Raw genomic sequence first — 55,405 nt, 5'->3', positions numbered from 1 at the left:
GAGCTGACAAAGATGAACGTGGCCAGCGGCAACAGCATGGAACCGGTGGACACATCGAGCGCGAGATTCATGGCGAGCACCTTCTTGGAGGTTGGAAATCAAGGCTTGCATGCTACGGCGCTTCACCAGTACAGTACCAATACAGTTCACCAGCTCACTACACCCACTGTATGGATCCAAACACCCGGCCAGTTCGCAGCAGCAGCACCCCGGCCCGCGCCCTCAGCGCCAACGACCTGGGCTGGCACCCCCAACGTGGCCATGGCCTGCCGCCGCTGGTCGACCAGCTGGTGCAGCACTGCGAGCAACTGCTGCGCAGCCACAGCCTGCGCGCGGGTTCGCGCCTGCCCTCGGTGCGGCAACTGGCCGATGGCAGCGGCGTCAGCCGCGACACCATCGTCCAGGCCTACGACCGGCTGGTTGCCCAGGGCCTGGTCGGCTCGCGCCCTGGGGCCGGCTTTTTTGTCAGTGCCCAGCGCAGCCCCACGCTGCGCCGGGCCGCGGCCAGCGCCACGCCCACGCTGTCGGCCGACAAGGCGTTCGACACCCCCTTCCTGCTGCGCAGCATGTTCCGCACCCAGGACGACGTGCGCTTTGATGGCAGCACCGGCCTGCTGCCCCACAGCTGGATGGACCACGGCATGCTGAATGCCGCCGTGCGCGCCGTGGGCCGCAGCGCGGGCGCGCAGCTGTTGGGCTATGGTGCGCCGCAGGGTTATGCGCCGCTGCGCCAGCAGCTGGCGGCCTACCTGCTGACCCAGGGGGTGACGGTCGACCCCGAGCAGGAGCTGATGACCGTCACCGGCGTCACCCAGGGCATGGACCTGGTGCTGCGCAGCCTGCTGCGCGCCGGCGACACCGTGCTGGTGGAGGACCCGACCTGGTTCATGGTGTTCGGGCTGCTGCGCTCCATCGGCGTGCAGGTGCTGCCGGTGCCGCGCCGGCGCGACGGACCGGACATGGAGGTGCTGGAGCGCCTGGCGCGCACCCACCGCCCCAAGCTGTTCATCACCAACACCGCCGTGCACAACCCCACGGGCTTCAGCCTGACGCTGGCCGCCGCGCACGATGTGCTGCGCGTGGCCGAGCAGCAGGACTTCCTGATCCTGGAAGACGACACCTATGCCGACTTCCACCCCGGCCAGCCGGTGCGCCTGGCCACGCTGGACCGGTTGCGCCGCGTCATCCTGATCGGCGGTTTCTCCAAAACCCTGGCCGGCAGCCTGCGCGTGGGCTATCTGGCCGCGGCCCCCGAGCGCCTGCGCGCCCTGACCGATGCCAAGCTGCTCAGCGGCCTGACCAGCCCGGAGCTGGGCGAGCGCGTGGTCCACCGCATCCTGGCCGAAGGCCAGTACCGCAAGCACGTGCTGCGCCTGCGCGAACGCCTGGACAGCACGCGCCACCGCTGCCTGCGCCTGGTGGAAAGCCTGGGCCTGCGCTTGCACCAGGAACCGCTGGCCGGCATGTTCGTCTGGGTGGACACCGGGCAAGACACCGAAGTGCTGGCCCGCAAGGCCGCCGGGCAGGGGCTGCTGCTGGCGCCGGGGGTGCTGTTTTCGGCCGACCAGCAGCCGTCGACCATGCTGCGCCTGCCGGTCTCGCTGGCGGACGAGCCGGCCACCTTGCAGGTGCTCAGCGCCCTGCTGGCCCAATAAGCCTTAAAACAGGCTCTGACGCTTGTTGCACAAGCGCAAGCAGCTATTGTTTTCGCTAGCACCAGTGTCGCACTGCGGTGGCAGACGGCCGATCAAACGGGACAAATCCGCGCTTCTCGCGCCACCGCCGGGGTTGCGGGCGGCGCCTAATAGCGCTTACTCACGTTCCACACCACAACCACGGGAAGTCACTTGCATGGGACTCAATAACCTCAAAATTGGCCGCCGCCTGGCGCTGTCCTTCGGATTGGTTCTGCTGATCACTGCCACGATTGCGGGCCTGGGCATCTGGCGCCTGCAAACCCTGGGCCAGGCCATGGACCAATTGACCCGCGAAGACAGCCAGCGCCTGCAGGCCACCAACGAATGGCGCCAGGGCATCGAGTTGAACTGGATGCGCACCCGCGCCGCCATCCTGAGCCCGGACGCCCACCACTTTGCGGAGCTGCAAAAGGAGATGGCCGAGACCTCGAAGTCCGTCGACCAGCTGCGCACCACCATCGAAGGCCTGATCCGCACCGAGGCGGGGCGCCAGTTGGTGGTCAACATCGACAAGGCACGCGCCGCCTACCGTGATCCCCGGGCCGAGCTGCTCAAGCGCCGCGCCGCGGGCGAGGACGTGTCCACCGCCCTGGACCAGCAGCTGGTGCCGCTGGCCGAGGCCTACAACCAGTCCATCCGCCAGTTCGAGCAGCGCCAGCAGATGCTGTACGAACAGACCCGCGATGCCACCATGGCACAGGTCCATCAGAGCCAGTGGATCATCCTGGTGTGCGCCGCCATCGCCCTGCTGACCGGCGGCGTGGCAGCCTGGCTGCTCAGCCGTTCCGTCACCGGCCCTCTGCAACTGGCCGTGCGCAGCGCCGAGCAGATTGCCGAGGGCGACCTGACGCAATCCATCGCGGTCCAGGGCCGCGACGAGACCGCCGCCCTGCTGGGCGCCCTGCAGCACATGCAGACGCGGCTGGCCGAAGTGGTCTCCGGCGTGCGCAGCAATGCCGAGAGTGTGGCCACGGCCAGCGCACAGATCGCACAGGGCAACAGCGACCTGTCCAGCCGCACCGAAAGCCAGGCCAGCGCCCTGGAAGAGACCGCCGCGTCCATGGAGCAGCTGGGCACCACCGTGCGCCAGAATGCCGACAACGCACGCCAGGCCAACCAGTTGGCCTTGACCGCCTCCACCGTGGCGGCCCAGGGCGGCGAGGTGGTGACCCAGGTGGTGCACACCATGCGCGGCATCAACGACAGCAGCCGCAAGATTGCCGACATCATCGGCGTCATCGACAGCATTGCCTTCCAGACCAACATCCTGGCGCTGAACGCGGCGGTGGAAGCTGCGCGCGCTGGCGAGCAAGGCCGTGGCTTTGCCGTGGTGGCCAGCGAAGTGCGCAGCCTGGCACAGCGCAGCGCCGATGCCGCCAAGGAAATCAAGCAGCTGATCACAGCCAGCGTCAATCAGGTGGACCAGGGCACGCAACTGGTGGACCAGGCCGGCACCACCATGACCCAGGTGGTCAGCGCGATTGGCCGCGTCACCGACATCATGGGAGAAATCAGCGCCGCCAGTACCGAGCAAAGCCAGGGCGTGGCCCAGGTGGGCGAAGCCGTCACACAGATGGACCAGGCCACCCAGCAAAATGCCGCCCTGGTCGAGGAAAGCGCCGCCGCCGCCAGCAGCCTGAACAGCCAGGCCACGCAGCTGGTCAACGCCGTGGCGGTGTTCCGCCTGCCCGGCCAGGCCCAGCGGGCCGCCCACCAGACCGTGACCACCGCGCAGGGCCATCGCCCGCAGGCTCAGCGCACGGCACCGGCCGCCCTGGGCCACAGCGCCACGCCCGCCCACAGCGCCGACTGGCACGAGGCCTGAGCCACGGCCAGCCGGCCCGCCGCGGGCCCCTCACGCGGTCGCGGCGCGGCGAGCCCTGCCGGCGCTAAGCGTCCTGGCGGCTGCCGCGTGCGGCGGCCGGAATACCACGCGCCATGCGGGCGTGGTAGACGGTCAGGCGCGACAGCCCCAGCTGCTGCGCCACCTTGGCATCCGAGGCCGTGCCCAGCAGGGCCACGGCCTGCGGGGTCCAGGCAAAGCCCGCACCCTGCTGCTCGGACCGCGAGGCCACGCCCAGTTCCTGGCGCCTGGCCACCACACTCGCCTTGCTCAGCCCCCAGCGCCGCGCCAGCTCGGCATCGCTGTCGGTGCCCAGGGCGGCTTCCATCTCGGGCGTCCACTGCACATGGCCGAAGGCCGGAATGCCCAGGGCGTTGCGCTTGAGGTTCACGGTCTTGGCCGTGGTGCCCCAGCGTTCGGCCAGCACGGCATCCTTGTCGGTGCCCAGCTGCGCCAGCATCGCGTCCGTCCATTCCAAGGCGGCTTTGCCCATGGCTTTCCTCTTTGACCCATCACAAGCCCAATCGGGCTCCAACGCTGATGCAGCAAGCGCTGACAGCTACAAAAACAATCTCTTGGCGGGGCACATCCCGCCTGCCCTACCCGGGCCCGGCATGGCACACGCCGCGCACGAGCGCCGACCGCCGCCACCTGCCCCCTGGTGCGCCCCCGGCGCGGGGGCCGTGTGCCCTCAGTGCGTGTGGCCCCAGTAGATCAGGGCATCGCGCCCCTCGACCGACAGCGACACCGGCGCGCCCACGGGCAGCAGCACCTTGGTGGCCACATGGCCGTACGGCAGGCCTTGCAGCACGGGAATGCGCAACTGGCTGCGCAGCCAGTCGATGACACTTTGCAGCTTGTAGCCCTTGTCGTGCGGGGTCAGCTTGAACTCGGTGAACTGGCCGAACACGATGGCCTTTTGCTGGGCCAGCACACCGGCGTGCAGCAGCTGGGTCAGCATGCGCTCGATCTTGTAGGGGTGCTCGCCCACGTCCTCCAGGAACAGGATGCCGCCCTGCACCTGCGGGAAGTAGGGCGTGCCCAGCAGCGAGACCAGCACGGCCAGGTTGCTGCCCCACAGGGTGGCGCCACCATCGATGTAGAAATCCTCGGGCACGGCGCCCGCCGGCTGCTTGGGCATGCGCCAGCCGGCCCCTTCGCCATGGCCGTAGAGCAGGTCGTCAAAGCAGTCCTGCAGGATGTCGTCCACCCCGTCCTTCGGGCCAAAGTCGGCGATCAGCGCCGGCCCGGCCCAGGTGGTGGCGCCGGTCTGCGCCAGCAAGGCGTTTTGGAAGGCGGTGAAGTCGCTCAGGCCGACGAACTGCGTGCCACGGGCAATGCTCTGTGCCACGGCAGCGTAGTCGATGCCGGGCAGGATGCGCGTCAGCCCATAGCCGCCACGGCTGATCAGGGCCACATCGGCGCCGCTGGCCGCTGCGCGGTGGATGGCGGCCAGGCGCGTGGCGTCGTCGCCGGCAAAGCGCAGGTGGCTGCTCAGCGCATCGGTGTCCACCTCGACCTCGTGGCCCTGGGCCTGCAGGCGCTTGATGGCGCGGCGGAACGCGGCCTTGTCGCGCACCGCGCCGGAGGGGGAGTAGACGTAGATGTGCCTGGGACCGTGGCTGTGGTCGTGGCCGCAGCAGTCCTCGCCCGGGGCATGGTGGTGGTCGTGGTCGCACTGCGCGCCGTGGGCATGGGCCTCGGCGTGGTCATGGCCGCAGGCCGCATGCCCGCCGCAGCAGGCAGGGTCGTGATCGTGGTCGTGTGCGGGCGTGGCGGGGGTGTTCTTCTTGGTGGAATGCGCCAAAGCGTTCCATGCCACCAGGGGGTGGCATGCTCCGTAGATGGGTTGGGGGTCGGTCTGGCTAGACGGGCGTCTTCGCTGTAGGCCCAAAGTATTCCATAGCCCACTGCACGCTGGCTGCCGCCTGCGCCGGAACCAGAGGCGGCACTGGGGTCTGTACCAGCGCATCCGGATGCTGCGCCAGGGCCGACACGGCAGCCAGCCAGGCCTGGCGCCAGGCCAGCTCCGGCACCAGTGGATGGCTGCGGCTGTGGCTGATGCGGCAGCGCCCCTGCGCCAGCCAGCCGGCCAGCAGCGCCTGCGGCACGGGCGGCAGCTGTGCCTGCACCCGCGGCCAGGCCTGGAGCGCGGCACGGTGCCCCGGCTGTGAAAAAGGGATAGCTAGTGGCGCAGACCCACTCTGCGCTGAAGCCCCCAAACCTGCTTGCTCCATGCCCTGGGCCACGTCCCAGCGCGGCTTGCGGGCCGCGGCCTGCAGCCATGCGGCCAGGGCGGGCGGCGGGGATGCATCCGGCCAGGCATCCATCAGCCAGGCCCCCCGCCAGCGCTCGGGCAGGGCCTGGGCCACGGCCAGCCCCAGGCGGGCGCCATCGCCCGCGCCCAGCAGCACCACCTGGCGCAGGTCCAGGTGCTCGACCAGTTCCTGCAGCACCTGGACGTGCCAGGCGGCGCTGTGGGCCTGCTCGCGCTTGGGCTGGTCGCTGCGGCCAAAGCCCGGCAGATCGGGCACCACCACGCGGTGGCCGGCATGCAGCAGTCCCGGCAGCCCATGGGCAAAGGCATAACCCCAACTGGCGGCGCCATGCAGGCACAGCCAGGTCACCGGGGCATCGTGCGGTCCTTCGTCCACCACGGCCATGCGCAGGCCCGCCAGGGACGGTAGGTCGCTGCGCCACTGCGGCACATAGGGCCAGTGCGGCAGATCGGCGAACGCGCGGTCGGGGTGGCGCAACGCCGTGTCCTTGAGCGGGTGCTTGGCCAGGGCCACCGCTTTGTGCTGCGCCCGGCGCTGCTGAAAGAACTGCGCCAGCACGGCCGCGCATTCCGGCGCCAGCACACCGCGCTCCACCCGGGTCTGGTGGTTGATGGCGGGATAGCCAAACACATCAAGCACCGAGCCCGCAGCCCCGGTCTTGGGCTCGGCCGCGCCGTAAACCACAGCATCCACGCGCGCGTGCAGCATGGCGCCGCTGCACATGGTGCAGGGCTCCAGCGTCACATACAGGGTGCAGCCATCGAGCCGGTAGTTGCCCAGGCGCCGGGCGGCATCGCGCAGGGCCAGGATCTCGGCATGGGCGGTGGGGTCGCCGCTGCCCAACGGCGCATTCGCGCCCTCGCCCACGATCTGCCCGTCCTTGACGACCACCGCGCCCACCGGCACCTCGCCGGCGGCGGCGGCTTGCTGCGCCAGACGCAGGGCATGGCGCATCCAATGGGCGTGGTCAGGGCGGGCAGCATTCATAGGCGCGCATTATCCCGTGGCCCGGGACCGGGCTCAGCCCAGCAGCTTGATCAGCGTCTGCAGGAACACCGCGTTCAGCAGGTCGATGAAGAAGGCCCCCACCATGGGCACGATCAGGAACGCCTTGTGCGATGGCCCGTACTGGTTGGTGATGGCCTGCATATTGGCAACGGCCGTGGGTGTGGCACCCATGCCGAAGCCGCAATTGCCTGCGCACAGCACGGCGGCGTCGTAGTCGCGCCCCATGGCGCGGAAGGTCACGCCAGCCACATAGACCAGCATGGCCACCGTCTGGGCGGCCAGGATCACCACCAGCGGGCCGGCCAGATCGGCCAGCTCCCACAGCTTGAGGGACAGCAAGGCGATCGCCAGGTACAGGGACAGCGCCGCATTGCCGAACACATCAATCGCGCGGTCAAACACCTGGAAGCGGAACACATAGTCCAGCGTGTTGCGGATCAGCACCCCGCCGGCCAGTGCCCAGACGAAGGTCGGCAGCTGGAACGCCATGCCGGCGGTCACGCCCGTCATCAGCTGGGCGAAGGCCAGGCAGCCGGCAAACAGGGCCAGGGTTTCGATGGTCGCGTCGGTGGTGATCAGCCGCGTCTTGCGCGGCGACTCGAAGTTGTACGCCGCCGCATCCACCAGGCTGTCCGCACTGCCGGGCGCCGCGGGCGGCCCCTGCAGCTGGTGGCGCCGGATCAGCCACTTGGCCAGCGGCCCGCCGACCAGCCCACCGATCACCAGGCCGAAGGTGGCGCAGGCCATGCCCAGGGTCATGGCGCCTTGCACGCCGTGTTCGCGCTCCAGCACGCTGCCCCAGGCCCCGGCGGTGCCGTGGCCGCCCAGCAAGGTCATGGAGCCGGCAATCAGTCCCACCAGCGGGTCCAGCCCCAGCAGGGTCGCCAGGCTGACCCCGACGGCGTTCTGCACCCCGATGAACACCGCAATCACCACCAGAAAAATGAGCAGTGCGCGCCCGCCCTCCTTGAGTTTGGAGAAATTGGCACTCAGACCGATGGAGGAAAAGAACACCAGCATGAAGGCCGTCTGCAGCTCGCCGTCGAAGCTCAGGCGGTAGCCCAGCACGGCATAGAGCAGGTAGCACAGGGCCGCAGCGACTAGGCCGCCGGCCACGGGCTCCGGAATGTTGAAGTTGCGCAACCACCGCAGGTGCCCCACCAGCCACTTGCCCAGCAGCAAGACGATGACGGCACTAATCAGGGTGTAGTAGGTGTTGAAGTGCAGGTCCATGGCGGCCTCGACGGCAAAAAGATGCTGAGGAAAGTATGCCCTCTCCGCAGCCCGTCGCGGCCGCGCTGGCGCCAGGACCCGCGCGCAGGCGGTGCCCGCGCGACCCCGGACAGCCAGCACAGGGCCACGGCAATACCCCCCGCCAGCCACCAACCAGGGCGGTGCGGGGATAATTCGCCCCCTATGTCTCTCTTGCCCCACCAACTCGAACTCTTGTCCCCGGCACGCAATGCCGAAATCGGCATCGAAGCCGTGAACCACGGTGCGGACGCCGTCTACATCGGCGGCCCCGGCTTTGGCGCGCGCGCCACGGCAGGCAATGAGACGCGCGATCTGGAGCGCCTGGTCCAGCACGCCCACCGCTTCGGCAGCCGCATCTTCATCACGCTCAACACCATCCTGCGCGACGATGAGCTGGAAGGCGCACGCAAGATGGCCTGGGACATGTACCACATCGGCGCGGACGCGCTGATCATCCAGGACATGGGTTTGCTGGAGCTGGATCTGCCTCCCATCCAGTTGCACGCTTCCACACAAAACGACATTCGCACGCCCGAGAAGGCCAAGTTCCTGCAGGACGCAGGCCTGTCCCAGATTGTGCTGGCGCGCGAGCTGGACTTGAAGCAGATCAAGGCCGTGCACAACGTGCTGGACCCGCACACCACCATCGAATACTTCATCCACGGTGCGCTGTGCGTGGCGTATTCGGGCCAGTGCTACATCACCCACGCCCACACGGGCCGCAGCGCCAACCGCGGCGACTGCAACCAGGCTTGCCGCCTGCCCTATGAGGTCATGGATGACAAGGGCCGCATCATTGCGCACGAAAAGCACGTGCTGTCGATGAAGGACAACAACCAGACCGACAACATGCGTGCGCTGGTGGATGCGGGCGTGCGCAGCTTCAAGATCGAAGGCCGCTACAAAGACATGGGGTACGTGAAGAACATCACGGCCCACTACCGCAAGATCCTGGACGAGATCATCGAAGAGCGGGAGTTCTCGGACATGCCGCTGGCGCGCTCGTCCTCGGGCACCACCACCTTCACCTTCACCCCCGATCCGGACCAGAACTTCAACCGCGAGTTCACCGACTACTTCGTCAACGGCCGCAAGGACGACATTGGCGCCTTCGACACGCCCAAGACCCCCGGCCGCGCCGTGGGCTGGGTCACGCAGGTGGGCGACAAGTGGTTCGAGTTCGAGAGCCACGACAAGGCCGCTGTCTTCAACAACGGCGACGGCCTGTGCTACTACGACCTGCAAAAGGAACTGGTGGGCGTGCACATCAACCGCGCCGAGAGCGTGCATGCCAAGAAGGGCATCTGGCGCGTCTTCCCCAAGGACCCGATTGCCGGCTTCAAGGACCTGCGCAAGGGGCTGGAGGTCAACCGCAACCGCGACATGAACTGGGTGCGCATGCTGGACAAGAAGTCCAGCGACCGCCGCATCGGCCTGTGGGCGGAGTTCCGGGAAACCGCCGACGGCTTTGCGCTGACGTTGACCGACGAAGACGGTTGGGTGGGCCAGGCCACGATTGCGCAGAAACACCAAGCCGCCACCGATGCCAGCAAGGCCGAAGCCACGCTGCGCGAGCAGCTGGGCCGCTTTGGCGCATCGATCTTTGCGGTGCACGACATCAGCCTCTCTATCACCCAGCCCTGGTTTGTGCCGGCCTCGGCCCTGAACCAGCTGCGCCGCGATGCGCTGCAAGCGCTGGAAGCCGCGCGCGCGTCCGGCTTGGTGCGCCTGCCGCGTGCAAAACCGGTCGAGCCCCCCGTGCCCTTCCCCGAAGACACGCTGAGCTACCTGGCCAACGTCTACAACCAGAAGGCGCACGACTTCTACGTCAAGCACGGCGTGAAGGTGATCGATGCGGCCTACGAGAGCAAGGAAGAGCTGGGTGAAGTCAGTCTGATGATCACCAAGCACTGCGTGCGCTACTCCATGAGCCTGTGCCCCAAGCAGGCCAAGGGCGTGATCGGCGTCAAGGGCACGATCAAGGCCGAGCCGCTGCAGCTGATCAACGGCAAGGAAAAGCTGACCCTGCGCTTTGACTGCAAGCCCTGCGAGATGCACGTGGTGGGCAAGATGAAGTCCTCGGTGCTGAACCAGCATGCCAAGGAGATGCAAGAGTTCCCCATGCAGTTCTACCGCACCCGCCCTGCGCCCCAGGCCAAGGCCTGAGCCCGGCGGGGCTAGGGCCAGCCTGCCAGCGACCTTGAGGCTGGCACGGGCCCGGTGAAAACTCAGTCGGCCGACTTGCGGGACGGTGCCTGGAACAGGGCCGCAACACGGGGCCGACGCTCCGCCCCGCCAGCCGGCGCAGCGGGCCGCAGTGCCGCCTTAGCCATAGCGGGTGCTGGTGCCGCCGCACGTGCGGCCCTCGGTGCCCGCGCCGGTGCCGCCACGGGCTGGGCGGCCTCCCAGGCCGGCAAGGCCGCATACACCACGGCCGGGCCATGGGCATCGTTGGCGGCGTAACGCAGTTGTCCCTCGCTCAGGCGTGGCAGCGACCAGTTGCTGGTCGACTGCTTCTTGGACTTCTGGAAGTTCTGCCCCAGCACCAGTGCCACCGCCGCGCGCACGCCGGTGGATGCGCCATAGCCATGGCGCTTGAACACGCGGTCCAGGTCGACGATGTGGGCCAGCTCCGCCCCCAGGCGGCGCGGCAGGCTGGATTGGTCGTTGTCCAGGCCAAAACCCACCTTGCAAATGCCCGGGTGGCCCAGCACCTCACGCGCCAGGGCCAGGGCTTGGGGGTGGTGCAGTTGCAAGATCCAGGCACGCTGGGGTGTGGCCAGTTGCACCACGTGGGGCCCGGTATCGACCTGGGCGACGTGGAACAGCGGCTTGCTCTCGGTGTCAAAACCCAGCGCGGACTGAGCCAGCAGCTCTGTGCGCGCCTGGGCGAATTCGGCCTCGGTCGCAGGCACGATGATGGCCGGGTCCGGCAGCGCCTGGAAAGGCGGCAGTAGCTGGCTTTGTTCCTTGGTGGGGGGCTTGAGGCGGGACATGGGGGACAAGTGTGCAGGCATCGGCCACCGCCCCGGCCAGCGGGAGCAACGGCCGACAGTCGGCTTAGACGGGCAGGCCCACCAGGTCGTGGCCCTGGGTGCCGACGATCTTCACGCTAATCAGCTCGCCGACCTTGTAGGTCTTGCTGGCCTTTTCGGGCGGCAGGATGTGGACTACGCCGTCGATCTCGGGCGCATCGGCATAGGTACGGCCCACGCCGCCCTTCTTGCCCAGGCCCACGGACTTGTCGACCAGCACCTTCATGATCTGGCCCACGCGGCGCTGCAGGCGCTGGGTGGAGACCTCTTCCGCCACCTGCATGAAGCGGGCACGGCGCGCCTCGCGCACCTCCACGGGCAGCATGCCGGGCAGCTCGTTGGCGGTGGCTCCTTCCACGGGGCTGTAGGCAAAGCAGCCGGCACGGTCGATCTCGGCCTCGCGGATGAAGTTCAGCAGGTGCTCGAACTCTTCCTCGGTCTCACCGGGGAAGCCGGCGATGAAGGTGGAGCGGATCACCAGCTCGGGGCAGATGGCGCGCCACTCGCGGATGCGGTCCAGGTTCTTTTCGCCGGATGCGGGGCGCTTCATGCGCTTGAGCACATCGGGGTGGCTGTGCTGCAGCGGCACATCCAGGTAGGGCAGGACCTTGCCTTCGGCCATCAGGGGAAGGATGGCGTCGACCGTGGGGTAGGGATAGACATAGTGCAGACGCACCCAGGCGCCGTGCTGCTGGGCCAGCTGACCCAGTGCCTCGGTCAGCTCCAGCATGCGGGTCTTGACCGGCTTGCCGTCCCAGAAGCCGGTACGGTACTTCACATCCACGCCATAGGCCGAGGTGTCCTGGCTGATGACCAGCAGCTCCTTGACGCCGCCTTCGAACAGCGCCTTGGCCTCCTTGAGCACATCACCGATGGGGCGCGACACCAGGTCGCCACGCATGCTGGGGATGATGCAGAAGGTGCAGCGGTGGTTGCAGCCTTCGGAAATCTTCAGGTAGGCATAGTGCTTGGGCGTGAGCTTCAGGCCAGCTTCGCCAAAGCCGCCGGGCACCAGGTCCACAAACGGGTCATGGGGCTTGGGCAGGTGCTGGTGCACCGCGTCCATCACTTCCTGCGTGGCATGGGGGCCGGTCACGGCCAGCACGCTGGGGTGCACCTCGGCCACCATGTTGCCGCCTTCCTTGCCCGCCTTGGCGCCCAGGCAGCCGGTCACGATGACCTTGCCGTTGGCGGCCAGGGCCTCACCGATCGTGTCCAGGCTTTCCTTGACCGCATCGTCGATGAAGCCACAGGTGTTGACGATCACCAGGTCCGCGCCCTCGAAGGTCTTGGAGGTCTGGTAACCCTCGGCGCTGAGCTGCGTGAGGATGAGTTCGGAGTCGGTCAATGCCTTGGGGCAGCCCAAAGACACGAAGCCCACTTTCGGGGCGCTGTTTTCGGTGGTCATTGTGTGAATGCGTGTGGGGGATTGCGCCAGTTGCGCAAGGCCTGCGCGCGGAGGTCCTCCGGCCGGCGAAATCAAGGCGCAATTTTAGCCAGCGCGCCCTGTTCGTGCCGGAGAGCCCCTGCATAGCCCGCGGTGCGCCGTGCCGACCGCCTGTAGAAGCCACCTCGTCGGCGTGCAGCGGCAGGTCAAGCAACCGCAGCGGCCGCGTTGGCCCCGGTGCAGACCAGCCACGAAAAACGGGCCCGCAGGCCCGTGGATCGGTAGGTGGCTGCCGATGCGGCAGCCGATCAGCGCTTGATGCCGAACATGGCCATCATCTGCTCGGTCTGCTTTTGCATCTGCTCCTGCATCTTCTGCACCTGCTCGGCATAGGCGTTGCCCAGCATGGGGTTGGACATCTGCATCATCTGCGTCCAGGCTTCGCTGCCGCCCATGCCCGACTGCTCGGCCAGCTTGCTCTGGAAGTCGGTGAACATCTGCACGCTTTTCTCGATGTAGCTGCCCATGTAGCCCTGCATGGTGTGGCCATAGAAGCGGATGATGTTGGCCAGCATGGCCTCGGTGAACATGGGCGCGCCACCGGCCTCTTCTTCCAGGATGATCTGCAGGAAGATGGAGCGGGTCAGGTCCTCGCCGGTCTTGGCGTCCTTGACGACGATGTTCTCGCGCTCCATCACCAGCTGCTTGACCTCGGCCAGGGTGATGTAGGTCGAGGTGGCCGTGTCGTACAGGCGGCGGTTGGGGTACTTCTTGATGACGCGCTGGGCGGAGATCGAGGTGGTGGTGGTGTCTTGTGCGGTCATCGGCAGATTCTCGTGGCGGGGACGGTGGTGGGCGCAGTCGGCGCAGGCCCTATTCTAAGAATGGCTTTTCATGCCGCAGTGCAGCACTAACCCTGAATCGCGCCACCGTGCATCTTGAAAAAACAGGAGCTGGAAGCGCTGAAATTGCAGGCATTTCAGCATGCTTTAACCTTTAAAACAAGCCAGTACAAGCGTAGATTGCTATGGCTTCCTCATTTCGCACCTTCGCCAGCGCCCGCTGCCCGCCACGCCACCTCGGGCATGGTTCGATCCGCACACCGGGCACCTGCTGCGCCAGCTGCACCAGGCGTTGGGCACCCAGGCTGCGAAGCAGATCGTCTGCGGCCAGGCCAGGCCGTGCAGCGCCAAGCCCGCCTGCATGGCCCCATGCCGGACTCGGCGGGCCTGCCGGGGAGCCGCTGGCTGCCGCCTTCTCGCACCATCGCTGGCCCGGGTGGCCGCAGCGCGGCAGATTCAGTCCTGCGCCGCGGCAGCCTGGGCGAAGACCAAGCGCACCGACAGTCCGCTGCCGCCCTCGGCCGGGGGCGAGATCAGCACCAGCTCGGCCGCGTGCTTGTCGGCGATCGAGCGCACGATGGACATACCCAGCCCATAGCCGATGTGGTGGCTGCCGATGCGCGCATGGCGCTGCTGCATCTGCGCCAGCGCCTCGGGCGACAGCCCCGGGCCGTGGTCACGCACGCTGAGCGCCGGCTGCGGCGTGGCCAGCACCTGCAGCTCCACCGGCCCCTGGGTGTAATGCAGGGCGTTGTCCACCAGGTTGCGCAGCACGATGGCCAGGCCGTCCAGGTCCCCTTCCACCCACACGGCGGGCTGGTCCTCGGGCACCAGGCAGTCCAGCCGCTTGCGGGCAGCGTCCTGCTGCCAGAACTCCTGGGCGACCTGCTCGGCCAGCTGCACCAGGTTGACGCGCCCGAAATGCGCCACGTCGCCGCCCTCGGCGCGTGACAGCTGCAGCAGCCGCTCCGTGCGGTGGCTCAGGGTCGCCAGGGAGCGCAGGGCCTGGCGCACGTCGTCCAGCGGCACCTGGCCGGAGGTCTCGGCCAGAGCGCCATCCGTCACGGCCCGGTCGACCGCCGTCTGCAGGCGCAAGCGCACCTCGGCCAGGGGCGTGCGCAATTCATGCGCCGCGTTCGCCGCCAGGGAGCGCTCGACGTTCAGGGCCTCGCCCAGGCGCTCCAGCAACTGGTTCACGCCGTCCCCGACGGCGCACAGCTCCAACGGCATGTCGGCCAGCTCCAGCGGCTGCAGGTTGCTGCCGCTGCGCGCCGTGATCTGCTGCTGCAGTTGCTCCAGGGTGCGCAGCTGGCGCCGCGCCACCACCGTGATCACCCAGGCCAGCACCGGCAGCATGACCAGCAGCACCAGCACCAGCCCGATGACGGTGCGCTGGCTGGCCTCGCGCCGCTCGCTCAGCGGGTCGGCCAGTTGCAGCCAGGCACCGGACACCTCGTCGTACAGGCTGAACACGCGGTAGTCGTCGGTCTCGTAGAACCCGGCCTGCAAGGGCACGGCAAAGGCCGAGGCCGGGGTCGCCACCGAGCGCAGCAGCACCTGGCCGTTGGCGCCACGCAGCTGCAGCAGCAAGGGCTCGGAGTGTGCCGGGCCGGGCTGGGTGCGCATCAGCAGCGGTTCATCCAGGGCCATGGGCTGGGCCCGCTCCACTTCCAGCAAGGCGGGGTAGAGCTGGTGGTGCGCACTCTCGACCAGCTCCACGTCGAAGTTGTGCTGAATTTCGCCATTCACGTAGGTGGCCACCAGGGCCGTGCTCAACAGCCAGACCGGCACCACGGCCAGGGTCAGGCTGCGGCCCAGGCGCTGGGCCAGGCTCTGCGCGCGGGGGGCAGCCGGGCTCATAGCGCCGTCAGGCGGTAGCCCGTGCCGCGCACGGTTTCGATCAGCGCACTGCCCAGCTTGCGCCGCAGGCGGCTGATGAAAACTTCCAGCGTGTTGCTATCGCTGGTGGCGTCCCACTGGTACAGGGCTTCCTGCAGCCGCTCGCGGGTGAAGATCTGGCCGGGCCGGCTGGCCAGCACGCGCAGCAAGGCCCATTCCTTGGGCGTCAGCACCACCGGGACGGCCCCGTTGCGCACCACCTCGCGGCCCAGATCGATGGTGACCGCGTCGCAGGTCAGCACCGAGCTGGCTTGGCTGCCACGGCGCCGCTCGATGGCGCGCAGCCGCGCCAGCAGTTCCTCGGGGTCATAGGGTTTGACCAGGTAGTCATCGGCCCCCGCATCCAAGCCGCGGATGCGGTCGCTGACCTGGTCCCGCGCCGTCACCACGATCACCGTGGGCCGCGCCGATGGGTGGGCCGCGCTCTCGTGCAGCAGTGGCAGCAGGTGCAGGCCTTCGCCATCGGGCAGATTCAGGTCCAGCAGCACAGCGGCATACGGCACCGTGGCCGCAAAGCCCTTGGCCTGCTGCAAATTCTCCGCCCAATCCACGCTGAACTGCTTGCTCTTGAGATAACCCAACACGGCCTGCCCCAGCGGCCGATCATCTTCCACCAACAGAATGCGCACCCGAACCTCCTCCCAGACAGTTCCTCCAGTGTAGGCACAGCCTCCTGTCCACGCCAAGCTGAACACGGGCTGAACGGCGGCTTCAGGGGCTATTCAGATGCGCTGCCTACAGTGCGCAGCCATGTCTGAATTGCACGCCCCCGCCCTCTCCCCCCAACTTGCTACAGCCTCCGGCACCGCCCCCAGCCCCCGGCAGGCCGCACGCTGGTCGATCGCCCCGCGCTGGGCCGCCCTGGCCTTGGCCGTATGGTGCACCGCCGCCTTGAACCAGGCCTGGTGGGGCAAGCTCACCGCGCTGGCCAGCGAACAAAGCCTGGGGCTGCTCGAGGAAGCCCTGGTGGCCCTGGTGCTCACCGGGGTGACCTACCTGTGGTTCATGCTGCTGTCCTGGCCGAAGCTGCGCCGGGTCGGCTGGAGCCTGACCCTGGTCACGGCTGCCGCCGTACAGTACTTCATGCTGCATTACAGCGTGGTGATGGACGCCAGCATGATCCGCAACACCCTGCAGACCAATTACACGGAAGGCCTGGCCCTGCTCACCAGCGGGCTGGTCTGGCACGTACTGCTGTACGCGGGCGTGCCGGTGGCGGTGCTGTGGAAGGGGATCAGCCTGCGCCCGACCGCCTGGCGCAAGGACCTGTGGCGCTCCGGCCTGCTGGTGCTGGCCAGCCTGGGCGTGGTGGTCGGCGGCGGACTGCTGCTGTACAAGCCCATGGCGCCGCTGGTGCGCAACCACACGGAAATCCGCTACCTGATCAACCCGATGGCCACCATCGTGTCCTTCAGCAACGCCACCCTCAAGCCCCTGTTCAAGCGCCCCCGCCCCTTCCAGCGCATCAGCGAAGGAGTGGCCCTGGGCAGCACCTATGGCGGTGGCAGTGCACTGGCGGCCACAGCCCCGGGCACGGCGCGCAAGCCGCCGCTGCTGGTGCTGATCGTCGGGGAAACCACGCGCAGCGACCACTTCGGCCTGAACGGCTACCCCCGCAACACCACCCCCGAGATGGAGGCCCGCCGCGTCATCAGCTGGCGCCAGGTGCAGTCGTGCGGCACCAACACCCTGGCGTCGGTGCCCTGCATGTTCTCGCACCTGGGCAAGAGCGACTTCGAAGGCCGCAAGTTTGAATACGAGAACCTGATGGACGTGCTGCAGGCCGCCGGCCTGGGCACGGACTGGCTGGACAACCAGGCCGGCTGCAAGGAGGTGTGCAACCGCATTCCCCACGCCCAGGCCGACCAGGTGGCATCGCCCGAGGCCGTCCACCGCTGGTGCAAGGACGACGAATGCCTGGACCAGCTGATGGTGGAGCTGCTGGACCAGCGCCTGCGCAGCACGCAGCCCCAGGGTGCCAACCGCGGCACGGTGCTGGTGCTGCACCAGATGGGCAGCCACGGGCCGGCCTACTACCGCCGCTCCTCAGCCCCCAGCAAGCACTACCAGCCGGAATGCACCACCCACGTGACTTCCGACTGCAGCCGCGAACGCCTGGTGAACGTGTACGACAACAGCATGGTGGAGACCGACCTGTTCGTCGCCCGCACCATCGACTGGCTGCAGCAACAGCAGGACCATTACGAGACCGGTCTGATCTACCTGTCGGACCACGGGGAGTCGCTGGGCGAAAACGGCCTGTACCTGCACGGCCTGCCCTATGTGATTGCGCCCGACACCCAAAAGCATGTGCCCTGGGTGCTGTGGCCCGGCACGCTGCTGGCACGCACCGGTGTGGACGAGCGCTGCGTGCGTGAGCACATCGACCAGTCGCTGACGCACGACAACTTCTACCACACCGTGCTGGGCCTGCTGGACGTGCACAGCCCCACCTACCAGGCCCAGCTGGACGCCCTGCAGAACTGCCGCCGCAGTTGAGGCCACGTCGGGGGCCGCAGCCCCCGGCGGTTCACTGCCCGGCCACGACGCGAGCGATCACCTGTCCGGCCTGCAGCACGGCACCCGGTGCCACCTGCTGCTGCAGGCGACCAGCCTGTGGCGCGGTGATTGGGCTTTCCATCTTCATCGATTCCATCACGGCCACGACATCACCAGCCTGCACCGCCGCGCCGTCGGCCAGCTTCCACTGCACCAGGCTGCCGGCCATGGGCGCGGTGATGGCATCGGCGCTGGCCTCGGCCTGCGGTGCAGCCGCTGGCGAAGCCGCGGTCGACACACTGCCCCAGGCCTGCAGCAGGCTGGCGGGCAGGCCCAGGGCCACGCGCTTGCCCTCCAGTTCGATGAAGCAGCGCTGCAAGGGCTGGTCCACCGGGGCACCGGGGCGGGCCGCCTCGACCCAGGTCTGGGCCATCTCGGTCTCGATCCAGCGGGTGTGCACCTGGAAGCCCTGCTCCGCCGTGAAGGCCGGGTCCTGCACCACGGCACGGTGGAAGGGCAGCACCGAGGCCACGCCCTCGATCGTGAACTCCTGCAGCGCGCGGTGCGCGCGGGCCAGGGCCTGCTCGCGCGTGGCGCCGGTGACGATGAGCTTGGCCATCATGGAATCAAAGCTGCCCGGCACCGTGGAGCCGGACACCACGCCGCTGTCCACACGCACCCCGCCGCCGCTGGGCGCCTCGAAGCGCTGGATCAGCCCCGGTGTGGGCAGGTAGCCGCGACCCGGGTCCTCGGCGTTGATGCGGAATTCGATGCTGTGGCCGCGCGGTGTTGGTGTCTGGCTGAAGGACAGCGGCAGGCCATCGGCAATCCGCAGTTGCTCCAGCACCAGGTCGATGCCCGTGGTCTCCTCGGTCACGGGGTGCTCCACCTGCAGGCGGGTGTTGACCTCCAGGAAGGAGATCTGTCCGCTGCGGCTGAGCAGGAACTCCACCGTGCCGGCGCTGACATAGCCGGCCGCCGCGCAGATGTCGCGCGCCGCCTGGTGGATGCTGGCGCGCTGCGCCTCGGTCAGGAAGGGCGCGGGGGCCTCTTCGACCAGCTTCTGGTTGCGCCGCTGCAGGGAGCAGTCGCGCGTGCCCACCACCACCACGTTGCCGTGCTGGTCGCCCAGCACCTGGGCTTCGATGTGGCGGGGGCGGTCCAGGAACTGCTCCAGAAAGCATTCCCCACGACCGAAGGCGGCCGTGGCTTCGCGCACCGCGGATTCAAACAGCTCGGCCACTTCGTCCATCTGCCAAGCCACCTTCAGGCCCCGGCCGCCACCGCCAAACGCGGCCTTGATGGCCACGGGCAGGCCATGCTGCTGGGCAAAGGCCTGGACCTCGGCCGCGCTCTGCACCGGGTCTGCGGTGCCGGCGACCAGGGGCGCACCGACCTGCAGCGCAATCTTGCGCGCCGCCACCTTGTCGCCCAGGGCCTCGATGGTCTCGGGACGCGGGCCAATCCAGGTCAGACCGGCGTCGATCACGGCACGCGCAAACTCGGCGCGCTCGGACAGGAAGCCATAGCCGGGATGGACGGCATCGGCGCCACTCTTGCGGGCCACCGCGATCAGCTTGTCCATGTCCAGGTAGGTCTGCGCCGGGCGCACGCCGTCCAGGCCCCAGGCCTCGTCGGCCATGCGCACGTGCAGGGCGTCGGCATCCGGGTCGGCGTACACCGCCACGGACTGCACCCCATAGTCGCGGCAGGCCCGGGCAATGCGTACGGCGATTTCGCCGCGGTTGGCAATCAAAACTTTGCGGATCATCACAAACCTTTCTTGGGGGACGGCACAGTCCCATCGTGGCCACCGGCTGTGCAGGCACAGCCATGTGCAGCAACCTGGGCCGGCCGCTGGCCACCCCGGTGGGTCATCAAAACTTCGGGGCTCATCCGAACCTCCGACTCGTAGAAACAGCGGCACAGCCTGCGGTGCAGGCCCAGCGCGGGGCAGCCGTGGGCCACCGCCGGGCACCGCCCGGTCTGGCCCTCCGCACGCACGGCGTCATGCCGGACCTCCCTCGGCCAGGCCATGCACCTCTTCAAAGAAGGGCGCCACCACGCGGAACTGGATCCGGCAATCGACGGGAATCTGCGCGGCAAGGTCCAGGTGGTAGCTGGCCAGGGACGCGACCACGGGATAGCCTCCGGTCAATGGGTGGTCGGCCAGGAACAGCACGGGCTGGCCGCTGATCGGCACCTGGATGGCGCCGACCACCGTGCCCTCGCTGGGCAGCTCGGCCGGGTTGCGGCGCTCCAGGGGCTGGGCGCCCTCCAGCCGCATGCCGATGCGGTTGGACTGGGGCGTGACGCGCCAGGTCTGGCCGGTCAGCGTCTGCAGCGCCTGGGCGGTGAACCAGTCGGTGCGCGGCCCCAGGACCACGTCCAGGGTCACGGTCTCTCCGGTGCGCGGCAGGTTCGGGCGGGCGCCAGCCCCCGGCTCCACGGCGCGCAGCTGCTGCGCGGGCAGTGCCTGCCCCACCACCACCCGCTGCCCGGCCTGCACGGCCTGCGGGCCGACCAGGGCCAGGGTGTCGGTGGCGCAACTGCCCAGCACCGGGGTCACGCCCCAACCACCGCGCACGGCGACATAGCAGCGCACCCCGGCCTGGACGGCGCCCAGCTGCAGGGTGTCGCCATCGTCCAGGGCCACCGCCTGGTCGCCGGGCACCTCCCAGCTGTGTCCGTCGGCACTGCGCACGCGCAGCGCGACCTGGGCCCCGCTCACGGCCAGCGTGCAGACCCCGTGGGCACGCAGCACCAGCTGGCCCAGCACGTTCTCCAGCACCGGGGTGTGCACCGGGTTGCCGACCCGGCGGTTGGCCTGGCGCATGGCGCCCTGGTCCATGGCGCCCGACGCCGAAATCCCCAGGCCCGACATGCCGTGGCGGCCGCTGTCCTGGAAAATGCTTTGCAGCCCGGGGCTTACAAATTCGATAGCTGTCTGCGCAGGTGCATCAAGGGCTGGAGGCTGATTGGATGCAGATGACTGGGTCGCCGCGGGCAGGAAGACCTGTGCGCCCTGGCGGTCGGCATCGACAAACTGCACCCGAAAACCGGGCTGGATGTAGGCCGGCTCGGCCCGCGCCAGGTCCCACATGGGCACCTCGGTCACGCCGATCAGCTGCCAGCCGCCGGGGCTGGCACTGGGATAGACCGCGCTGAAGTTGCCCCCCAGCGCCACCGAACCGGCCGGCACGCGGGTGCGCGGCGAGGTGCGGCGTGGCACCTGGAAGTTGGCGCCCCCGGACAGGTAGACAAAGCCCGGCGCGAAACCGGCAAAGGCCGCGTCATAGGGCTGGCCGCTGTGACGGGCAATCACCTCGGCCACCGACAGGCCCAGCAATTGCGCCACATCGGGCAGGTCTTCGCCGGTGTAGTGCACCGGGATGTCGACCACGCGCCCCAGGCTGGCGTGGGCCGCATCGCAGTCGCGCAGTGCCTGGGCCCCGAGGCGGGCCAGCGCCCGGATCAGCTCCGGCGTGCGCACCTGCCACGGGGCGTAGTGCACCAGCACCGTCCGGGCGGCGGGAATCAGCTCCTGCACGCCCGCAATCGGCTGTGCCAGGGCGGCACGGTACAGCGCCATGGTCTGCGCCAAATCATCCAACTCGACCAGCAGGGCCTGGTCACTGGCGGGCAAGAAACGCATGCGACCGCCTCAGTCCAACGCCACGAAGGGCTGCAGCACCACACCCGCCTGCAGCAGGTGCGCACGGATCTGGCGCGCCATGTCCACCGCGCCCGGGCTGTCGCCGTGCACGCAGATGGAGTCGGCCTGGATGGCCACCGGCTGGCCGGTGATGCTGGTCAGGCGACCGGTCTGCACCAACTGCAGCATGCGGTCGGCAACGGCCTGGGCATCGTGCAGCACGGCCCCGGGCAGACGGCGCGACACCAGCGAGCCATCGTCGTTGTAGGCCCGGTCGGCAAAGGCCTCGGCCACCACGCGCACGCCGCGCGCCTGCGCCCAGCCGATCAGCGGCGATCCGGCCAGCGCCATCAGGATCAGGGAGGGATCCACCGCCAGGATGGCGGTGAGCACGTCCTCGGCCTGCCGCGCATCGTGGGCGATGGTGTTGTACAGCGCGCCATGCGGCTTGACGTAGCGCACCCGGGTGCCCGCCGCGGCGGCCAGCCCCTGCAGAGCGCCGATCTGGTAGATCACGTCGGCCACCAGCTCGCTGCTGGTGGGGTCCATGTTGCGGCGGCCAAAGCCCACCAGGTCCGGGTAGGCGACATGCGCCCCCACGGCCACGCCCCGCGCCGCCGCCTGCCGCAGCGTCTGCAGGATGCCCGCCGGGTCACCGGCATGGAAGCCACAGGCCACATTGGCGCTGGTCACAATGTCCAGCATGGCTGCGTCGTCGCCCATGCGCCACGCCCCAAAGCTTTCACCGAGATCGCTATTGATATCCATCTTGTATCCTTTCAAACCGACCGTCCGCACGGATTGTTCAACAATCATTAGCAAGTTCCTTACCAACCATGGCTGCAACGCAAACCCGGCACTTCTCCAACCGTTCCACCCCCACCAGCCTGGCCGACACCGTGGCCGACACCATCCGCCAGCAGCTCATCCTGGGCGAGCTGCGGGCCGGCCAGCACCTGTCGGAGGCCGCGCTGAGCCAGCAGCTGGACATCTCGCGCAACACGTTGCGCGAGGTGTTCCGCATCCTGATCAAGGAAGGCCTGCTGCGCCACGAACCCAACCGGGGCGTCGCGGTTGTGGTGCCCTCGATCGCCGACATCATTGACATCTACCGCGTGCGCCGCCTGATCGAATGCCAGGCCCTGGAAAAAGCCTGGCCCCTGCACCCCGCCCACAAGCGCATGCGCGAGGCCGTCCAGGCCGCCCACCAGGCGCGCGAGGGCAAGGACTGGAAAACCGTGGGTTCGGCCAACATGGCCTTCCACGCCGCCATCGTGGCCCTGAGCGACAGCGAGCGCCTGTCGGCCATGTACGAAGACATCGCCGCCGAGCTGCGACTGGCCTTCGGCCTGCTGGATGACCCCGAGTACCTGCATGCGCCCTATGTGGACCACAACGCCCGCCTGCTGCAGATGTTCATGGAAGGCCAGACCGTCGCAGCCGCCCGCGAGCTGGAGACCTACCTGGTCCAGTCCGAGCGCATGGTGCTGGCCGTCTACGCACGCCAGATCTCCTGATCCACAAGCACCAGCATCGTGCAAAAAATCCACAATGCACCTTTTTTGGTTGAACAATCACCAAACCGGTAATCAACAATCAAAAAATAAATCACCTACAAAAACGACGCATCGTTGAAATCCCTGATAGGCAACGCTCCACAGCAATGGTAGTTTTGGCACGCGAATTGCCTATACCAACCCAGATGGCATGCCACACGGGCAGGTCTTCATCCCCCTCATCAAGGAGCATTTCATGCAGCGTCGAATTTTTTGCGCCACCGCCACCCTGGTTGCCAGCCTTGGCTTTGCCGGCACCGGCATGGCCCAGACCAAGTGGGATTTCGCCACGGCTTACGCCGCCAGCAACTTCCACTCGAAGAACAACGAACAGTTTGTGAAGGATGTGGATGCCGCCACCCAGGGCAAGCTGAAGATCACGCCGCACTTTGGCGCCTCGCTGTTCAAGATGCCTGAAATCAAGCGCGCGGTGCAGACCGGCAATGCGCAGATGGGCGAGTTCTTCATGGTGAGCTTCCAGAACGAATCGCAGATCTTCGGCGTGGACGGCCTGCCCTTCCTGGTCAACAACTACGACGACGCCTTCAAGCTCTACCAGGCGCAAAAGCCGGCCCTGCAAAAGCTGCTGGACAAGCAGGGCCAGGTGCTGCTGTACGCCGTGGCCTGGCCCCCACAGGGCATCTACACCAAAAAGCCGATCAACTCGGCGGCCGACCTCAAGGGCATGAAGTGGCGCGTCTATTCGCCCACCACCGCGCGCATCGGTGAGCTGGTGGGTGCCCAGCCCGTCACCATCCAGGAAGCCGAGCTGTCACAGGCCCTGGCCACCGGCGTGGTCGAAGGCCTGATCACCTCCAGCGCCACCGGCGCCGACAACAAGCTGTTCGAGAACCTGAAGTACTACTACAACGTGCAGGCCTGGATCCCCAAGAATGCCGTCGTGGTCAGCAAGAAGGCCTTTGGCGCCCTGAGCAAGCCCGAACAGGACGCCGTGCTCAAGGCGGCCGCCGTGGCGGAAGCCCGCGGCTGGATGGAATCGCGCGAGGTGGACGCCCGCTCCATCGCCACCCTGAAAGCCGGCGGCATGCAGGTGCTGGAAGCCTCGCCCCAGTTGAAGGCCGATCTGGTCAAGGTGGGCGACGCCGTGGTCAAGGAATGGCTGGACAAGGCCGGCGCCGAAGGCAAGGCCGTGCTGGACGCCTTCAAGACCGCCAAGTAATTCACGGGCTCTGCCCCATGCCCTTGGTGCCGGCCATCGCTCGCAACCAAGGGCATTTTTGATGATCCCCCGTATCAACGACGCGCCGCCACCCTGTCGCGCGAAGGATTTTGCACATGCGGAAATTGATTGACGGCCTGTATACCGCGAGCAGCTGGTTGGCGGGTCTTTCCATGGTGGTTGTGCTGCTGATGGTGCTGCTCACCATCGCCAGCCGATTACTGGGTTTCAGCGCCCCCGGCACCGATGCCTATGCCGGCTATGCCATGGCCGGAGCCGGATTCATGGCCCTGGCCAGCACCCTGAAGGCCGGCGAGCACATCCGGGTCACCCTGATCCTGGGCATGCTCAAGGGCAGGGCCCACAGGACCCTAGAGATCATCGCCTTGGTGATTGCGACCACCTTGGCCGGCTTCCTGGCTTTTTACTCGTGCCGCCTGGTGTGGCAGTCCTGGGAGATCGACGACATCTCCGTGGGCATTGATGCCACCCCGCTGTGGATTCCCCAGATCTTCATGGCCCTGGGCACGCTGATCTTTTTCATCGCCTTCTGCGACGAACTGATTTTGGAACTGAAGGGCCAACGCAAGCCCCGCGAGCAGGAGGACGCTCACCATGAATGAGATTTTTGCCAGCATTGCACTCATCGTCGTGCTGATCACCCTGCTAGGGGGCGGCGTGTGGGTGGGACTGACCTTGGCCGGCGTGGCCTGGTTCGGCATGGAGTTCTTCACGGCGCGCGCGGCCGGCGATGCCATGGCCATCACCATCTGGGGCTCGGCCAGCAGCTGGACCCTGACCGCACTGCCGCTGTTTGTGTGGATGGGGGAGATCCTGTACCGCACCAACCTGTCCGAGAACATGTTCCGCGGCCTGGCCCCCTGGGTCAACGCCTTGCCCGGCCGCCTGCTGCACACCAACGTGATCGGCTGCACCATCTTTGCTTCGGTCTCTGGCTCCTCGGCCGCCACCTGCGCCACCGTCGGCAAGATGAACATTCCGGAGCTGCGCAAACGCGGCTACACCGAAGCGCAGATCATCGGCTCGCTGGGTGGCCCCGCCACGCTGGGTCTGCTGATCCCACCTTCGATCATCCTGATCGTCTACGGTGTGTCGGCCGAGCTGTCGATTTCCAAGCTGTTCATGGCCGGCGTGCTGCCCGGGCTGCTGCTGGCTCTGCTGTTCAGCGGCTGGATCGTGGTCTGGTCGCTGCTCAACCCCGACAAGGTGCCCAAAGCCGAAACCAGCCTGAGCTTCAAGCAAAAGCTGTACGAAGCCCGCCACCTGATCCCTGTTGTGCTGCTGATTGCCAGTGTGGTGGCCAGCATCTACAGCGGGATTGCCACCGCGACGGAAGCCGCAGCCATCGGCGTGGCCGGCGCCCTGGTGCTGTCAGCGTCGCAGAAAGCCCTGACTTGGCAAAGCTTCAAGGCCTCGCTGTTTGGCGCCACACGCCTGTACTGCATGATCGCCCTGATCCTGGCAGGGGCCGCGTTCATGACGCTGTCCATGGGCTACATCGGTCTGCCACGCCAGCTGGCCGAGTTCGTGGGCAGCCTGCAGTTGTCCCCCGCCATGCTGATCATCGCCCTGGGCATCTTCTACATCCTGATCGGCTGCTTCCTGGATGGCATCTCCACCATCGTGCTGACCATGAGTGTGGTGCTGCCCATCATCCAGGCGGCAGGCATTGATCCGCTGTGGTTCGGCATCTTCCTGGTGATCACGGTGGAAACCGCGCAGATCACGCCCCCGGTCGGCTTCAACCTGTTCGTGCTGCAAAGCATGACCGGCAAGCAGATCACCTACATCGCCAAGGTTTGCGCCCCCTACTTCCTGCTGATGGTGCTGGCGCTGGTGATCCTGTGGTTCTTCCCCAGCATCGTGACGGCATTGCCGGCGCAGATGTAAGCTCCAGAGCGCATGCAGCATCCCTACCACGGGGTGCTGCGCTTTTGCCCCGCGACTACGACAACGCCAGGACGGCGACATAAACAAAAAGGCCCTGCAAAACTTGCAGGGCCTTTTTGTATATGCCTTGGTAGGCGCGATTGGATTCGAACCAACGACCCCCACCATGTCAAGGTGGTGCTCTAACCAACTGAGCTACGCGCCTGAAAAATCAGAAGCTGCGATTGTAGCACCAAATTTTGCGCGTTTGAAAAAATGCACCACCATCTTCAACGGCGGCGCGCGGAACGCACCCCCGACACGCTGGCCACGATGCCCAGCACCTTGTTCAGGCGCCCGGAGTCGGAGACCTCGACCGTGAACGTCATCCAGGCCGTGCCCTTGACCGACTGGGTCTGCACACCGATCACATTGGTCTTCTCGCGCGCAAACACGTCCGAGATGTCGCGCAGCAGGCCCTGGCGGTCGGTGGCTTCCACGGCCACGTCGACAGGATAGACCGCCGCCTGCTTTTCGGCCTTGGGCATGCCCCAGGCCACGTCGATCACGCGCTCTTCGTTGCGTGCCGCCATCTCACGGAAGTTGCTGCAATCGGAGCGGTGCACGCTGACCCCCTTGCCGCGCGTGACAAAGCCGCGGATGTCGTCCGGGGGCGCCGGCTTGCAGCACTTGGCCAGTTGCGTCATCAGCGAATCGATGCCCACGACCAGCACGCCGCCCTTGTGGGCCGCGTTGTTGGCCCGGGGCTTGCGCACCATGGACTGGATGTCTTCCACAGGCTCCGCAGGCTCGGGCGGACGCAGCACCACCTCGATGTTGCGCAAGGAGTACTCGTCCTTGCCCACCACCTCGAACAGCGCGTCGGCCGATTTGAAGCCCAGCTGCACCGCCAGGTCGTCCAGCTTGATAGCTGTCTTGCCTTCGCGCTGCAGCAGTTTTTCCACGGCCTCGCGGCCGCGCATCATGGTCTCATGCGTGGCCTGTGCGTTGAACCAGGCGCGCACCTTAGCCTTGGCGCGGTTGCTGACCAGATAGCCCAGCTCGGGGTTGAGCCAGTCGCGCGAAGGCCGGCCTTCCTTGACGGTGGAAATCTCCACGGTCTGGCCACTTTGCAGCTGCGTGTTCAGCGGCACCATGGCGCCGTCCACGCGTGCGCCACGGCAGCGGTGTCCCAGGTTGGTGTGCACCGAATAGGCAAAGTCCACCGGGGTAGCGCCCTGCGGCAGCTCGATGACGGCCGCATCCGGCGTCAGCACATAGATGCGGTCGTCGAACAGGCCACGGTGCGAGGGGTTCTCGGACAGATCCTGGCCCCAGGCCAGCAGTTGGCGCAGCACCGCGATCTTGGCGTCGTACTCCCCCGTGGCACTGACCCCGGCGTAGCCCTTGGTCCCCGCCTCCTTGTAGGCCCAGTGCGCAGCCACGCCGTTCTCGGCATGGTCGTGCATGGCCTGGGTGCGGATCTGGATTTCAATGGCACGCCCCTGCTCGTCGCGCACCACGGTGTGCAGCGACTGGTAGCCATTCGGTTTGGGCTTGGCGATGTAGTCGTCGAACTCCGACTCGATCGGCTTGAAGTGCTCGTGCACCCAGGACAGCGCGGTGTAGCAGTCCTTGACATTCGGCACCACCACGCGCAGCGCCCGGATGTCGAACAGCTGGTCGAAGTTGAGCGACTTGCCGCGCATCTTCTTGACGATGCTGTAGATGTGCTTGGGGCGGCCCGAGACCGTGGCGCTGATGCTGTAGGCGCGCAAGCCGGATTCCAGGCGCGCGCGCAACTGCTCCATGTAGACCTCCCGCTCGGCGCGCTTTTCATCCAGCAGGCGGGCGATGTCGCGGTAGGTATCGGGCTCCAGAAAACGGAACGACAGATCTTCCAGCTCCCACTTGATCTGCCAGATGCCCAGGCGGTTGGCCAGCGGCGCAAACACGTGCAGCGCCTCATAGGCCAGGCTGGGCGAAACCGGACGCTTGCTGGCGGCATACCAGCGCAAGGTTTGCAGGCGGGACGCCAGGCGCAGCAGCACCACACGCACATCGCGCGAGAAGCCCAGCAGCATCTTGCGCACGGTCTCGGTCTGCGTGGCCGGGTCGTCCACCCGCGCAGCGCCCCCCTCGCCCCCGCGGGCCTGCTGCTGGAAGTGCATGAGCTTGGTGGTCTCCACCGCCAGCTCGGCAAAATTGGGGCCGAAAGCCTTGGTCAGCACCTCCAGCGGCTTGTTCAGGTGCATGCTGGCATACACCAGATAGCATGCGGCCTGCATGGCTTCCGAGCCGCCAATGCCTTGCAGGATGGCGGCCGTGGCGTCCGCATGGGCCAGGGTGTTCTCGCCGGAACTCAGCGCCTCACCGACCAACAGGGGCTCGGCAAACGCGCGCGCGCGGCGCAAGGCATCGACCTGGTCGGGCACATTGCCCGAGGTGGCGGCCAGCAGGTGTGGAACATCGGCAGACACCGCGCTGGCGGCCGGTGCGCCAGCAGCTTCCCCGGTGGTCGGGGGCAAAGAGGTCACGCTACGCATGCAAGCCCCCGTGGAATGTCCAAGCCCGCGCAGCATCTGCGCGCGACAGGGCCTTACATACTGTATTCATTCATCACCCAAAAAGAAGTTCCGTGCGATGACCACCTGGTCATCCGCCACGAAGGTGGGGGCATGCCCCACATTTTCAAGCTCCACCACCCGAGCGCGCGGGCCGCGCAACCGCATGGCAGTGGCCGTGTCCCGGGTAATCAGGTCGGACTGCGCACCCCGGACAAGCAACGTCTGTGCCTTGATGCCGTCATACAGCTGCCACAGCAGGGGGTGCGACTGCTCGGACTGCGCCTGGGTCATGCCCTGCATGGGCAACGCGATCGCCGGGTCGTAGTGCAGCTCCCAGCCGCCCTGCGCGGCGGGCCGCAGCATGGGCTGGCTCAGCGCCAGCCACTGGGCCTGGGTGTGCGGCCCAAAGCCTGCCGACAGCAGGCGCAAGGCATCAGCGCCCTGCTGCACGCTATCGAAGTGCGCAGGCTGGCCGACATACTGGGCAATGCGCTGCAGGGCCGGCCATTCCAGCACTGGCCCTACATCATTGAGCAGCAGCTTGCGCACCGGCACGGGCAACGGCAGTTCGGGATTGCCGGCCACCGCCATACCGATCAGGCCGCCCATGCTGGTGCCCAGCCAGTCCAGCACCTCGATGGGGGCGGTGGCATGCACCTGCTGCAGCAAGGCCAGCATGTCCACGGTGTACTGCGGCACGCCATAGGTCTTGGGCTGGGCCAACCAGTCGCTGCGACCCCGCCCGGCCACGTCGGGGCAGATCACACGCGCCGACCGGCTCAAGTCGCGCGCCAGCACGTCGAAGTCGCGCCCCTGGCGCGTCAGGCCATGCACGCAGACGATCGCATGCGGATGGGCCGGATCGCCGGTCTGGTTCCACTCCCAATAGGCCATGCGGTGCGTGGGCGTGCCGTGCACGGCGGCACCGGGACAGGCTACGTAGTTCAGCGTAGGTTCAACCATGGGTACGCAATCGAAGACTTGCCACTAGATAATGGGTTCACCCATCCTAATTCATATTTCAGCGGAGACTTTTGAGATGCTCAAGGGCAAAACAGCTTTGGTCACAGGTTCCACCAGCGGCATCGGCCTCGGGATTGCACAGGCGCTGGCAGCCCAGGGGGCCAACGTCCTTCTGAACGGTTTTGGCGATGCGCAGGGCGCCCAGGCCCAGGTGGCCGCCGCCGGCCAGGCCCACGGAATTGCGGTGGACTACCACGGCGCCGACATGAGCCGCCCCGACGAGATCGAGGCCATGATGGCCTTTGGCGCCCAGCGCTTCGGCCGCATCGACATCCTGGTCAACAACGCCGGCATCCAGCACGTGGCCAAGGTCGAGGACTTTCCGGTCGACAAATGGGATGCCATCCTGGCCATCAACCTGTCCAGCGCCTTCCACACCACCCGCCTGGCGCTGCCCGCCATGCAGGCCGCCAACTGGGGCCGCATCATCAACGTGGCCTCGGTGCACGGCCTGGTGGCCTCGGCGCAAAAATCGGCCTACGTCGCGGCCAAGCACGGCATCGTCGGCCTGACCAAGGTCACGGCGCTGGAAAATGCCACCACCGGCGTGACCTGCAACGCTATCTGCCCCGGCTGGGTGCTGACGCCGCTGGTGCAAAAGCAGGTGGATGCCAAGGCCCAGGCCCAGGGCATCAGCATCGACGACGCCACCCGCCAGCTGCTGGGCGAGAAAGAGCCCTCGCAGCAGTTCACCACCCCGGAGGAACTGGGCGCCCTGGCCGTGTTCTTCTGCTCGGCAGCCGCCAACAATGTGCGCGGTGTGGCCTGGAACATGGATGGCGGCTGGGCCGCGCAATAAGCCCCGCCCGCGCCCCATCAACGCAAAAAGCCTCTGAAAGATTCAGAGGCTTTTTGGCTTCTAGCGCTTGCTGGACAAGCGCAGGCAGCTCTGCTTATTGCAGCTGCACCGACCCCGCCACATTGACCACCACCTGGGCCTTGCCAGCCTCCACCGCCATGCCGTCGGCCGCCTCGGCCTTGGCGGCCATGGGCATGGCATTCATGCGCACCATGCGCGGCGCGGGGTAGGCGTCCTGGCTGTTCACGCTGACCTCGCGCAGGCTGTAGCCGCTGAAGCCGAACTGCCGCGCTAGCTGCGTGGAGCGGGCCTTGAAGCTGTCGATGGCCTGGGCCTGGGCCTGCTCCTGCACGCGCGCACGGCCTTCCTTGGACAGGCCGAAATCCATGCCCGCCACCGTCATGCCCTCGATCTGAGCGGCCGCCTGGGTGATGCGCGCAAAGTCCTTGCCTTCCAGCAGCACCTCGGCACGGCCCTGCCAGCCCTTGATCTTGCCGTCATTGCCATGGCGCGGATAGACGCCGAAGCTGCCGCTGCTGACCTGCAGGTTCTGCCCCTGCACCTGCGGGCGCAGGCTGTGCATGGCGGCGTCCACCGCCTGCTGCAGCTGCTTTTGCACGCTGGCGGCGTCGTTGCCATCGCGCGTGGCCGCCAGGCGCATCTGCAGCCAGTCCTGGTCGACCTCGACACTGCCCGTGGCCGACAGCTGCACCACGTTGCGCAGCACCTCCTGCGACTGGGCCAGCGCCAGCCCGGAACCCAGAGCGCCGCCCACGAACATGACCACACCGACCGAATTGCGCAAAAAACGTGCGCTGGTTTTGCGAAGCTGCATCTTTCAATTCCCTTTCATGCCAAAGCACGCCAAATTGCATGCAAACAAGGCCCAAGCTTGCCAGACAAGACGCCGAAGCTGCGCCCGCCACCTCCCTGCATTTGGCAAGACATGTAACACTGTGTCAAACCCGGGCGAAATCGGGAATTTTTCGCGCCAAGCTGGTCAGAATTGGCTCTGTTACAAATTGGACAAGGGGTAGATCCATGGCCACCACCAACAACAACCGCACTGACAAAATCCTCGTTGTCGACGACGACGCCCGCATCCGCGACCTGCTGCGCCGCTACCTGACGCAGGAAGGTTTCGAGGTCATGATTGCCGAGGACGGCAAGGCCCTGAACCGCATCCTGCTGCGTGAAACCGTGGACCTCATCGTGCTGGACCTGATGATGCCCGGCGAAGACGGCCTGTCCATCTGCCGCCGCCTGCGCTCGGCCAACGACCGCACGCCCATCATCATGCTGACCGCCAAGGGCGAGGATGTGGACCGCATCGTCGGCCTGGAAGTGGGTGCCGACGACTACCTCGGCAAGCCCTTCAACCCGCGCGAACTGCTGGCCCGCATCCATGCCGTGCTGCGCCGCCGCCCCCCCGTGGAAGCGCCCGGTGCCCCTTCGGGCGACAACGAGGTCGTGAACTTCGGCCCCTTCACCTTTGACCTGGGCACGCGCGTGTTGCAAAAGAGCGGCGAAGAGCTGCCGCTGACCACCGGTGAATTCGCCATGCTCAAGGCCCTGGTGCGCCACCCGCGCCAGCCGCTGTCGCGCGAAAAGCTTGCCCTGCTGGCGCGTGGGCGCGAGTTCGAGCCCTTCGACCGCAGCCTGGACGTGCAGGTCTCGCGCCTGCGCAAGCTGATAGAAGAAGACGCCGCCGCCCCGCGCTACATCCAGACCGTCTGGGGCGTGGGCTACGTGTTCGTACCCGACGGCATCAACTAAACCCCGGCCTCCCTGCGGGAGGCTGTGGCGCCACCGCGCCCTTTTCCCATGTCACGCCCTTCCATGCTTGCTGGCAACGCCCCGGACGCCAGCTCGTCCTCCGCCCAGAATGCACGCTCCCGGGTGGGACTGAACCTCTTCTGGCGCACCTTCTTCCTGCTGGCCCTGCTGCTGCTGGGCAGTATCCTGGCCTGGCTGCAGACGCTGCGGGCGCTCGAATTCGAGCCGCGCACGCTGCACACGGCCCAGCAGATCGCCTCGCTGGTCAACCTCAGCCGGGCGGCGCTGCAGCACTCGGACGCCATCGCCCGGGTGTCGCTGATCAAGACCATGGCCGACCAGGAAGGCGTGCGCATCCAGCCGCGCGAGCCCAGCGACCGCTTTGAAGAGGTGCCGCCCACGCAGCTGAACCAGCGCCTCAACGAGCTGCTGACCACGCGCCTGGGGCCTGACACCATCCTGGCGCGCAGCGTCAACGGCGAGGAAGGCCTGTGGGTCAGCTTCACCATCGACGAGGACCCGAACTGGATCCTGCTGGACAAGTCGCGCTACACCACGGCCGGTGGCCGCACCTGGCTGATCTGGCTGGGCACGGCGGGCCTGCTGTCGCTGGCGGGCGCGGCCGTGATCGCGCGCCTGATCAACCGCCCCCTCAAGCAACTGAGCTACGCCGCCAACCGCGTGCGCGATGGGGACTTTGCCGCCAGCCAGCTCGACGAGGAGGCCGTGACCAGCGAGATCCGCGAGGTCAACATCGGCTTCAACCGCATGGCGCAGAAACTGGCCAAGCTGGAGCAGGAGCGCGCCGTGATGCTGGCCGGCATCTCGCACGACCTGCGCACCCCGCTGGCGCGCCTGCGCCTGGAAACCGAGATGAGCGTGCAGGACGACATTGCCCGCGAACACATGGTGGCCGACATCGTGCAGTTGGACGCCACCATCGACAAATTCCTGGACTACGCGCGGCCCGACCACGTCACGCTGACCGTGGTGAACCTGCATGCCGTGGTGGCCTCCTGCGTGTACGCGGTGCAGAACCACCGCGAACTGCAGATCACCATGTCCATCCCGGACGACATCTACGTGATGGCCGACGAGGTGGAGCTGGCGCGCGTCATCTCCAACCTGCTGGAAAACGCCCGCCGCTACGGCAAGACCGTGGACACCGACACGGCCTTTGTCGACATCACCATCAAGACCCGCGAGAACTGGGTGCTGATGCGCCTGCGCGACCACGGCCCGGGCGTGCCGCCGGACCAGCTGGCGCAGCTGACCCAGCCTTTCTTCCGCGGCGACTCGGCCCGCACCGCGGCCGCCGGCGCCGGCCTGGGCCTGTCCATCGTCGACAAGACGGTGCAGCGCATGGGGGGCGTGTTCTCCATCACCAACGCCAACGAGGGCGGGCTGGCCTCGCACATCCAACTACAGCGCGTGACCGATGTGCCCGACGGGCAGGACCCGCAGCACCGCCTGCAGCGTCCCCAGGTCAAGCGCCAGCTGCCACCCGACGCCATCTGAGGGCCTGGCCGCACGGCCGGCCGTGCGCTCTGCGGCAACCGTGTCGCCCACAAAAAAAGCCTTGCAGGTCCGCCTGCAAGGCTTTTTGCATGCACGGCAGGCATGCCGCACAATTGAGCATCAAAACTGGCTGCAGCGCTGATCCAGCAAGCGCCAGCAGCTATGTTTTATGCAGCCTGTGTACCTGCCTTGTAGAGCAGTGCCACGGCATTCGCCTCCATCGCCAGCAGCTCACCCACCGGGCCCATTTTCTCGGCGGTCTTGGCCTTGACGTTGACCTGCTCCACGGCCACGCCCAGCGCCCCGGCAATGCGTTCCTGCATCAGCGGGATGTGCGGTGCCAGCTTGGGCTTTTGTGCGATCACCGTGCTGTCGATGTTGCCGATCTCCCAGCCCTGGGCCCGCACGCGGCGCGTGGCCTCCTGCAGCAGCACCCAGGAGTCGGCGCCCTTGAAGGCCTCGGCCGTGTCCGGGAAATGGCGGCCGATGTCACCCAGGCCCGCCGCCCCCAGCACCGCGTCGGTGATGGCGTGCAGCAGCACGTCGGCATCCGAATGGCCCAACAGGCCCTTGTCGTGCGGGATCTCCACGCCGCCAATGATCAGCTTGCGCCCGGCCACCAGGGCGTGCGTATCCCAGCCTTCACCAATACGAAAATTCATAGCTATTCACGCTGATCCCTTGCGGGCTAGCGGCCAATTTGGTTAGGAATTCAAAAAAAGGGGTTGCCCGTGGGGTGCACCGCATCGCGCTTGCCCTTGAAGCGCTCCAGCGTGGCACTGCCACCGCGCTGCGTCAGCACGGCCTCGGCCAGGGCAAAGTCGTCGGGGTAGGTCACCTTGAAGTTCTGCGCCCCGCCGGGCACCAGCTTGGGCCGGTGGCCCAGGGCCTCCATGGCGCTGGCCTCGTCGGTGGCGACCGCGCCCATGCGCACCAGCGCATCCAGCAGCACGCCCAGGCGGAACATCTGCGGCGTCTGCGCCAGCCATTTGTCGCTGCGGTCCACCGTGGCGGCCACGCGCACGCCGTTGGCGCCGGTGACGGCGGTCTTCAGCGTGTCGGGCAGCTTGTGCGCCAGCAGGCCGCCCACACTGTCGCGCTCGCATTCGTCAATCAGGTGGTCGATCTGCGCCGTGGTCACCAGGCAGCGCGCTGCATCGTGCACCAGCACCCAGTCGTGCTGCGCCGCGCCGCGCGCCAGGAGGGCCTTGAGGCCGCCGATGACGGTCTCGGCCCGGGTGGCGCCGCCGCAGGGCAGGTGCCACCAGGCCGCGCTGCGGTAGGTGTCGAGGAAATGGTCGTTCGGTGCCACGGCCACCAGCGTGCCGGCCAGGCGCTGCACGCCGGCAAAGGCCGCCAGCGTGTGCAGCACCAGGGGCTGGCCGGCCACCGGGTGGTACTGTTTGGGCAGGTCGGGCGTCGGAGCACCCGGCGGGATGGCGCGTGCGCCCACACCGGCGCAGGGAATCAGTCCCCAGAAACGACCCTGCGGTGACCCGGGCGCATTCGCTGCAGCAAGCAAGTCTGTCATGCACTGCATTCTAGAATTGCCCGCTACACCTTCGCGGCAGCACGCCGCATTTCCGCGCTTTGTGCAGGCCCTGCGCCTGCCGTCTCCGAATTGTCTGGTTCCATGGATCTGCCCAAACTCACGCCCGGTCACCGTTTTTCCCTGCCCACGCCCGTGGGCAGCGCCGATGCCTTGCTGCTGGCCAGGCTGGCACAGCGTGAGAAAGGCCAGGGCCGCATCACCGCCATCGTCACCGCCGACGCCAGCGATGCCCAGCGCCTGATCGATGAAATGGCGTTCTTTGCGCCCCAACTGCGCACGGCGCTGTTCCCGGACTGGGAGACCCTGCCCTACGACACCTTCTCGCCGCACCAGGACCTGATCAGCGAACGCCTGGCCACGCTGTGGCGCATCCGCCAGCGCGACCATGCCCACGGCGCGGACGTGGTGCTGGTGCCCGCCACCACGGCGTTGTACCGCCTGGCACCGCCATCCTTCCTGGCCGGCTACACCTTCGAGTTCCAGCAGGGCCAGAAGCTGGACGAGGCCAAGCTCAAGGCCCAGCTGACGCTGGCGGGCTACCAGCATGTCTCGCAGGTGGTCAGCCATGGCGAATACGCCGTGCGCGGCGGCCTGATCGACCTGTTCCCCATGGGCTCGGACGTGCCCTACCGCGTGGACCTGTTCGACGACGAGATCGACTCCATCCGCACCTTCGACCCGGACAGCCAGCGCAGCCTGGACACCGTGCCCGCCGTGCGCCTGCTGCCCGGGCGCGAGTTCCCCATGGACGAGGACGCGCGCGCCAAGTTCCGCAACCGCTGGCGTGAGCTGCTGGAGGGCGACCCCACGCGCAGCCGCATCTACAAGGACATGGGCGCCGGCGTGGCCACGGCCGGTATCGAGTACTACCTGCCGCTGTTCTTCGACGCCACGGCCACGGTGTTCGACTATCTGGGCGACGACGCCACCCTGGTGCTGCACGGCGAGCTGGAGCCCGCCTTCCAGCGTTTCTGGCAGGACACCAAGGAGCGCTTCCGCCTGGTGCAGGGCGACCCGGAGCGCCCCGCCCTGCCGCCGGACACCCTGTTCCTGAACGCCGAGCAGTTCTACCAGAGCGCCAAGCCCTACCCGCAACTGGCCCTGCGCCCCGGCGTGGACGATGTGGCGGACAGCGCCTTCTTCCAGAAGCTGCCCGACCTGTCCGTGGTGCGCGGCGCCGAAGACCCGCTGCAGCGCCTGCAGGCCCACCTGCGCAGCGCCCAGCGCCGCGTGCTGGTGCTGGCCGAAAGCGATGGCCGGCGCGAAAGCCTGCTGGACTTCCTGCGCTCCTCGCAGCTGAACCCACCGGCCTTTGATTCGTTGTACGAATTCCAGAGCACGGCCCACGAACGCCTGGGAATTGCCACCTCCAACCTGATGCGCGGCTTTGCCTGGATCGAGGCCGGCATCGACTTTGTCACCGAGACCGAGCTGTTCGCCACCACCGGCACCACGCGCCGGCGCAAGAAGCAGGAGCAGGTCAGCGACGTGGACGCGCTGATCAAGGACCTGTCCGAGCTGAAGGTCGGCGACCCGGTGGTGCACAGCCAGCACGGCATCGGCCGCTACCACGGCCTGGTCAACATGGACGTGGGCCAGAAGAACGCCGATGGCACGCCGGCGCTGCAGGAGTTCCTGCACCTGGAATACGCCAAGGACGCGGTGCTGTACGTGCCCGTCAGCCAGCTGCACCACATCAGCCGCTACACCGGCGTCACGCCCGAATCCGCCCCGCTGCACAGCCTGGGCAGCGGCCAGTGGGAAAAAGCCAAGCGCAAGGCGGCCGAGCAGGTGCGCGATGCAGCCGCCGAGCTGCTGAACATCTATGCCCGGCGCGCTGCGCGCCAGGGCCACGCCTTCCGCCTGAGCGCGCAAGACTACGAAGTCTTTGCCAACGACTTTGGCTTTGAAGAAACCGCCGACCAGAAGGCCGCCATCCATGCCGTGATCCACGACATGGTCAGCCCCCAGCCCATGGACCGTCTGGTCTGCGGCGACGTGGGCTTTGGCAAGACCGAGGTCGCGCTGCGCGCGGCCTTTGTGGCCGCCATGGGTGGCAAGCAGGTGGCCTTCCTGGCGCCCACCACGCTGCTGGCCGAGCAGCACTACCAGACGCTGGTGGACCGTTTCTCCAAATGGCCGGTGCGCGTGGCCGAGGTCTCGCGCTTTCGCACCACCAAGGAGGTCAACGCGGCGCTGCAGGGCCTGGGCGAGGGTTCGGTGGACATCGTGGTCGGCACGCACAAGCTGCTGTCCAGTTCGGTCAAGTTCAAGGACCTGGGCCTGCTCATCATCGACGAGGAACACCGCTTTGGCGTGCGCCACAAGGAGGCCATGAAGGCCCTGCGTGCCGAGGTGGACGTGCTGACGCTGACCGCCACCCCCATCCCGCGCACCATGGGCATGGCGCTGGAGGGGCTGCGGGATCTGTCGGTGATCGCGACCGCGCCGCAACGGCGTCTGGCCATCAAAACCTTTGTGCGCAGCGAAAGCCAGGGTGTGATCCGCGAGGCCGTGCTGCGCGAGCTCAAGCGCGGTGGCCAGTGCTACTTCCTGCACAACGAGGTGGAGACCATCGAGAACCGCCGCCAGGCGCTGGAGGAAATACTGCCCGAGGCACGCATCGCCGTGGCCCACGGCCAGATGCCCGAGCGCGAGCTGGAAAAGGTGATGCGCGACTTTGTGGCGCAGCGCTTCAACATCCTGCTGTGCTCGACCATCATCGAGACCGGCATCGACGTGCCCAGCGCCAACACCATCGTCATCAGCCGTGCCGACAAGTTCGGTCTGGCCCAGCTGCACCAGCTGCGCGGCCGCGTGGGTCGCAGCCACCACCAGGCCTATGCCTACCTGATGGTGCCGGACATCGAAGGCCTGACCAAGCAGGCCCAGCAGCGCCTGGACGCCATCCAGCAGATGGAGGAACTGGGCAGCGGCTTCTACCTGGCCATGCACGACCTGGAAATCCGCGGCGCCGGCGAGGTGCTGGGCGAGAACCAGAGCGGCAACATGATGGAGATCGGCTTCCAGCTCTACAACGAGATGCTGGCCGAGGCCGTGCGCAGCCTCAAGGCCGGCAAGGAGCCCGACCTGCTGTCGCCCATGGCCGTCACCACCGAGATCAACCTGCACGCCCCGGCCCTGCTGCCCAACGACTACTGCGGCGATGTGCACCTGCGCCTGTCGTTCTACAAAAAGCTGGCGACGGCCAAGAGCACGGACCAGATCGACAACCTGCTGGAAGAGATCGTGGACCGCTTCGGCAAGCTGCCACCGCAGGCGCAGACGCTGATCGACACCCACCGCCTGCGCGTGCTGTCCGAGCCCTATGGTGTGATCAAGGTGGACGCGGCCCCCGGGGTGATCCACATCACCTTCAAGCCCAATCCGCCGGTGGAGCCGCTGCAGATCATCCACCTGATCCAGAAGAACAAGCACATCAAGCTGGCCGGCAACGACAAGCTGCGCATCGAGCGCGACCTGCCCGACCCCAAGGCCCGCGCCCAGATGGTGCGCGATGTGCTGCGCAGCCTGGGCACGCCGACCACGGCCTGAGTCCCAGGCACCCTCCCCCCAACAGGCCAGAGACCGGATGGGTATCTGGCCTTTTTTATCGCCGGGGGCGCCTCACTCACACTCAGATCAGAAGCAGTCCGCTGGGGGGATCAAGGAACCAGGGGGCCACGATGGCGAAGGACCGAGGGGCCGAGGAGGCATGGCTCATGCCGCCCACCGCCCCCCCCTACTTGATGCCCGCGCGCATGAAGCTTTGCACGAACTGGCGCTGGAACAGGATGAAGGCCACCAGCAGCGGGGCCGAGGTCATCAGGGTGGCGGCGGTGATGGTGGACCAGTCCACGCCCTGCTCCACGCTGGAGAACACCTGCAGCCCGACGGTCAGCGGGCGCGACTCCACGCTGTTGGTGATGATCAGCGGCCACAGGAAGTTGTTCCAGTGGAAGCTCACCGACACCAGGGCGAACGCGGTGTACACCGGCCTGGCCAGCGGCACATAGACGCGCCACAGGATCTGCAGGGTGCTGGCGCCCTCCACGCGCGCAGCCTCGTCCAGCTCCTTGGGAATGCCCAGGAAGGTCTGGCGTAACAGGAAGATGGCAAAGGCCGATGCGAAGTACGGCAGGCCGATGGCCAGCAGCGTGTCCACCAGGCCCAGGCGGGCCATGGTCTGGTAGTTCTCGACCAGCAGGATGTCCGGCATGATCATCAGCTGCACCAGCACCAGCGCGAAGGCAATCTTCTTGCCCCGGAACTCATAGCGCGCAAAGGCAAATGCCGCCAGGGTGGACAGTACCAGCTGCGCCGCCAGAATCATCAGCACCAGCAACGTGGTGTTCAAAAAATAGCGCGCAAACGGCGCGGCCTCCCAGGCGTTGCGGAAGTTTTGCAGCGTCCACGGTGCCGCCAGATCGAGCCGGGTGGCGTAGGCGCTGGGGTGGAAGGCCGTCCACACGGCATAGGCCAGCGGCAGGATCCAGCACAGCGCCAGCAGCCAGGCGGCCAGGGTGTCGAACCAGGTGTGGCGGTAGATCACCGCCGGGGCGGGAGGGCGGCTCATTGGTAGTGCACCTTCTTGTCGAGCACGAAAAACTGGAACAGCGCCACGCCGGCCAGCACCACCACCAGCACCACGGTGATGGCCGCGGCATAGGCCGTGTCCCAGAACTTGAAGCCCACCTCGTACAGGTGGTACAGCAGCAGGCTGGTGGCGTTGTCCGGCCCGCCGCGCGTCAGGATGAAGATGTGGTCCACCAGGCGGAAGGCATTGATCACCGCATTCACCAGCACGAACAGCGTGGTCGGCATCAGCAGCGGCCACTGCACGCGGCGAAAGAAGTACCAGCGCGAGGCGCCTTCGATGGCGGCCGCCTCCTTCAGGCTGGGGTTCAGCGTCTGCAGCGCGGCCAGGTAGAAGATCATGAAGAAGCCCGCCTCCTTCCACACCGCCACCAGGGTCACGGCCCCGAGCGCCGTCGACGGGCTGCCCAGCCAGTTGTGCGAGGGCAGGCCCAGCGCACCCGTCACCTGCTCTAGCAGGCCGTACTGCGGTGTGTAGAAGAACAGCCAGATGTTGGCCACGGCAATCATGGGCAGCACCGTGGGCGTGAAATAGGCCATGCGCAGCCAGGTGCGCCCGGCCATGCGTTCGTTGACCCACAGCGCCATCAGCAGGGCCAGGCCGATGGAGGTGGGGATGGTGGCCACCGCAAACCACAGGTTGTTGCGCACAGCCTGCCAGAAGACGGGGTCGTCCACCATGACGGCGTAGTTCTCGGCGCCCACCCAGACCGCGGGGCGGGTGCCGCGCGGGGTGGAGAAGAAGCTGTCGATCAGGGTGGCCACGGCAGGCCAGTGGGTGAAGGTCACCAGCAGCACCATCGCCGGCAACAGCAGCAGCCAGGCATGGATGGCCGGGCTGCCAACCCGGCGGGGCAATGAAGCAAAAGACATGGCCATCGAACGGAATTTCTCTCTCAAAACCGGCTGCATTGCCCGGGTCCCACCGCGCGGTATGCGGCAGGAACGGCGACCGCAGCAACCTGGGCCCGCCAGCCACGGCAGCGCAGCATGGACACATCACGGGCGTCCCTCGCGGACAAAAAAACATAGCTGGCTGCGCGCATGGGATATGGCCTGGAAGGCGATAAGACTTAGAGATAAGACCCAGATACCGGCGTGAGGGTCACCGGGACCACCATGCCGGCGCTGCGGCCAGCAGGCTGGTTGTGCCTGCGCGCCGCAACGTTCCGGGGCTTACTGGTAGCTGCGCAGGATGCGATCGGCCTCGCGCTGCGCGTCCTTCAGCGCCTGGGCCGAGGTCTTGGTGCCATTCAACGCCGCCTGGACCGCGTCGTTCAGCAGCTTGGTCACGCGCTGGTTCTCGTGCGTGGAGAACTCCGCCACCGACACCGGCAGCTGGTCGCGCGCCACCAGGGCGGGCGGGAAGTCCTGGCCGTACTGCTTGAGCGCGGGCGTGTCGTAGGCGGCGGGCGACACGGCGACGTAGCCGCTGTCCATGCTCCACTGCGCGGCGCGCTCGGGCTGTGTCACCCACTTGGCGAACTCGAACGCCGCCTGTTGCTGCGCCTTGGGCGCCTTCTTGAAGATGTAGAAGTTGCCGCCCCCGGTGGGCGACCCCTTACGCACATTCCCGGCAATCTGCGCCACGCCGAAGTCGAACTTGGCATTGGCCTTGAGGTTAGTCAGGTTGCCGGTGGTGGTGACGATGATGGCGGCCTTCTTTTCCATGAAGTCCTTGGGCGTCGTGCCCCACTCCACCACGCCTTTGGGGTGCACGCCGTCCTTGGTCAGATTGACCCAGAAGTCCAGCGCCTCGATCACCTTGGGGTGGTCAAACATGACCTTGGTGCCAGCCTCGTTGGCCAGCAGCACGCCATTCGGCGTGGTCAGCGTCTGCAGCATCCAGTAGGCAAAACCGGTCGAGGGGATCTGGATGCCGTACTGGGTGACGTTGCCGTTGGCGTCCTTCTTGGTCAGCTTCTGCGCGGCGTCGCGCAGTTCCTTCCAGTTCTGCGGGGCCTTGTTCGGGTCCAGACCGGCTTCCTTGAAGGCTTCCTTGTTGTAGTACATGACCACGGTGGAGCGCTGGAACGGAATGCCCCAGGTCTTGCCGCCGGTCTGGCTGTTGGCCATGAACGCGGGGTAGAAGCCCTTGAGCCAGGCCTTGTCGGCATCGGTCTTCACAAAGTCGTCGATGGGGGCAATCGCGTCTTCATCGATCAGCGTGAACATGTCGGTGGACAGCAGCACCGAGGTGGCCGGCGCCTTGCCCGACTTGTTGGCCGTCAGCGCCTTGACGATGGTTTCCTGGTAGGTGCCCGCGTAGATGGGCGTGACCTTGTACTGTGGGTGGGCCTTGTTGAAGTCGGCCGCGTAACCGTCGATGACCTTGGTGATGGGACCGCCCACGGCCACGGGGTAGTAGAACGGCACCTCCAGCGGATTGGCCTGGGCCAGGGCCGTCGACAGCCCCCACATGGCGGCGCTGGTGGCGACGATGGTTTTCAAAAAGGTCTTGCGTTGCATGCATGCACTCCTGGTAGGCCGCCGATCGCGGACTGGGAACCGCCCGATGAGGACGTGGACAAAAAAACTGCAGGGCCGTCAGGCCAGACGCTGGCCGGCGGCGTCGAAAAAATGCATGGCCTGCGGCGGCCAGGCCAGCGGCAGGGCCTGCCCGGCCTGCACCGCCTGCTGGCCCGGGGCCCGCACCGTGATCTGCTCGCTGCCCACCTGGCAGCGCAGCACCACATCGGCGCCCAGGTATTCCAGCCCTACCACCTGGGCGGGCACGCGGGCTTCGCCCGACAGCGCCACAGCCTCGGGGCGCAGCCCCAGCCAGGCGGCACCGGTGGGCGCGGGCAAGCGCACGCTGCTGCCGGCGATTGCGCCGTCCTGCAGCTGCACCAAGTTCATCGCGGGCGTGCCGATGAAGCGCGCGGCAAAGGTGGTGGCCGGCTGGGCGTACAGGGCGCGCGGCGTGGCGCATTGCTCCACGCGGCCCTGGTGCAGCAGCACCACCTGGTCGGCCATGCTCATGGCCTCGGCCTGGTCGTGCGTCACATACACCACCGTCAGGCCCAGGCGCTGCTGCAGCTCACGCAGCTCGGCACGCATTTCCTGGCGCAGCTGGGCATCGAGGTTGGACAGGGGTTCATCCATCAGGCAGACATGGGCCTGTGCCACCAGGGCACGGCCCAGGGCCACGCGCTGCTGCTGGCCGCCCGAGAGCTGGCCCGGCTTGCGGTCCAGCAGGTGCGACAGGCCCAGCAAGCCGGCCGCATCGTGCAGGCGCCGGGCGGCCTCGGCCTTGGGCACCTTGCGCACCGACAGGCCAAAGCCGATGTTCTCGGCCACCGACAGGTGGGGAAACAGCGCGTAGTTCTGGAACACCATGGCGATGCCGCGCTCGGCCGGGGGCAGGTCGGTCACATCCTGGCCGCCGATGCGCACGCGCCCAGCGCTGGCCTGCTCCAGACCGGCAATGATGCGCAAGGTGGTCGATTTGCCGCAGCCCGAAGGGCCCAGCAACACACAGAACGCGCCTGAGGGAATCGACAGATCAATGGCTTGCAAAGCCGTGGTGCTGCCCCACGACTTGGCAACACCTTCCAGTTGAATGGTGGACATCGCGCCAATGTAGGCAGGCGGCGTGACAACGTCATGACGGACTTTCCCTAGGGCACCGGCGCCCTGCCGCCAGACCGGGACAGGCCCGCCCATCGCCCCCGCTGCGATGCCGGTGCTTGATCTAGCACAAGCACCGCCTGCCCCGGCGGTGGGGACGCGGCGCCAGCGCCACCGCACAATCGCCGGATGCTGGACATCGCCCTCCTTCTCACCGCCCTGGTCGCGGCCCTGGCCCTGCGCCCCTGGCAGTTGCTGCGCAACCGCAAGGCCCTGGTCACGCAGCACCATGGCGACAGCGCCCCGCTGTGGACGCCGCTGCTGGCCACCCTGGTGGTGCTGCCGTGGCTGTGGGCCCTGCCCACGCTGCACCACATGCCGCTGCAGCTGCAGTGGTCGGGCGCCTGCCTGGTGATGATGACCCTGGGCTGGCCGCTGGCCGTGCCGGCGCTGTGCTTGGTGGGGACTATCGCCTACCTGCTCTCGCCCAGCCTGGAGGCCATCGAGGCCCTGCGCCTGACGGTGTGGCACGGCATCGTCCCGGCCACGCTGGCCATGCTGTGGGGGGTGCTGCTGCGCCGCTGGCTGGGCACCAAGGTGTTTGTCTACATCTTCGGCCGCGGCTTTGTCGGCACGGTGCTGAACCTGTTTGCCGCCGGCCTGCTGTCCGCGGCCCTGGGCCACCAGTTGCCGGGCGTGCAGGAGGACCTGTCGCAGATTGCACACTGGCTGATGGCCTGGGGCGATGCCGTGGTCACCGGCATGCTGTGCGCCGTGTTCGTGGCCTACAAGCCCGAATGGCTGGCCACCTGGTCGGACGATTTGTATTTACACGGCAAAAAGCCTTGAAATGCTGACTGCGCTTGCGCTGACAGCTCTAATTTTTGAAAAACACGCCCTTGCAGACGGGGCGCGTGGCCACCGCACCGCGACCGGGCACTGAATTTGCGTGGTCCGGGGGACTGCGACACCTCAGCCCTTCGGCTGGCGCAGCCCACCCAGGACACGCACCATGCTTTTGCGCCCCCACCTTCTGGCCTGCACCCTGGCCGCACTGTGCGTCGGCACCAGCGCCACGGCGGCCGACACCTACCCCAGCAAACCCGTCAAGGTGATGGTGGCCCTGCCCGCCGGGGGCAGCGCCGACATGCTGGCCCGCGTGATCAGCCAGGAGCTGGGCACCAAACTGGGGCAATCGTTTGTGGTGGAAAACAAGGCCGGTGGGTCCGGCCAGATCGGCATGCCCCAGGTGGCGCGCGCCACACCCGATGGCTACACGCTGACGGTCTCGCCCGCCTCGTTCCTGACCACCAACAAGAGCATCTTCAAGCAGCTGGCCTATGACCCGCAGACCGACTTCCAGCCCATCGCCCGGCTGGTTAACCAGCCCATGGTGCTGGTGGTCAAGGACAAGGCCCGCTTTCCCAGCGTCGCCGCCGTCGTCACCCAGGCAAGGGCCGCACCGGGCCAACTGACCTATGCGTCGTCCGGCGACGGCAGCCCGCAGCACCTGGGGGCGCTGATGTTCAGCACGCGCACGCAGTCCGAGATGCTGCACGTGCCCTACAAGGGCGGCGCCAACGCCATCAACGACACGCTGGCCGGCAATGTCGACATGCTGTTCGCCGTGCTGCCCGAGGCCCTGCCCCACATCCAGTCCGGCAAGCTGCAGGCCTTGGGTGTGATGAGCCCACAGCGCTCGCCCCTGCTGCCCCAGGTGGCGACCATGGCCGAAAGCGGCTTTGCCGACCTGCAACTGTCCGCCTGGGTGGGCCTGCTGGCCCCGGCCAAGACCCCACCAGCCGTGGTGGCCCAGTTGAACCAGGCCGTGCGCAGCGTGCTGCAGGGCCCGGCCCGGGACAAGCTGCTGGCCAGCGGCATGGAACCCGCACCGTCCAGCCCCGAGGAACTGCAGGCCACGATCGCCGGCGACCTGAAGCTGCACGCCGAACTGGTCAAGGCCGCCGGCCTGCAGCCGCAATAAGCGCCCCCAACGCCCGGCGGGAGCGGACACCGCCACCGGGCAGGTGACCTGCCCGGTGGCACGGGTCACGCACAAGCCCCGTTCGCCCCTGCCGCGCCGCGCAGCCGCGATAATCCGCACCAGCCCCCAGCACCTGCCGTGCTGGGCCTGATCCTGCAACCTCTGCCCGCGCCCATGCCCGCCGCTACCGAATTCGCCCCCGGCCTGACCATCCAGCACATCACCGCCCCGCAAAAGCTCAGCGACTACAAGCTGATAGCGTTCGACATGGACTCGACGCTGATCACCATCGAATGCGTGGACGAAATCGCCGACGCCACGGGCAAGAAGGCCGAAGTCGCGGCCATCACCGAGGCCACCATGCGCGGCGAGATCACCGATTTCAAGGACAGCCTGCGCCAGCGCGTGGGCAAGCTGGTGGGCGTGACCGAGGCTGACATGGCCCGTGTGCTGACCGAGCGCCTGCGCCTGACCCCCGGTGCCGACACCCTGGTGCGCGCCGCCCAGGCCGCCGGCCTGAAGGTGCTACTGGTCTCCGGCGGCTTCACCTACTTTGCCGAACATGTGCGCGGCCTGCTGGGCATCGACTTTGTGCGCGCCAACGTGCTGGAGACCCGCGACGGCGTGCTGACCGGCGGCCTGGTCGAACAGCCATGGGGCGACATCTGCGACGGCGCCGAAAAGCGCCGCACCCTGCTGGAAGTGGCCTGCCTGCTGGGCATCACGCCCGCGCAGTGCATCGCCGTGGGCGATGGCAGCAACGACATCCCCATGATGCAGGCCGCCGGCCTGTCCGTGGCCTACCACGCCAAGCCCCGCGTGCGCGCCGAGGCCAAGGTCTGCATCAACGAAGGCGGCCTGGACCGCCTGCTGGAAGTGCTGCAGTAAGGCGGACCGCCACACCCGGAACACCGCCGCCCGAATGCCAGGGCCGCGCCGGGTGTGTGCCGCCGGGGGCCTGCGCGGCCCCCAGCCCTAGCTCCAGCCCCGGCCAAGCCTGCGGCACGGCCCCGCCCCGCGGCCACCGCCCCCGAGCACATTGCAAAAAAGAAGCGGCTTGCGCTGGCCTGGCATGGGTTTCCGGTGAAAAACCATCAGAAACCCTTTGTATTCAAGCGCTTGCCGCTATTTATTCTTGCAGCGCGCGGGCTGTGCGTAAAATCGCCGCTCTCACACCCATAACGCCAACATTTCAACGTGTGCGGCCCGCAAAGGCCAGCCCCTTCCCGAACCCACGGGACCTGCGGGCTTGCAATTTGCACCCCTCCCCCCATGTATGTCCTTGCAGCGCACCCACTCGGGCGCGCTGGGGTCGTCACATGGCCCTCGTTTTGTTGACCGTCTTTTCCCAGGACTTTTTGTGAAAACTTCTTTCCGCACCACCGCTTCCGTGATCGCCGTCACCATCGCCGCATTGGCCGCGCCCACCCTGGCGCACGCCAAGCGCATGGGGGGCGGCAAGTCGGTGCGCCCTGCAGCGATTGGCCAGGCCCCCGCCAAGCCGGCCACCCCTGCAGCCCCGACCGCCGCCGCCAAGCCCGCGACACCGGCCACCCCAGCCACGCCCGCAGCCGCGGCAGCCCCCGCCGCGGCGCCTGCGGCCACCGCCGCCCCCGCAGGCTCCGGCATGATGGGCACCATCGCCGCCACCGCCACCGGCGCCGTGGTTGGCACCCTGGCGGGCAACGCGATTGCCGGCGCCTTCAGCGGTGACGACAAGGCCGCCGCCGAAGCGGACGCCAAGGCCAAGGCCCAGGCCGAAGCCAAGGCCGCCGAAGCCGAAGCCGCCGCGCTGCAAAAGAAGCTGGACGAAGCCAAGGCCAAGGCCGAAGCGGCCCGCGCTGCCGCCCTGTAATCGCCACACGGCAGTTGCCGTGCACGCGCACTCAAAACACCCCGCCGGTTTGCGCCGCGGGGCGTTTTGTTTTTATTGGCAGCGCTTCAGCGCGGGGGCCGCAGGGGATCGAGCAGGCGCGTGAGCCCGTTGTGGTCCAGCTCGTGCATCAGGGCCAGCAAGCGCCCCAACCCGCCGGGCGGAAAGCCCTCGCGCGCAAACCACGCGAGGTAATTGCCAGGCAGGTCGCACAGCAGACGGTCCTTGTACTTACCGAAGGGCATGCGGGTGGACACCAGCTTTTCGAGGTCGTCAGCGTGCACGGCGCCCCTGAATGGCAAAATTTTGCATAAAAACCACTTTCTTTATAACCAAATTAGGAAAAATTACTTAGCAGGTTGCAACGCCAAGATTACACTTGCCCCCACACCCTGAGGCTGCAATCGGTGCACACAGGGCTGAGACAACACCGCACTCCACTGTCATTTGAACGGAATCCTCCATATGTTGAAGAAGACCCTGACTGCCGTGGCGATTGCCACCCTGGCCCTCTCCGCCCAGGCTGCCGATGTCCTCAAGGTGGCCGCCACCGCCGTGCCCCACGCGGAAATCCTGAACTTCATCAAGCCCCAGCTCAAAGCCGACGGCATCGAGCTGCAGGTCAAGGAATTCAGCGACTACGTGCAGCCCAACGCCGCCGTGGAAGACAAGCAGCTGGACGCCAACTTCTTCCAGCACCAGCCCTACCTGGACAGCTACAACAAGGACCGCAAGACCAGCCTGGTGCAAGTGCCCAACGGCAAAGTGCACGTCGAACCCTTCGGCGCCTACTCCAAGAAGATCAAGAACCTGAAGGACCTGAAGGACGGCGCTACCGTGGCCATCCCCAACGATCCCTCCAACGGTGGCCGCGCCCTGCTGCTGCTGGCCAAGCAAGGCCTGATCGAACTCAAGGACCCCAAGAACCTGACCAGCACCGCGCTGGACGTGGTGAAGAACCCCAAGAAACTGAAGTTCCGCGAACTGGAAGCCCCTTTGCTGCCCCGTGCGCTGGCTGACGTGGACCTGGCCCTGATCAACACCAACTACGCAATCGAAGCCAAGCTCAACCCCACCAAGGATGCGCTGTTCATCGAGAACGCCGACTCGCCTTACACCAATATCGTCGCCGCCCGCAAGGACCGCGCCGATGGCGCCGACATCGCCAAGCTGATGAAGGCCCTGCACTCGCCCGACACCAAGAAGTTCATCGAAGAGAAGTACAAGGGCGCCGTGGTTCCCGCCTTCTGATCGGCACCACACCCCACTCCCAAGCGCTGCCCTGGCAGCGCTTTTTTCATGGGCAGGCCAATCCCAGATGACGCACCGCCCCACCGGGGTCCAGTCATCGGACTGGCCGATGGCCCGAGTGGCCACAGTTGGTGCCTACCGTGGTCTTGCGCTTGCGCGACACAAGCCCGAGCAAATCGTTACCACCAGTATCCATGGCCCGGCAACTGCGGCATGATGCCGAACTTTATTTCCCAGGCCTTTTCACCGGACCCCTCCATGAGCGACACCGCCCCCATCTCCCTGGACAAAGCCATCACCACCGGATTGAGCGAAGTGACGCTGTCACGCACCCTGGAGCTGTTTGCCGCTCACCTGGCATCGGGCAGTGACCGCCTGCTGAACTTCCGCGGTGACCTGGCGGAGCGCTACAACTACGACAAGATCAAGCCCACCATGACCCCGGCCCGTGCGCAGGGGAACGTGGTCTTCATCGAGGCCACCAGCCACAAGACCGGGGAAACCGGCTACTACCAGATCCTGGCCAACCAGTGGAAGTTGCTGGAAGTGCTGGCCCGCCTGGGCTGAGCCCCCTCCATCACAACCTCACAAAAAAAGCCCGTGGCGCTTGCACCACGGGCTTTTGCTTTGGATGGCAGGGCGCGACGTGCGCTCAGGCCACCAGCCCCTGCCACACCCACCAGGCTAGCACCAGCATCATCACCCCAGTGATGCCATCCAGCACCCGCCACGCCACGGGCTTGGCAAACAGCGGGCGCAACCGCTGCGCCGCCGCGCTGAGCAGGCAAAACCACACCAGGCTGGCACAGGCGGCCCCGACCACGAAGAACCATTTCAGCTCCCCCGCCTGGCGCGCCCCGATGGAGCCGATCAGCACCACCGTGTCCAGGTAGACATGGGGATTGAGCAAGGTGATGACCGCCAGCGCGCCCAGCACCGCCAACACGCTGCGCGGCGCCACGGCATCGCCTTCGGCCAGCACCAGGGCATTCTGGGCAAACGCCATGCGGTGCAAGGCGAACAGCCCATAGCCCAGCAGGAACAGCACGCCGCCCCAGCCGCACCAGTAGGCCACGTCGGGGCGGCTGGACAGCAGTTGCGCCATGCCGGCCACGCCGGCGCCAATCAGCAGCGCGTCCGAGCCCACGCACCAGACCACGCAGGCCCGCGTGTGCTCCCCACGCACGGCCTGGCGCAGCACATAGACGTTCTGCGCCCCGATGGAGACGATCAGCGACAGGCACACGGTAAAACCGGCCAGCCAGGAAGAGGTGATTTCAGCATTCCACATGCAGCCAATTCTCCCGCCGCATTGCCGGACTTATGCAGATAAGATAAATTAAATTACTTCATTCGAATTAAGTTTTTCTACATGCTCGACTACGCTGGACTGGAAGCATTGGCCGCTGTGCTGCGCGAAGGCAGTTTTGACCGTGCGGCCCGCAAGCTGCACGTCACGCCCTCGGCCATCTCGCAACGCATCAAGTTGCTGGAAGAGCGCCTGGGCCAGGTGCTGGTGATGCGCGGCGCGCCCTGCACCGGCACCGAGGCCGGGCGCCGCCTGTGCCTGCACGTGGAGCAGGTGGCGTTGCTCGAAAACGAGCTGCGCCGCAACAACCCCGAGCTGGTGCCCGAAGGCCAGGTGGCCCGCCCCACGCTGAAGCTGGCGGTGAATGCGGATTCGCTCAACAGCTGGTTCGTGGATGCCATGGCCGCCTTCACCCAGGAAGGCAACGAGCTGCTGGACATCAGCATCGACGACCAGGACCACACGGCCAAACGCATCAAGGAAGGGGAGGTGATGGCGGCGGTCACGGCCTCGTCCAGCCACATAACGGGCTGCAACATCTGGCCCCTGGCGAACATGCAGTACGTGGCCGCTGCCAGCCCGGCCTTCATCGCCCGCTATTTCGGCGCCCAGGGCATCAATGCCCAGACCCTGTCGCAGGCACCGGTGCTGACCTATGACCGCAAGGACGCGATGCAGGACAAGTGGCTGCACCAGCAAGGCGTCTCGGCCCGCCATGCGCCGCCGCGCCACTGGGTGCCATCGGCCCACGCCTTCGTGCGCGCCTGCGAAGCCGGCGTGGCCTGGGGCATGCACCCCACGGTGCTGATCCGCGAGCACCTGGTCAACGGCAGCCTGGTGGAGCTGCTGCCGGGCAGCGGCATTCCGGTGCCCCTGTACTGGGCGCATGCGCGCAATGCGCAGACCGGGCTGGAGCGCCTGACACAGTGCGTGATCAATGCCGCCCAGGCCTGGCTGGAGCCCATCGACCCCAAGCCCTGAGCGGCCGCAGGGAGGTCAGTGCCGCATCTGCCGCCCGGTCTCCAGCACGTTGAAGTTCAACAGATCGGTGGCCAGCACCGTCTCCCACATGAAGCAGGCCAGCGCGGCGATGAACGAGAACACCCCGCCCAGGAACAGGAACACCGCCACCATCTGCCCCTGCTCCGCCCAGGCCTGGCCGATGAACAGGAAGACAATCGTCAGCCCGATCAAAAAGCCGCACAGCGTCAGCAAGCCGATCGACCAGTTGGCAATGCGGCCCCGCGTGCGCAGGTAGTTCAGCTCGCGCAGGCCGCGGTCGATGAACTCCTCATCGTTGCTGGCGCGCACGCGCTCCTCCATCACCCTGGCCCGGTCGATGATGCGTGCCAGCCGCCCGGCCACGGCGCCGATCATGCCGGCCACGGCCGTTAAAAAGAACACTGGCGCCACGGCCAGTTGCACGCTGTGTGTGACGTTGGAAGCGTCGATCATGTGTTGTTTCTCACCCATTCAAACTGGTTGGCGCTGCCGACGAACGGCCATGCCCGCATGGTATGCAAAAAACCGGCCCGACCGGCCATCCAGACCCTTGCTTTAACGCAAATCGCCCAGTCCGGCCGTTTGATGTGCCGCAAACGCCCCCCGCCACCCGCACGCGATAGTGACGGCACACCTATTAACCCATGACTGATTGCGGAGGATGTTTGCCATGAAGATGTTCAACGACCTGATCTCGACCGACTACGGCCTGATGAGCCTGATCGTCATCCTGATCACCATTGCCATGTGGATTTACTTCACCGTGCTCTTCCTGGGCAAGATCAACAAGAGCGCTTCCGCCGCCACTGCGGCCGACAGCCAGGCCGCCACGCCCTCCGCCAAGACCTGAAGCCCGCAGAGGCCTTCCAACTTCATCTCTTTGAGGCCTGCATCTGCAGGCCTTTTTTATGGCTGCCACCGGGGAACGCCCCAGCCCCAGCCCCAGCCCCAGCCCCAGCCCCAGCCCCAGCCCCAGCCCCAGCCCCAGCCCCAGCCCCAGCCCCAGCTCCAGCTCCAGCTCCAGCTCCAGCTCCTCACCTCACCTCACTTCACTTCACTTCACTTCACTTCACTTCACCTCACTTCACCTCACTTCACTTCACTTCACTTCACTTCACTTCACAAAACCATAGCTGGCAGCGCTTGCAAGATCAGCCATTCCGATGGATTGGATACGCAAACCCTGATCCACCCAGCGCTACCTGCTCCTTTTAATGCAGGCACGCACCACCGCGGCCGGCCATGCCGCCACAGACCCAGGCACAATCGACCACATGCCCTTGCCTGCCCCGCCCGAAGACGCTGCCGACACCGCCCCCGTGCCCGCCCCGATCGTGGCGCGCCACTGGTACACGCGCTGGCTGCTGCGTGCCCTGGCGGTACTGGCCCTGGCGCTGGGCATCGCCGGGGTGTTCATTCCGGGCCTGCCGACCACGGTGTTCATCCTGATGGCTGGCTGGGCCGCCATGCGCAGCTCCCCACGCATGCACGCCTGGCTGTGGCGGCACCCGCTGTTTGGACCCATGCTGCAGAACTGGCAGGCGGGCGGCCTGGTCAGCCGCCGTGCCAAACGCAGTGCCACCGTCATGATGGCCGTGTGCGCAGCCATCCTGTGGCTGACCCCCACGCCGCTGTGGGTGCGTTGGCTGGCCTGCAGCTGCATGGCCTGCGTGCTGCTGTGGCTGTGGCGGCGCCCCGAACCGGCATAGGCCCAGGCTGCTCTCACTTTTTTGGGCCAACTGCCAAAACGGCCAAAAATCCATGTATATAATCTAGGTCTTGTTCCCTGATAGCTCAGTCGGTAGAGCGACGGACTGTTAATCCGCAGGTCCCTGGTTCGAGCCCAGGTCGGGGAGCCAACAAGATTTCAATGTTGCGCCATCAAGCAGCGCACACATTACCGGCATATTCCCTGATAGCTCAGTCGGTAGAGCGACGGACTGTTAATCCGCAGGTCCCTGGTTCGAGCCCAGGTCGGGGAGCCACCCAATTGACGCCTTGCAATTGCACAAGGCACACCGAAATGTTCCCTGATAGCTCAGTCGGTAGAGCGACGGACTGTTAATCCGCAGGTCCCTGGTTCGAGCCCAGGTCGGGGAGCCACAAATTGACGCCTTGCAATTGCACAAGGCACCACCGAAATGTTCCCTGATAGCTCAGTCGGTAGAGCGACGGACTGTTAATCCGCAGGTCCCTGGTTCGAGCCCAGGTCGGGGAGCCACTCTGAAAAGCCAAGCATTGCAAGATGCTTGGCTTTTTTCATGGCCGCGTCCATACCGCCCGCCCCCTGTGGACTGGATGCACAGCAGCACCCCGCTCAACGGACCTCAAGCAGCCCGGACAATCCCCACGGTCGGCGCCGCCCCAGCAGCGGCAGGCCCCGGCACGGATTCAATGCGATTGGGCGCAATGTACTTACCCGCCTCCTGCAAGGGGTCTATGAGCACCGCCCCCTTCTTGCGCGCCTCCCAATGGGCGATCTCCTCCTCCAGTCGGCGCGCGCGCTCGGCATACATGGCCGCCGAGGCATGGTAGTGCTCGGCCGCCATCGAATGCTCGAGCATGGCCATGCGCGCTTCCTGCAGACACGCCCGGGCACGGCGGATGTAACGGGGTTCACCACTGAAAATGCCGGAAAAGAACATGATTGCCACTCCTTCCATCCGCATGCGGCGACACCGCATTTCATAATGCCCCAAGGACATGACGCCACCATAGGCAAGCCCCATGGCGGGGTCTGTCCCCATAGGACAGCATTCACTGTAGGAGCAGCCCACCACGCCACTGGCCCCCATGCTGGCGCAACACCCGACCGACCCACTTCCCAAGTTCATAGCAAAACATGCAAGCGCCATCGCTGATCTGGCTCGATTCCGAGGACGAGTTCCCCGCCGTGACCCATGCCTGGGGCGCCGACACCCCCATGCCCGGCCTGCTGGCAGCCGGGGGCACCCTGGATGCCGAACACCTGCAAGCGGCCTACCGCCAGGGCATCTTTCCCTGGTTCAGCCCCGGCCAGCCCAACCTGTGGTGGTCGCCCGACCCCCGCATGGTGCTGCAGACCGGTGACTTCCGTCTGCACCCGTCGCTGCGCAAGACCTTGCGCAAATTCCTGCGCACCCCGGGTTGCGAGGTGCGCGTGGACCACGACTTTCGCCAGGTGATGCAGCACTGCGCCCAGACCCCCCGCGCCGGGCAGGATGGCACCTGGATCGTGCCCAGCATCATCGATGCCTACTGCGGCCTGCATGCGCAGGGATTGGCCCACAGCGTGGAGACCTGGGTGGACGGGCGCCTGGTCGGCGGCCTGTACTGCGTGGCCCTGGGCCATGCCGTGTATGGCGAATCCATGTTCGCGCATGCCACCGACGCCTCCAAGCTGGCCCTGGCGGCGCTGGTGGCACTGTGCCGCTACCACGGCGCGCCGCAGATCGACTGCCAGCAGACCACGCCCCACCTCGCCTCCCTGGGCGCGCGCGAACAAAGCCGCGCCAGCTTCCTGGCCGAGGCCACACGCCAGCAGCAGCGCCCGCCCATGGACTGGCAATGGCGCCCCGTATACTGGGATGCGCTTTCCCCTGGGTTGATTTCCTGAGGCTTTCGACGCATGACACAGCTCAATGACCTGCCGCACTACAGCCTGCAGTTCTATGCCACCGCGCCCTACCCGTGCAGCTACCTGCCGCACCAGGAAGCGCGCTCGCAGGTCGCCGCCCCCAGCCATCTGATCCAGTCCGAGGTCTACTCGGCCCTGGTCACCCAGGGTTTCCGCCGCAGCGGCATGTTCACCTACCGGCCGTACTGCAGCCAGTGCAAGGCCTGCGAGCCGCTGCGCGTGCTGACCGATGCATACCGCCCCAACCGCAGCCAGCGCCGCGCGGCACGCCAGCACGGGCAACTGGAAGCCAGCGTGCAGCGCCTGCACTTCTCGCAGGAGCATTACGACCTGTACCAACGCTACCAGCACGCCCGCCACAGCGGCGGCGGCATGGACCAGGACAGCATCGAGCAGTACACGCAGTTTCTGCTGCAAAGCCGGGGGGAGACCCGGCTGGTGGAGTTCCGCGACCCCGCCGCCGACAACGCCTTGCGCATGGTCTCCATCATCGATTTTCTGGAAGACGGCCTGTCGGCGGTCTACACCTTCTACGAACCGGACGCCGACGCCAGCTACGGCACCTACAACGTGCTGTGGCAGATTGCCTTCGCGCGCAGCCTGCGCCTGCCCCACGTCTACCTGGGCTACTGGATCGAGGCCTCGGCCAAGATGCGCTACAAGGCGCAGTTCCACCCGCACGAGGTTTTGCGCAACAACCTGTGGCAGCGCATCGACAAAATCTGAGTCGCACCAGCGAATGCGGCCTGCCGCTCCAAAGAATGTGAGCAGGCCACACCCACGAGGGCTAGAATCCGGCCATCTTTGCCTTTGGATGCCCCATGAAGAAAAACGATCAAGACGCTCCCGCCAAACCCAGTGTGCAAGTGCTGGAGCGCATGTTTGTCTTGATCGACGTCCTGGCATCGCGCGAAGAGGCCGTCTCCCTCAAGGAAATCAGCGAAC

The 55,405-nt window shown here is 66.8% G+C and carries 50 protein-coding genes and 5 tRNA genes (2 of these 55 only partly in view); 28 read left to right on the top strand and 27 right to left on the bottom strand.

Translation table 11 applies throughout. The annotated features are described in order from the left end of the window. Positions 1-71, bottom strand: partial view of a LysE family translocator gene (locus KAQ61_RS04770; RefSeq protein WP_042413175.1) — the 5' end (the start) only. 553 nt of this gene lie to the left of the window's left edge; only the first 71 of its 624 coding nucleotides appear in the window; its start codon is at positions 69-71; its stop codon lies off the left edge, out of view. Between the two features lie 99 nt (positions 72-170). Here KAQ61_RS04770 and KAQ61_RS04765 point away from each other — a divergent pair, with 99 nt between their 5' ends. Both KAQ61_RS04765 and KAQ61_RS04760 read left to right on the top strand, forming a co-directional pair. Further along, positions 171-1,655 carry an aminotransferase-like domain-containing protein gene (locus KAQ61_RS04765; RefSeq protein ID WP_210930660.1) on the top strand — a complete coding sequence of 495 codons (1,485 nt, stop codon included), beginning with the start codon at positions 171-173 and terminating at the stop codon, positions 1,653-1,655. Between the two features lie 196 nt (positions 1,656-1,851). Next, entirely contained in the window at positions 1,852-3,522 is a 1,671-nt protein-coding gene (locus tag KAQ61_RS04760) for a methyl-accepting chemotaxis protein (protein WP_210930659.1), read from the top strand. A gap of 64 nt (positions 3,523-3,586) precedes the next feature. Here KAQ61_RS04760 and KAQ61_RS04755 read toward each other — a convergent pair whose 3' ends face one another. The 4 genes from KAQ61_RS04755 to gltS all read right to left on the bottom strand — a co-directional run bounded on the left by KAQ61_RS04755 (position 3,587) and on the right by gltS (position 8,060). Beyond that, positions 3,587-4,033 (bottom strand): hypothetical protein, encoded by a 447-nt coding sequence (locus tag KAQ61_RS04755; protein WP_210930658.1) that lies wholly within the window; start codon positions 4,031-4,033, stop codon positions 3,587-3,589. Positions 4,034-4,231: 198 nt separating this feature from the next. Beyond that, the gene (locus KAQ61_RS04750) at positions 4,232-5,347 is read right to left on the bottom strand and encodes an LD-carboxypeptidase (protein WP_420839383.1); all 1,116 of its coding nucleotides are present in this window, start codon (positions 5,345-5,347) and stop codon (positions 4,232-4,234) included. A 58-nt stretch (positions 5,348-5,405) separates the two neighbouring features. Continuing rightward, entirely contained in the window at positions 5,406-6,806 is a 1,401-nt protein-coding gene (gene tadA / locus KAQ61_RS04745) for a tRNA adenosine(34) deaminase TadA (RefSeq protein ID WP_043386098.1), read from the bottom strand. Positions 6,807-6,839: 33 nt separating this feature from the next. After that, positions 6,840-8,060 carry a sodium/glutamate symporter gene (gene gltS, locus KAQ61_RS04740; RefSeq protein WP_210930657.1) on the bottom strand — a complete coding sequence of 407 codons (1,221 nt, stop codon included), beginning with the start codon at positions 8,058-8,060 and terminating at the stop codon, positions 6,840-6,842. 183 nt (positions 8,061-8,243) lie between these two features. On the opposite strand from gltS, the gene KAQ61_RS04735 reads away from it, so the two are divergent. Beyond that, positions 8,244-10,247, top strand: a complete 2,004-nt coding sequence (locus tag KAQ61_RS04735; protein ID WP_210930656.1) for a peptidase U32 family protein — start codon at positions 8,244-8,246, stop codon at positions 10,245-10,247. Between the two features lie 62 nt (positions 10,248-10,309). Here the strand turns inward: KAQ61_RS04735 and KAQ61_RS04730 are convergent, their stop codons facing one another. From KAQ61_RS04730 to KAQ61_RS04710, 5 genes are all read right to left on the bottom strand, one after another. Continuing rightward, a complete protein-coding gene (locus KAQ61_RS04730) occupies positions 10,310-11,077 on the bottom strand; it encodes a 3'-5' exonuclease (protein ID WP_210930655.1) in 768 nt (255 codons plus the stop codon). Between the two features lie 64 nt (positions 11,078-11,141). Next, positions 11,142-12,524 carry a 30S ribosomal protein S12 methylthiotransferase RimO gene (gene rimO / locus KAQ61_RS04725; RefSeq protein WP_042413185.1) on the bottom strand — a complete coding sequence of 461 codons (1,383 nt, stop codon included), beginning with the start codon at positions 12,522-12,524 and terminating at the stop codon, positions 11,142-11,144. Positions 12,525-12,811: 287 nt separating this feature from the next. Next, on the bottom strand, positions 12,812-13,327 hold the full coding sequence (gene phaR / locus KAQ61_RS04720) for a polyhydroxyalkanoate synthesis repressor PhaR (RefSeq protein ID WP_210930654.1): 516 nt from the start codon (positions 13,325-13,327) through the stop codon (positions 12,812-12,814). 474 nt (positions 13,328-13,801) lie between these two features. After that, entirely contained in the window at positions 13,802-15,205 is a 1,404-nt protein-coding gene (locus KAQ61_RS04715; RefSeq protein ID WP_210930653.1) for a sensor histidine kinase, read from the bottom strand. Beyond that, positions 15,202-15,873 (bottom strand): winged helix-turn-helix domain-containing protein, encoded by a 672-nt coding sequence (locus tag KAQ61_RS04710; RefSeq protein ID WP_042413191.1) that lies wholly within the window; start codon positions 15,871-15,873, stop codon positions 15,202-15,204. Before KAQ61_RS04710 ends, KAQ61_RS04715 begins: the two co-directional genes overlap by 4 nt. Before the next feature lie 121 nt (positions 15,874-15,994). On the opposite strand from KAQ61_RS04710, the gene KAQ61_RS04705 reads away from it, so the two are divergent. Beyond that, the gene (locus KAQ61_RS04705; protein WP_210930652.1) at positions 15,995-17,743 is read left to right on the top strand and encodes a phosphoethanolamine transferase; all 1,749 of its coding nucleotides are present in this window, start codon (positions 15,995-15,997) and stop codon (positions 17,741-17,743) included. 31 nt (positions 17,744-17,774) lie between these two features. Here KAQ61_RS04705 and KAQ61_RS04700 read toward each other — a convergent pair whose 3' ends face one another. From KAQ61_RS04700 to KAQ61_RS04690, 3 genes are all read right to left on the bottom strand, one after another. Beyond that, the gene (locus KAQ61_RS04700) at positions 17,775-19,511 is read right to left on the bottom strand and encodes an acetyl/propionyl/methylcrotonyl-CoA carboxylase subunit alpha (RefSeq protein WP_210931713.1); all 1,737 of its coding nucleotides are present in this window, start codon (positions 19,509-19,511) and stop codon (positions 17,775-17,777) included. A 240-nt stretch (positions 19,512-19,751) separates the two neighbouring features. After that, on the bottom strand, positions 19,752-21,398 hold the full coding sequence (locus KAQ61_RS04695; RefSeq protein ID WP_210930651.1) for a 5-oxoprolinase subunit B/C family protein: 1,647 nt from the start codon (positions 21,396-21,398) through the stop codon (positions 19,752-19,754). 9 nt (positions 21,399-21,407) lie between these two features. Further along, a complete protein-coding gene (locus KAQ61_RS04690; RefSeq protein WP_154163618.1) occupies positions 21,408-22,166 on the bottom strand; it encodes a LamB/YcsF family protein in 759 nt (252 codons plus the stop codon). A 68-nt stretch (positions 22,167-22,234) separates the two neighbouring features. On the opposite strand from KAQ61_RS04690, the gene KAQ61_RS04685 reads away from it, so the two are divergent. The 4 genes from KAQ61_RS04685 (at position 22,235) to KAQ61_RS04670 (ending at position 26,045) form a co-directional block, all read left to right on the top strand. Beyond that, positions 22,235-22,915 (top strand): GntR family transcriptional regulator, encoded by a 681-nt coding sequence (locus KAQ61_RS04685; protein ID WP_210930650.1) that lies wholly within the window; start codon positions 22,235-22,237, stop codon positions 22,913-22,915. Between the two features lie 235 nt (positions 22,916-23,150). Beyond that, positions 23,151-24,134: a TRAP transporter substrate-binding protein gene (locus tag KAQ61_RS04680; protein ID WP_045267829.1), complete on the top strand. Its 984-nt coding sequence runs from the start codon at positions 23,151-23,153 to the stop codon at positions 24,132-24,134. Positions 24,135-24,250: 116 nt separating this feature from the next. Beyond that, a complete protein-coding gene (locus KAQ61_RS04675; protein ID WP_210930649.1) occupies positions 24,251-24,757 on the top strand; it encodes a TRAP transporter small permease in 507 nt (168 codons plus the stop codon). Continuing rightward, complete coding sequence (locus KAQ61_RS04670) at positions 24,750-26,045, top strand: TRAP transporter large permease (RefSeq protein ID WP_210930648.1); 1,296 nt, start codon at positions 24,750-24,752, stop codon at positions 26,043-26,045. The genes KAQ61_RS04675 and KAQ61_RS04670 overlap by 8 nt, the downstream gene beginning before the upstream one ends. A gap of 128 nt (positions 26,046-26,173) precedes the next feature. On the opposite strand, the gene KAQ61_RS04665 is transcribed toward KAQ61_RS04670, so the two are convergent. From KAQ61_RS04665 to KAQ61_RS04655, 3 genes are all read right to left on the bottom strand, one after another. Further along, positions 26,174-26,250, bottom strand: a tRNA-Val gene (locus KAQ61_RS04665). A gap of 64 nt (positions 26,251-26,314) precedes the next feature. Beyond that, a complete protein-coding gene (locus KAQ61_RS04660; RefSeq protein WP_210930647.1) occupies positions 26,315-28,570 on the bottom strand; it encodes a RelA/SpoT family protein in 2,256 nt (751 codons plus the stop codon). 66 nt (positions 28,571-28,636) lie between these two features. Beyond that, entirely contained in the window at positions 28,637-29,554 is a 918-nt protein-coding gene (locus KAQ61_RS04655) for an alpha/beta fold hydrolase (RefSeq protein WP_210930646.1), read from the bottom strand. A gap of 76 nt (positions 29,555-29,630) precedes the next feature. Here KAQ61_RS04655 and KAQ61_RS04650 point away from each other — a divergent pair, with 76 nt between their 5' ends. Continuing rightward, a complete protein-coding gene (locus KAQ61_RS04650; RefSeq protein ID WP_042413204.1) occupies positions 29,631-30,413 on the top strand; it encodes a 3-hydroxybutyrate dehydrogenase in 783 nt (260 codons plus the stop codon). Positions 30,414-30,507: 94 nt separating this feature from the next. On the opposite strand, the gene KAQ61_RS04645 is transcribed toward KAQ61_RS04650, so the two are convergent. Then, positions 30,508-31,248, bottom strand: coding sequence for an SIMPL domain-containing protein (locus tag KAQ61_RS04645; protein WP_244982981.1), 741 nt, complete (start codon positions 31,246-31,248; stop codon positions 30,508-30,510). Between the two features lie 206 nt (positions 31,249-31,454). Between KAQ61_RS04645 and ompR the strand changes: the two genes are divergently transcribed. Then, positions 31,455-32,189, top strand: coding sequence for an osmolarity response regulator transcription factor OmpR (gene ompR, locus KAQ61_RS04640; protein ID WP_042413206.1), 735 nt, complete (start codon positions 31,455-31,457; stop codon positions 32,187-32,189). 63 nt (positions 32,190-32,252) lie between these two features. Beyond that, the gene (locus KAQ61_RS04635) at positions 32,253-33,707 is read left to right on the top strand and encodes a sensor histidine kinase (RefSeq protein ID WP_043386048.1); all 1,455 of its coding nucleotides are present in this window, start codon (positions 32,253-32,255) and stop codon (positions 33,705-33,707) included. 167 nt (positions 33,708-33,874) lie between these two features. Here KAQ61_RS04635 and ispF read toward each other — a convergent pair whose 3' ends face one another. Further along, on the bottom strand, positions 33,875-34,369 hold the full coding sequence (ispF, locus tag KAQ61_RS04630; protein ID WP_210930645.1) for a 2-C-methyl-D-erythritol 2,4-cyclodiphosphate synthase: 495 nt from the start codon (positions 34,367-34,369) through the stop codon (positions 33,875-33,877). 50 nt (positions 34,370-34,419) lie between these two features. Then, on the bottom strand, positions 34,420-35,238 hold the full coding sequence (ispD, locus tag KAQ61_RS04625; protein ID WP_210930644.1) for a 2-C-methyl-D-erythritol 4-phosphate cytidylyltransferase: 819 nt from the start codon (positions 35,236-35,238) through the stop codon (positions 34,420-34,422). Between the two features lie 102 nt (positions 35,239-35,340). On the opposite strand from ispD, the gene mfd reads away from it, so the two are divergent. Then, positions 35,341-38,814, top strand: a complete 3,474-nt coding sequence (mfd, locus tag KAQ61_RS04620) for a transcription-repair coupling factor (RefSeq protein ID WP_210930643.1) — start codon at positions 35,341-35,343, stop codon at positions 38,812-38,814. Between the two features lie 187 nt (positions 38,815-39,001). Here the strand turns inward: mfd and KAQ61_RS04615 are convergent, their stop codons facing one another. The 4 genes from KAQ61_RS04615 to KAQ61_RS04600 all read right to left on the bottom strand — a co-directional run bounded on the left by KAQ61_RS04615 (position 39,002) and on the right by KAQ61_RS04600 (position 43,428). After that, positions 39,002-39,835, bottom strand: coding sequence for a carbohydrate ABC transporter permease (locus KAQ61_RS04615; RefSeq protein WP_210930642.1), 834 nt, complete (start codon positions 39,833-39,835; stop codon positions 39,002-39,004). Then, positions 39,832-40,734, bottom strand: coding sequence for a carbohydrate ABC transporter permease (locus KAQ61_RS04610; protein ID WP_210930641.1), 903 nt, complete (start codon positions 40,732-40,734; stop codon positions 39,832-39,834). The genes KAQ61_RS04615 and KAQ61_RS04610 overlap by 4 nt, the downstream gene beginning before the upstream one ends. 297 nt (positions 40,735-41,031) lie before the next feature. After that, entirely contained in the window at positions 41,032-42,324 is a 1,293-nt protein-coding gene (locus KAQ61_RS04605) for an ABC transporter substrate-binding protein (protein ID WP_210930640.1), read from the bottom strand. A gap of 78 nt (positions 42,325-42,402) precedes the next feature. Continuing rightward, positions 42,403-43,428 carry an ABC transporter ATP-binding protein gene (locus KAQ61_RS04600; RefSeq protein WP_042413219.1) on the bottom strand — a complete coding sequence of 342 codons (1,026 nt, stop codon included), beginning with the start codon at positions 43,426-43,428 and terminating at the stop codon, positions 42,403-42,405. Positions 43,429-43,614: 186 nt separating this feature from the next. Here KAQ61_RS04600 and KAQ61_RS04595 point away from each other — a divergent pair, with 186 nt between their 5' ends. The 4 genes from KAQ61_RS04595 to KAQ61_RS04580 all read left to right on the top strand — a co-directional run bounded on the left by KAQ61_RS04595 (position 43,615) and on the right by KAQ61_RS04580 (position 47,264). Further along, on the top strand, positions 43,615-44,274 hold the full coding sequence (locus tag KAQ61_RS04595) for a hypothetical protein (protein ID WP_210930639.1): 660 nt from the start codon (positions 43,615-43,617) through the stop codon (positions 44,272-44,274). Positions 44,275-44,437: 163 nt separating this feature from the next. Continuing rightward, entirely contained in the window at positions 44,438-45,409 is a 972-nt protein-coding gene (locus tag KAQ61_RS04590) for a Bug family tripartite tricarboxylate transporter substrate binding protein (protein ID WP_210930638.1), read from the top strand. 174 nt (positions 45,410-45,583) lie between these two features. Then, the gene (serB, locus tag KAQ61_RS04585; RefSeq protein ID WP_045267826.1) at positions 45,584-46,297 is read left to right on the top strand and encodes a phosphoserine phosphatase SerB; all 714 of its coding nucleotides are present in this window, start codon (positions 45,584-45,586) and stop codon (positions 46,295-46,297) included. Between the two features lie 472 nt (positions 46,298-46,769). Continuing rightward, complete coding sequence (locus KAQ61_RS04580) at positions 46,770-47,264, top strand: ABC transporter substrate-binding protein (RefSeq protein WP_162524671.1); 495 nt, start codon at positions 46,770-46,772, stop codon at positions 47,262-47,264. Between the two features lie 86 nt (positions 47,265-47,350). Here KAQ61_RS04580 and KAQ61_RS04575 read toward each other — a convergent pair whose 3' ends face one another. Next, entirely contained in the window at positions 47,351-47,566 is a 216-nt protein-coding gene (locus KAQ61_RS04575) for a DUF3820 family protein (protein ID WP_043386013.1), read from the bottom strand. A 181-nt stretch (positions 47,567-47,747) separates the two neighbouring features. On the opposite strand from KAQ61_RS04575, the gene KAQ61_RS04570 reads away from it, so the two are divergent. Continuing rightward, positions 47,748-48,533 carry a MetQ/NlpA family ABC transporter substrate-binding protein gene (locus KAQ61_RS04570; protein ID WP_042413226.1) on the top strand — a complete coding sequence of 262 codons (786 nt, stop codon included), beginning with the start codon at positions 47,748-47,750 and terminating at the stop codon, positions 48,531-48,533. A 258-nt stretch (positions 48,534-48,791) separates the two neighbouring features. Then, positions 48,792-49,100: a hypothetical protein gene (locus KAQ61_RS04565; RefSeq protein WP_052662679.1), complete on the top strand. Its 309-nt coding sequence runs from the start codon at positions 48,792-48,794 to the stop codon at positions 49,098-49,100. 85 nt (positions 49,101-49,185) lie between these two features. Here KAQ61_RS04565 and KAQ61_RS04560 read toward each other — a convergent pair whose 3' ends face one another. Then, a complete protein-coding gene (locus KAQ61_RS04560; RefSeq protein WP_210930637.1) occupies positions 49,186-49,824 on the bottom strand; it encodes a LysE/ArgO family amino acid transporter in 639 nt (212 codons plus the stop codon). Positions 49,825-49,905: 81 nt separating this feature from the next. Here KAQ61_RS04560 and KAQ61_RS04555 point away from each other — a divergent pair, with 81 nt between their 5' ends. Continuing rightward, positions 49,906-50,823 (top strand): HTH-type transcriptional regulator ArgP, encoded by a 918-nt coding sequence (locus tag KAQ61_RS04555; RefSeq protein ID WP_210930636.1) that lies wholly within the window; start codon positions 49,906-49,908, stop codon positions 50,821-50,823. A gap of 15 nt (positions 50,824-50,838) precedes the next feature. Here the strand turns inward: KAQ61_RS04555 and KAQ61_RS04550 are convergent, their stop codons facing one another. Continuing rightward, positions 50,839-51,297, bottom strand: a complete 459-nt coding sequence (locus KAQ61_RS04550; RefSeq protein ID WP_042413232.1) for a DUF2721 domain-containing protein — start codon at positions 51,295-51,297, stop codon at positions 50,839-50,841. Between the two features lie 217 nt (positions 51,298-51,514). Here KAQ61_RS04550 and KAQ61_RS04545 point away from each other — a divergent pair, with 217 nt between their 5' ends. The 6 genes from KAQ61_RS04545 (at position 51,515) to KAQ61_RS04520 (ending at position 53,065) form a co-directional block, all read left to right on the top strand. Next, entirely contained in the window at positions 51,515-51,694 is a 180-nt protein-coding gene (locus KAQ61_RS04545; protein ID WP_210930635.1) for a DUF3149 domain-containing protein, read from the top strand. Between the two features lie 430 nt (positions 51,695-52,124). Continuing rightward, entirely contained in the window at positions 52,125-52,553 is a 429-nt protein-coding gene (locus KAQ61_RS04540; RefSeq protein WP_406539794.1) for a YbaN family protein, read from the top strand. A 74-nt stretch (positions 52,554-52,627) separates the two neighbouring features. Next, positions 52,628-52,703 (top strand) — tRNA-Asn (locus tag KAQ61_RS04535). A gap of 50 nt (positions 52,704-52,753) precedes the next feature. Next, positions 52,754-52,829, top strand: a tRNA-Asn gene (locus KAQ61_RS04530). Between the two features lie 42 nt (positions 52,830-52,871). Next, positions 52,872-52,947 (top strand) — tRNA-Asn (locus tag KAQ61_RS04525). A 42-nt stretch (positions 52,948-52,989) separates the two neighbouring features. Beyond that, positions 52,990-53,065, top strand: a tRNA-Asn gene (locus tag KAQ61_RS04520). A gap of 106 nt (positions 53,066-53,171) precedes the next feature. On the opposite strand, the gene KAQ61_RS04515 is transcribed toward KAQ61_RS04520, so the two are convergent. Further along, positions 53,172-53,489 carry a hypothetical protein gene (locus KAQ61_RS04515; RefSeq protein ID WP_210930634.1) on the bottom strand — a complete coding sequence of 106 codons (318 nt, stop codon included), beginning with the start codon at positions 53,487-53,489 and terminating at the stop codon, positions 53,172-53,174. 197 nt (positions 53,490-53,686) lie between these two features. Here KAQ61_RS04515 and aat point away from each other — a divergent pair, with 197 nt between their 5' ends. The 3 genes from aat to KAQ61_RS04500 form a co-directional block, all read left to right on the top strand. Then, the gene (aat, locus tag KAQ61_RS04510) at positions 53,687-54,439 is read left to right on the top strand and encodes a leucyl/phenylalanyl-tRNA--protein transferase (protein WP_210930633.1); all 753 of its coding nucleotides are present in this window, start codon (positions 53,687-53,689) and stop codon (positions 54,437-54,439) included. Positions 54,440-54,451: 12 nt separating this feature from the next. Then, positions 54,452-55,186 carry an arginyltransferase gene (locus tag KAQ61_RS04505; RefSeq protein ID WP_210930632.1) on the top strand — a complete coding sequence of 245 codons (735 nt, stop codon included), beginning with the start codon at positions 54,452-54,454 and terminating at the stop codon, positions 55,184-55,186. A 95-nt stretch (positions 55,187-55,281) separates the two neighbouring features. Next, positions 55,282-55,405: the beginning of an IclR family transcriptional regulator gene (locus KAQ61_RS04500; RefSeq protein ID WP_042413266.1), read on the top strand. The gene runs 674 nt beyond the window's last position; 124 of the gene's 798 nt are visible here — the first part of the coding sequence; the start codon lies at positions 55,282-55,284; its stop codon lies beyond the right edge, outside the window.

The sequence above is a fragment of the Comamonas aquatica genome (assembly GCF_018064205.1).
Taxonomy (GTDB): domain Bacteria; phylum Pseudomonadota; class Gammaproteobacteria; order Burkholderiales; family Burkholderiaceae_C; genus Comamonas; species Comamonas aquatica.
The sequence above is the reverse complement of the archived record's forward strand: the minus strand, read 5'-3'. Positions and strand labels throughout refer to the sequence as shown.

Bases quoted from the DNA above. Each gene is read 5' to 3' on its own strand.
- KAQ61_RS04765 (WP_210930660.1), top strand. From the start codon at position 171: ATGGATCCAAACACCCGGCCAGTTCGCAGCAGCAGCACCCCGGCCCGC.
- KAQ61_RS04760 (WP_210930659.1), top strand. From the start codon at position 1,852: ATGGGACTCAATAACCTCAAAATTGGCCGCCGCCTGGCGCTGTCCTTC.
- KAQ61_RS04755 (WP_210930658.1), bottom strand. From the start codon at position 4,033: ATGGGCAAAGCCGCCTTGGAATGGACGGACGCGATGCTGGCGCAGCTG.
- tadA (WP_043386098.1), bottom strand. From the start codon at position 6,806: ATGAATGCTGCCCGCCCTGACCACGCCCATTGGATGCGCCATGCCCTG.
- gltS (WP_210930657.1), bottom strand. From the start codon at position 8,060: ATGGACCTGCACTTCAACACCTACTACACCCTGATTAGTGCCGTCATC.
- KAQ61_RS04735 (WP_210930656.1), top strand. From the start codon at position 8,244: ATGTCTCTCTTGCCCCACCAACTCGAACTCTTGTCCCCGGCACGCAAT.
- KAQ61_RS04730 (WP_210930655.1), bottom strand. From the start codon at position 11,077: ATGTCCCGCCTCAAGCCCCCCACCAAGGAACAAAGCCAGCTACTGCCG.
- rimO (WP_042413185.1), bottom strand. From the start codon at position 12,524: ATGACCACCGAAAACAGCGCCCCGAAAGTGGGCTTCGTGTCTTTGGGC.
- phaR (WP_210930654.1), bottom strand. From the start codon at position 13,327: ATGACCGCACAAGACACCACCACCACCTCGATCTCCGCCCAGCGCGTC.
- KAQ61_RS04715 (WP_210930653.1), bottom strand. From the start codon at position 15,205: ATGAGCCCGGCTGCCCCCCGCGCGCAGAGCCTGGCCCAGCGCCTGGGC.
- KAQ61_RS04705 (WP_210930652.1), top strand. From the start codon at position 15,995: ATGTCTGAATTGCACGCCCCCGCCCTCTCCCCCCAACTTGCTACAGCC.
- KAQ61_RS04695 (WP_210930651.1), bottom strand. From the start codon at position 21,398: ATGCGTTTCTTGCCCGCCAGTGACCAGGCCCTGCTGGTCGAGTTGGAT.
- KAQ61_RS04690 (WP_154163618.1), bottom strand. From the start codon at position 22,166: ATGGATATCAATAGCGATCTCGGTGAAAGCTTTGGGGCGTGGCGCATG.
- KAQ61_RS04685 (WP_210930650.1), top strand. From the start codon at position 22,235: ATGGCTGCAACGCAAACCCGGCACTTCTCCAACCGTTCCACCCCCACC.
- KAQ61_RS04680 (WP_045267829.1), top strand. From the start codon at position 23,151: ATGCAGCGTCGAATTTTTTGCGCCACCGCCACCCTGGTTGCCAGCCTT.
- KAQ61_RS04675 (WP_210930649.1), top strand. From the start codon at position 24,251: ATGCGGAAATTGATTGACGGCCTGTATACCGCGAGCAGCTGGTTGGCG.
- KAQ61_RS04670 (WP_210930648.1), top strand. From the start codon at position 24,750: ATGAATGAGATTTTTGCCAGCATTGCACTCATCGTCGTGCTGATCACC.
- KAQ61_RS04660 (WP_210930647.1), bottom strand. From the start codon at position 28,570: ATGCGTAGCGTGACCTCTTTGCCCCCGACCACCGGGGAAGCTGCTGGC.
- KAQ61_RS04655 (WP_210930646.1), bottom strand. From the start codon at position 29,554: ATGGTTGAACCTACGCTGAACTACGTAGCCTGTCCCGGTGCCGCCGTG.
- KAQ61_RS04650 (WP_042413204.1), top strand. From the start codon at position 29,631: ATGCTCAAGGGCAAAACAGCTTTGGTCACAGGTTCCACCAGCGGCATC.
- KAQ61_RS04645 (WP_244982981.1), bottom strand. From the start codon at position 31,248: ATGCAGCTTCGCAAAACCAGCGCACGTTTTTTGCGCAATTCGGTCGGT.
- ompR (WP_042413206.1), top strand. From the start codon at position 31,455: ATGGCCACCACCAACAACAACCGCACTGACAAAATCCTCGTTGTCGAC.
- KAQ61_RS04635 (WP_043386048.1), top strand. From the start codon at position 32,253: ATGCTTGCTGGCAACGCCCCGGACGCCAGCTCGTCCTCCGCCCAGAAT.
- ispF (WP_210930645.1), bottom strand. From the start codon at position 34,369: ATGAATTTTCGTATTGGTGAAGGCTGGGATACGCACGCCCTGGTGGCC.
- ispD (WP_210930644.1), bottom strand. From the start codon at position 35,238: ATGACAGACTTGCTTGCTGCAGCGAATGCGCCCGGGTCACCGCAGGGT.
- mfd (WP_210930643.1), top strand. From the start codon at position 35,341: ATGGATCTGCCCAAACTCACGCCCGGTCACCGTTTTTCCCTGCCCACG.
- KAQ61_RS04615 (WP_210930642.1), bottom strand. From the start codon at position 39,835: ATGAGCCGCCCTCCCGCCCCGGCGGTGATCTACCGCCACACCTGGTTC.
- KAQ61_RS04610 (WP_210930641.1), bottom strand. From the start codon at position 40,734: ATGGCCATGTCTTTTGCTTCATTGCCCCGCCGGGTTGGCAGCCCGGCC.
- KAQ61_RS04605 (WP_210930640.1), bottom strand. From the start codon at position 42,324: ATGCAACGCAAGACCTTTTTGAAAACCATCGTCGCCACCAGCGCCGCC.
- KAQ61_RS04600 (WP_042413219.1), bottom strand. From the start codon at position 43,428: ATGTCCACCATTCAACTGGAAGGTGTTGCCAAGTCGTGGGGCAGCACC.
- KAQ61_RS04595 (WP_210930639.1), top strand. From the start codon at position 43,615: ATGCTGGACATCGCCCTCCTTCTCACCGCCCTGGTCGCGGCCCTGGCC.
- KAQ61_RS04590 (WP_210930638.1), top strand. From the start codon at position 44,438: ATGCTTTTGCGCCCCCACCTTCTGGCCTGCACCCTGGCCGCACTGTGC.
- serB (WP_045267826.1), top strand. From the start codon at position 45,584: ATGCCCGCCGCTACCGAATTCGCCCCCGGCCTGACCATCCAGCACATC.
- KAQ61_RS04570 (WP_042413226.1), top strand. From the start codon at position 47,748: ATGTTGAAGAAGACCCTGACTGCCGTGGCGATTGCCACCCTGGCCCTC.
- KAQ61_RS04565 (WP_052662679.1), top strand. From the start codon at position 48,792: ATGAGCGACACCGCCCCCATCTCCCTGGACAAAGCCATCACCACCGGA.
- KAQ61_RS04560 (WP_210930637.1), bottom strand. From the start codon at position 49,824: ATGTGGAATGCTGAAATCACCTCTTCCTGGCTGGCCGGTTTTACCGTG.
- KAQ61_RS04555 (WP_210930636.1), top strand. From the start codon at position 49,906: ATGCTCGACTACGCTGGACTGGAAGCATTGGCCGCTGTGCTGCGCGAA.
- KAQ61_RS04550 (WP_042413232.1), bottom strand. From the start codon at position 51,297: ATGATCGACGCTTCCAACGTCACACACAGCGTGCAACTGGCCGTGGCG.
- KAQ61_RS04545 (WP_210930635.1), top strand. From the start codon at position 51,515: ATGAAGATGTTCAACGACCTGATCTCGACCGACTACGGCCTGATGAGC.
- KAQ61_RS04515 (WP_210930634.1), bottom strand. From the start codon at position 53,489: ATGTTCTTTTCCGGCATTTTCAGTGGTGAACCCCGTTACATCCGCCGT.
- aat (WP_210930633.1), top strand. From the start codon at position 53,687: ATGCAAGCGCCATCGCTGATCTGGCTCGATTCCGAGGACGAGTTCCCC.
- KAQ61_RS04505 (WP_210930632.1), top strand. From the start codon at position 54,452: ATGACACAGCTCAATGACCTGCCGCACTACAGCCTGCAGTTCTATGCC.